The sequence below is a fragment of the Sphingobium chungbukense genome, assembly GCF_001005725.1.
GTDB classification, from domain to species: Bacteria; Pseudomonadota; Alphaproteobacteria; order Sphingomonadales; family Sphingomonadaceae; genus Sphingobium; species Sphingobium chungbukense.
This window is the reverse complement of record NZ_LBIC01000009.1, coordinates 1-55,147: the sequence shown is the minus strand read 5'-3', so window position 1 is coordinate 55,147 and position 55,147 is coordinate 1. Positions and strand designations below refer to the sequence as shown.

Sequence of the window (55,147 nt, the reverse complement as noted above, 5' to 3'; positions counted from 1 at the left end):
CGGGACCCCGGTCGATAAGATCCCCCAGCAAAATGAGGCGTATGACGTCGGCATCCGCGTCCCGACAGTCTTTTTCGAGTTGGCCGAGCATGTCTTCGAGCAGGTCGAACCGGCCGTGGACATCGCCGATGGCATAGATGCGCTCGCCCTGTGGAGCGAGGCTGTCCCATTGCTCCACCTTTCCTCGCCAGAACCATCGCCGAAATATCACGCCTTTCCTCCCGACCCGTCGGGCCGGCTGCATCCGGCGCATAGCGACTTTGCATGCCGGAGCAGTCGCGCTTGCAAGAGGCCATGCCCAGCTCGGGTGAACCGAAAGATGACGGCATGGTGAATGGGAAAGGGGGTGGGGAAGGGATCCATCGGATTATGGCTGTTTAATTTGACCAGGTGAAAGCGACGGCATTTGTGATGATCGGGATAATGGGCCTGTGGACATGCAGGCACGCGCAGAAGGCCGCAGGCACCTTTGTTGCCAGAAATCCGAGGAGGCATGGTCAGGGTCAACGATCCACCATGCCGCGCCAGATTCCAAGGATTTCGAGCCCCTCTTAGATTTGGATAGAGTACCAATGGGGTGACGCCAGTTCATGCTGGCCCTCCAATCATCCCGATGAGCTTCAATGATCCCGTGCCAATGCCCTGCGCGCCGCCATCCTTTGGCCAGAGACATGATGGGGCTCCTGTGAATTTATCGCGCCGCGGTACAACATCGGATGCCTGAGGCGCAACTCCCGCTTTTCGATGAAAGCAAGCTTTTACAGGAACGGGACGGTAATCAGCATCGTTTCGAGCGATCCCGGTTCATCCATTCCTTTTGAATGAAGCAGGAAAGATATAGCTATCCTTCATTCTGGAGGTTTTGAACATGCTGCCTGCAATCCGTGCGTTCATTCTTGGACTGGCAGTCACGCTGTCATGGCCAGCGCAGGCAGGTCTTCTCGAGACAATGCGCGACATGGATATGCGTCTTGCGTCCATCATGTTCCGTCTGACGACGGGGAATGTCTCGTCATGCCCTCACAGGATGCCTGCCACCGGCATGGTGGTTCACGCGCTCGAACAATATGCGCCTGACCTGCGCGAAGAAGCCCGCGCGACCTTTGGCTTCCCGGCAACCTTGTCGATCATGGCAGTCGTGCCTGGAAGTCCTGCCAGCAACGCTGGCCTTGCGCCGGGCGACGGCATAACAAGCATCAACGGTATCGCGGTTCGGGAAGCAGGCGGCAAGGATTCAGGCTCGAGCAGGCGCAGGGACGAAATCGAACGCTATATCGCCGCGCAGCCGCCTGCAGAAGCGATCCGCCTCTCGATCCGGCGAGGCGGCCAGGAATTTCCTGTTCAAGTCCGGCCTGTGCCAGCCTGCCGTACCCGCTTCGAGGTAAGTTCCGGTCTTGGCGAGTGGGCGATCTCCAACGGGGAAACGATCCAGCTCTCCGCGCGCTTTCTCGCCAGGTTCGGCGACACCGCTCTTGCCGTCGTAGCCGCCCATGAACTTGCCCATAATATCCTTGGCCATCGCGCAAGGCTTGAGGGCCAAAAGGTCAAGCGGGGCCTTGCCGGAGCGTTTGGCAGAAGCGCCCGTCTCGTGCGGGAGGCCGAAGACGAGGCGGACCGGCTCAGCGTTCATCTTCTCTCGGCCGCCGGCATCAATCCCATGACGGCAGTCGACTTCTGGCGTGGCGAAGGACGCGCGATCGGCGGCGGGCTGTTTCACGCCGCCACACACAGGGGAGCAAAAGCGCGAGCGGCGCTCATGGCCCTGGAACTCAAAAGGCTTGGTTCCGCTCCCTGATGACCTCAATCGGCAGGCCATATTGTGAGGGAGCGCCCGCCGGCGATTGCAGGCTTTGCGGCTTCGCATCTGGCGCGCGCATGCGGCAAGGCGCGCTCTGAGGGATCGCGGCGACGCGCAAGATCAGGGATCGGTCATGGACGGCATGGAGAAGAGCCTGACGGCATCACGCCCCCTATGCTTTTGGGCGCGTCCCTGGGAAAAGCGGATTCAGGGCGCCAGCGAGCGATACCTTCCGCGATAGAAGCGCCGCTTGATCAGGGTCAGGCGGGCGCACGATGTGTCCAGGGCCGGTGGCGAAGAACCGGCGCCATCCAGAATGAACTGGCAGGCTCTGTTCATGGCTTTGGGCATGCAAAAAAGGCAGAAGCGTTGCTGCGGATCGCAATGCACTGAGCCCACCGCCCTTCGGACGCCAGACCCCCGCGCGATGGTCGGCTCGCTCCGGAGTGGCTTCGTTTGCAGCCAGGGCAGCCAGGAGAGGGGGGAGGAAGCCGTCATTCCTTGGCGATTGCCTTATGGCAGATAAATACGAAGGAATGGATTATAATAGACATGCATTTATGTCTTTCCGAATCATGCGGATATTTGCTATACGACTCGAAAGCGCTAGTTCAGAAAAGATTTTAATCCGTTCAACGCATTCAGTCCTTCACGAACAGATTCAGCATTTGCAGATCAGCGCAGGCTCCCCGAGAGGAGTTTGGCTTTCCGCGCATGCGCAGGTCTCCCTCGGGTCGCACTAAGGGAGGAGCACGGTGTCTGCCAAGACAGGAGACACCGTGCTTCCTATTGGCTTTTTGGGGCAGCAGCGTCCGAGGGCGCTTTTGGGGCGGGCTGCATTGTCATCCATCGTCTGCTTTGTGAAATTCTACAGGAGATCTGCGGTTCCAGGACGCCCCTCGCGAGCGGTGACCTCTATTTCCGAAGGTGGGAGGCGGCGATGAAGGTCTGCCAGGTGCAGTCAAACAGGGAAGACGCGAATAATGATGAAGGCTGACTCTCAGGGTGAGAATTGGCAGGCTGAGGGGCCTCTCCACGCGGCCCGGCCACGCCCGCAGGAAACGGACAATGTCGTTTTCCTGCAAGATCCGGACTGGCCTCCCTTGACCTATGCCGATCTCCCCCGAATGAAGTACAGGTTCGACACGCTGGAACATATCATCCAGTCAGTTTCCAGCCTCGCCGGGCCCGTCCTTCTGGTTCTGACCTGCGCTGCGATTGGCTGGGCCCTGACGCGAAGCTGAACTTCGCCGAGGCGGCGCCAACCAAGATGCGTGATACAAGTCTGGAGCGCGTGCAGTCGGCCGCGCCAGACGCAGTTGACAGCACGGCGCCAGGACACGCAAGCGGCAAGACAAGGCCGTCGCGGCTTGCTATGGCGTCGGCATGCTTTCAATTGCATCATGGAAGCGGCCGGAAATCGCGATAGATTTCGGGTCCGCCAATCTGCGCATCGTCCGCCGCGACGCCGGCCTTATATTCAATGAACCGTCCTTGTGCTGCTTTGCGGATTTCAAAACGATGCCGCGCCTGGTCGCCGCGGGTACCGCGGCGCAAGCCATGGTTGATCGGACGCCTGGCAAGATGAGGGTCAGGCGCCCTTTGCGGCGCGGCGTGCTCCAGGATATTCACACCGCCAGCGAGCTTTTGCGCTATGCCGTTGGCGCTGCGCTTGGACGCAGGCTTTCGCGCAAGTCGCGCGCGCTTATCGGCGTGCCCGCCGACGCAACCCAGGCTGAATGCCGTGCGCTGCTGACCGCGGCGGACGATGCGGGGCTCCGCGCTGCCCAATTGGTGCCCGAACCCTTTGCCGCTGCCGTAGGCGCCGGGATTCGTGTTCATGAACCTCGCGGCGCGTTGATCGTCGAATGTGGTGCGGGCATTACCGAGGTGGCGGTGCTTTCGCTTGGGGGTATGTGCGTCACGCGCTCTGTGCGCGTCGGTGGCGCGGCGCTGGACCAAGCGATAACCGACTATCTGCATTTCGAGCACAAAATGCTGATCGGCCGCCAGACGGCCGAGCGGATAAAGAAGGGCTATACTGAACGGCGCTGCCGCCAAGAGGCGCTGGAAGTGAAGGGCCGAAGCCTCGTCTCGATGGGCCCCCACTCGCTGCGTATCGATGCTGCAGAACTGGATCATGTGATAGGGAAGCACGCGGCCAGGATCACCGAAACCATAGGAGAGGTGCTTAACGGAACGCCGCCCGAGCTCAGCCGCGACCTCCATATGGATGGCATTCTTCTGACCGGCGGCAGTGCCGCCACACCCCGTTTGCGCGAAATGATCGAGCAGGACACCGGATTGCCGGTAAAGATAGCGGACGATCCATCGCTTTGCGTCGCCCAGGGCTTGCATCGGCTTCTGCAAGACTGACGTCGCAAAGGTCGAGACGACCGGGCGATGCTCACCTCCCTGGAGTAAAGGAGTATCCGGGCGCGATTGCCGCAAGCGTTCTGCGGGATGAAGTCTGGCAAGTGACGAACAGGGTCGGTCACGATAAGCGCACTCGACGCATATCGGCGGAGCGTACCGTTCGAGAGCGCCGAGGGGAGTTGTCGCGGAAGCTTCGCCTATTTTCGGCGCCTCACGCGATTTGCAGCAAGCGCACTCCCGTGGCCGCTCCACGGGATATTCCAGGAGCGTTTTCTAAGCAGATGGAAACGCAAGTTCGGCGAAGCCAATTGTTGGCTGACTCAGAAAATCAAGATGAAACAAATATCTAGGGCGGTCGAGCCGATGCAATTGGATCGCAACTCTAGATCACGCCCATCGCCTGCATCGCCTCTGCAACCCGGATAAAGCCGGTGATATTGGCGCCCAGCACATAGTTGCCAGGCGCGCCATAAATGTCGGCCGTTTCCGCGCAACTGTCATGAATGCGGCGCATGATCGCGGCCAGGCGCGCTTCGGTCTCCTCGAATGTCCAACTGTCGCGCGATGCGTTTTGCTGCATTTCCAGCGCGGAGGTCGCAACGCCTCCGGCGTTGGCCGCCTTGGCAGGACCGAAAAGAATGCCCTCGCCCTGGAAAAGTCGCACAGCCTCGGGCGTGCAGGGCATGTTTGCCCCTTCACCCACGGCGATGACGCCGTTGCGGATCAGCGTTGAGGCATCGTTGCCGTTGAGTTCATTCTGGGTGGCCGCGGGCACCGCCACTTCGCACGGCGTTTCCCAGACGGAGCCCTGCTCGCGGAAATGGGCACCGGCGCCTTTGAGGCGCGCATAATCGGAAATCCGTTCGCGACGCACGAGCTTGATCTCTTTCAGCAGTTCAAGGTCGATCCCGCCCTCATCAACGATGAAGCCTGAAGAATCCGAGCAGGCGACCACCTTGCCGCCAAACGCATTGATCTTCTCGATCGCATAGATCGCGACATTGCCCGATCCTGACACAACGGCCCGCTTGCCTTCCAGGCTCTCGGCCCGGGTCTTGAGCATCTGCTCGAGGAAATAGACGGCGCCATATCCGGTTGCCTCGGTGCGGGCTCGCGATCCGCCGTAGATCAGGCCCTTGCCCGTCAGGACACCGGCTTCATAGCGATTGGTGAGACGCTTATACTGTCCGAACAAATATCCCACTTCCCGCGCGCCCACACCGATATCGCCGGCGGGAACGTCGGTATATTCGCCCAGATGCCGATAGAGTTCGGTCATGAAGGATTGGCAAAAGCGCATGACCTCACCATCAGATCGCCCACGCGGATTGAAGTCGGAGCCGCCCTTGCCGCCGCCGATAGGCATGCCGGTCAGGGCATTTTTGAAGGTCTGTTCAAACCCCAGGAACTTGATGATCCCGACATTGACGGAAGGATGGAAGCGCAACCCCCCCTTATACGGGCCAAGGGCTGAATTGAACTGGACTCGAAATCCCCGATTGATCTGGATCTGGCCGTTGTCATCAACCCAGGGAACACGGAAGATGATCTGCCGTTCCGGCTCGCAGATCCGTTCAATCAATGCGTTGTCCATATAGTCGGGATGCTTGGCGATGACGGCGCCAAGGCTTTCGAGCACCTCCTCGACCGCCTGGTGAAATTCTGTTTCTCCCGCATTTCTCCGCAGGACATCTTCATAAATGGGAAGAAGTTTTTCATCGATCCGGGGCAAGGGCGGGTTCCTTTCTTCTCGAAAATACAGGCGCGCGAGGCGCTCGCGCGAGCGTCTTGCGCCGAGTGCAGGGGCAGGGGCAGGGGCAGGGGCAGGGCCTAGATCCGCTCGGGCTGCGTAACCTTCAATATGGCAAGTGGCCGCTCGCGACCGTCGCGATCGGGCCAGTCGATCACATGGCCTTCACCCAATCCGATGAGGCCTGCGCCAACAGGCGTGAGGATCGAGATACGCCCCGCCGAAATGTCGGCGTCTCCCGGATAGACAAGCTGCACCGTGCGGCTGCTCCCGCTCGTGTCATCCTGGAATTCCACAATCGAGTTCATGGTGACGATGTCGGCTGAAAGACGGTCTGCCTTGACCGTTTCGGCCCGGGCTATTTCGTCAAGCAGCAATTTGCCCGCCTGCATCCCGCGCTCTGCTGCCGAGAGTGCAAGATTGGTCAGCTTATCGGCTTCGGAGTCGATGAGACGGACCGGAGGGCGCTTCAAATATATGCGGCTGGTCATGGCGCTGGCTTTCGAGAGTGAGGGGTCGCCGGCCTAATGGCGGCGAACATCATTTCATCGATCTGCCCCGAGCCCGGGGCATTTGCACCAGAACCCGGGGCTACGCGCCCGCGAGAAGCTGCCCTCCATTGTGGCGGAAATGCCAGAATTTGACCCAAATGCTCATGATCGCAATCCTGTCAGAGGGGCCTGCCTAAGTCAAATTCACGGCCGCCCCTGGAACGCCATCTCGTGCACCCCGCGTCACGCGGAGACCACCAGCTCCCGATTTGGCCCGAGCAAGGACGGCCGCTCTCCAGATGAGACCGTACCGTCAGGATGTCGCCGCGATAACCCGGGTAGAAGCGCAGGACAGGCTGTCGGCGACCGCGGCATGAACGGCCGCCGCCGCGGACAGGCCGCGCAGCGCTTCGTCCGATTCCAGGCGGCTGAGGACCAATTCCGCTGCGCCCTGATTGGTCATCTCCATGCGGCACAGGCCCTGGCGTCCATCTTCTCCGTCAGCGTAGAAAATACCGTCGATGACGCCGGCTACATACATCGAGCACTGACCATAATTGGGATGGGAGCAAATCTCGAACAGGCGTTCGCCCGAGAAAAAGGCGGGTATTTCCTTAAGCGGCGCGGTTGCCCGGGCCGGGGAGAGCGGCAACAGCAGGGCTGATAGCGTCATGACAAGAAACGTGCGGTTCATATCATCTCCTTGCGGGCCTTATGGCCCTTTCACTCCTCAATCGGCCGGATCGAGAGCCCGCGGCGGTAATTCAGCACTATGGGGATCTTCTTCACCTCCGTGCCAACACTGACCACGACTTTTGCAAAGGCAGGCTTGAGGTGGAACAGCGAGAGGGAAGGATTGCGCGAAAACCCGCCGCCATCGTTCCACCCCGATTTGCCGTTACCATCGACATCATGGCGAACAGCCACCGCGTAAGCGCCTGGCGCGGGGAGACTGACGCAAACCGGCATGAAAGGGACATTGCTTACGGGCAGGTCAATCCGCCGCAACCATTTCCCCTTGGCGAGAAACGACTGCGGATCGCTGCCATATATCTGGACCCTAAGATCGCCCGCGCTCTTCTTGAAGCCGCGAACCTGCACCAGGAAAGCGGGACCGGCGCCTTGTTCGCAAGCCTGTGCGTCGGGGCCCATGATGCCTCGCTGGGCGTGGGCCTGTACCGGCAGGCCACAGGCCAGAAAGATGAAAGCTGCCTGGAACAATCCCCAGCTCCTGCGGGCGCGATATCTTGTTTCAACGCGGAAATCGTGGATTATGCCGATTTTCAAATCTCCTGAATGCTGTGGAATGCATGATGAATTCAGATCGAAAGCTTTTCCTCCATCATCAACTGGCGTACCTCGCGGCGCAGGGAACGCTGCTTGTCGACCGCACTGCTGATCGCATTGAAGGTGGCGACATCGAGGCCGTGCCGGCTCAGCGCCTGCATCATTTCCGCCTTCGCACGCTCCTGGAGAAGGTCCGCCTTGTCCTGTGGGAGGCTGTCGATGCGAAACGAAACGGCCTGGCGGATTTTCTGGATTTCAAGCAGGGTCGATGCATAGGCATGGATCTGCCGGTTGGAAAAGGCTGTCCCAAGGGTCCCGTTCGTGTTGGGGACGGGCGCACCCGCGGCCGCGAGCGCAGAAGGGGCGGCAAGGAGCAGCAGCGCTGGAAAACAAGCTTTTCTGACCATGAATATCCTCAGACAAAGGTTGATCGGATTGGGGTCGGGCGGGAGAGGCAGTTTCTCTCCCCGCTACCCTCTGGCGAGGTTCGCATGTTGCCAGACCAGAGCGTTCACTGGGCCCAGTTATGAAGCTTTCTGCGCTGAACGCCCCTTTTATAGCGATGAACCGATCAATTGCGAAGGGCCGGTAGGCCCTGCCTCTCACAACGCGTTGCAAAGAAAAGGATTTCCCGTTGCCCAGATTTCCATCGAGCCGAATGGTCCTGAGTTCTGCATTGGGTCTCGCCTTCCTTGGAGGCTGCGTTCCGGCGGGCGAACGCGTGCAGGCGGCAAGGCCGGCACAGCCCACCAAAGTCGCCACCGTGCAGGCGCCACAGCCCTCACAGCCGGCGCGGCCGCAGCCTCCAGCCGACCTCCTCAATGCAGTTCAGGGGCTGGGGAGCGCGTATAAGGGAAAAGTGGGCATCTCCGTTCGCGACATCGACGAAGGATGGACGGTGTCGTTCAATGGGGACGCGTCGCTGCCGCAGCAGAGCGTCAGCAAATTATGGGTCGCGATCGCGGTCATGGATGCCGTGGATCGCGGCAAGCTCAAGCTGTCCGACCCGGTGACGGTACGGCGATCCGATCTGACCGTCTTTCACCAGCCGATCCGGCCATTGGTGACGAAATCGGGGTATCACACAACGATCGGAAAGCTGCTCGAGCTAGCCATGACGCGCAGCGCCAACAGTTGCAACGATGTGCTCTTGTGGAAAGTGGGCGGACCCAGCGCGATCCGCACCATGCTGGCGCGAAAGGGGGTTTCAGGGGTTGGCTTTGGTCCTGGTGAACGGTTGCTGCAGGCAAAGACCGCCGGTCTCACATGGCGCCCCGAATGGGCCGGAGGCTGGGGCTTCCTCAAGGCGCGGGCGGCCATGAGCTATGCAGCGCGGGACCGAGCCCTCAAGCGCTATCTCGCCGCGCCCTATGACGGCGCATCGCCCAATGGCATCACCCTTGGTCTTGCGATGCTCAAGCGCGGTGAATTGCTGACACCTGCCTCCACCCGGCATCTTCTTTCTCTGATGCGCGCGAGCAGGACGGGGCCATTGCGCCTGCGGTCAGGACTTCGCTCTGGATGGACGCTTGCCCACAAGACCGGCACGGGTCAGGATCTTGGCAATCTGTCGACCGGCTATAATGATGTGGGTATCCTGAACTCGCCTGACGGCCACCGCTATGCCGTCTCTGTCATGATCGCAAGCACGCGCCAGCCGATCCCCGTCCGCATGCGCCTGATGGGCGATGTCACCAGAGCCATCATCCGAACCGAGTAGAATTAGCCGTATGGGAGCGGAGAGGGCGCTCAGCCGGGATAGCGGATCGGTGCTGCGACCACGCCGCTGCCCCGGCGCGCGGCTTTTCAGCTATTCCCGCCGCCATCCACGCCGGAGCGGAAGGTCAGGAAGGATATGCGCCTGGCGGCCGATTTCGGTCTGTCGGCTTGCGCTGCGGACCTTGAGGAGGTCCTGGCGGGAGACGATGCCCAGGAGCCTGCGCGTTTCCCTCTCGATGATCGGGATGCGACCGATGCCGGAACTCACGATGAGATCCGCAACCGCGCCGCTTGGCGTTTCTGGATAGGCGACAGGTTGCGCAGCGTCCGACACGGCGTCAGCCAGCATAGTCTGGTCGCGCCGGCCCTCCAGCTGCCAGCGCAGGGCGTCGGAGCGCGAGACCAGTCCTAGCAGCCGCCCATGAGCATCAATCACAGGGTAGCTGCGGTGAACGGCATCGCGCTCGAAAAAGGCGATGGCGCTCTCGAGCGTCATCGTCCCGGGCAATGTGGCCGGGTCGGGGCTCATGATCTGGCCCGCCTGGAGCATATCGAGGGTATCGACCGTATATTCCTGCAGGATATGCCGTCCACGCCGCGCTATCTTCTCTGTCAGGATCGACCGTCGCATGAGCAGGACGCTGATCGCATAGGCGCTGCCGGCAGCCGCGACCGTGCAGGGAATAGCATGGAACTGGCCGGTAAGTTCGACGGCGAAGATCGCTCCGGTCATGGGCGCCCGCATCGCGCCGCTCATGATCCCGGCCATTCCGACCATCGCCCAGAAGCCCGGGTCGCCCGGAAGAAATTGTCCCATCAGGAAGCCTGCGGCGCCGCCCAGGATGAGGATGGGAGCCAGCACGCCGCCCGAGGTTCCTGAACCCAGCGCCACGAGCCAGACGATGGCCTTGACGAGGAGGAGCGCTGCGACGACCTTGAAGGGCAACGTAGCGTTGAGGAGGCCCTCGATATTGGCATAGCCGGCACCCAGGACGTGGGCATCTATCAGGCCGCCCAGGCCCACGACGACGGCGCCGATGGCGGGCCACCACATCCAGTGGACGGGCAGGCGATGGAACAGGTCCTCGATCCGGTAGAGCGATGTCGAAAGAAAGGTCGCCTGGAGTCCGACGACCACGCCCATGCCGGCGGAAGCGAGCAGATCCCAGCTTTCGCCGGGCAGGGCTGCTGTCATCGGGAACATGGGGCCCGACCCGAAGAGCAAGGGACGCCAGGCGTAGGCGATCAGGGCACCGGTCACGACCGGCACGAAGCTGCGCGGCTTCCATTCGAAGAGAAGGACCTCCACGGCGAGCAGGATGGCCGCGAGCGGCGTGCCGAAAATGGCCGTCATGCCGGCCGCCGCGCCGGCGACGAGCAATGTCTTGCGCTCCGCCGCGCTTAGATGAAAACATTGTGCGAAGAGGGAACCGATGGCCCCTCCGGTCATGATGATCGGCCCTTCAGCGCCGAACGGGCCGCCGCTGCCGATCGAGATCGCCGAGGACAGCGGCTTGAGCAACGCGACCTTGAGCGACAGGCGGCTTTCCCCGAAGAGGATGGTTTCAATCGCTTCAGGAATGCCATGTCCGCGGATCTTGTCCGAACCAAAACGTGCCATCAGCCCGACGATGAGGCTGCCGAGAACGGGAATGAACAGGATCATCCAGCCTGCAGAGGCATCGGCAATGCTGCTCTCGCCCGCCGACAGGCGGCCGTACCAGAAGAAATTGGTGGCAAGCGCGATCGCCTTTACAAGTATCCAGGCGCCCAGGGCTCCGCCCGAGCCGACGACAAGAGCCATGATTGCAAGCATGATCATGCGCCGGTCAACACTGTGATCGGCAAGTTTGGCGTCAGCGGCCCTTTGAAAGGTGGGATGCATGTTCTGGACTGATCCTGAAAGATTGATGCCGCCACCTATGTCGCAATACGATATAAATCAAGTATGAGACCGGAATGCAGAAGAACGAAACCCTTGCCGACGCCGATTATGCAGCGCTTGCATCCTTTCGACACGCCATCCGCAGATTTCAGGCCTTCAGCGAGGAGCAGGCGGCAGCTGTGGGCCTGACGCCGCAGCAGCATCAGGCCTTGCTGGCGATCAGGGGCTGCGACCCCGACAAGGCAACGGTGGGTCACGTCGCAGAGCGGCTGATCCTCAAGCCGCACAGCGCGACCGGCCTTGTCAACCGGCTCGAGGCGCTGGCTCTGATCAGGCGAGAGCAGGCCGCAGATGACAAGCGGCGGGCGCTTCTTCGCCTGACTCCTCGAGCCTATGCGCTTCTAGACGCCTTATCGGCCACCCATCGGGAGGAGATTCGTCGTATGGCGCCTATCCTCGCAGAAGTCTTTACGCAGCTTGGTTGATCCCAGAGCGGAGCCGCAGGCGTACTCCGGACCACCCGAAGCGCTGCCCGGGCGGGGCAGCGTCCTGTTCCTGTGCGCACTTCAGGGGCCGACAGGGCGCGCGAGACTGGAGAAACATGAGGCGCTTAGCCTGAAACTGTGCGAGTGAGCCAGGCGATGAACGTCCCGTTTGCCCAATTGCCGGCATCGACGAGAAAGTCCGCGGGCGGGGCGCTGTCGTCACCAGCCAAGCCGCCTGGATCGACGGCGATCATGAACTGTCGCTCTGCTTTACCGGGAACGCAAATCCTGATGTTGTACCGCGCAGCAGCTTCCGATTGAGGGAAGCGGGCGCGCTGAATCCAGCATTCAATGCCATGGGCATCGAGCGCAACCTGGAGATGTTCGAGTGCGCGCAGCACATCCCGGTCCAGCGGCGAGCGGACCGGCATGAAACGGCGGCCGTGATAAATGGGCAGCGCATGGCCGGCAATGGCTTGCACGCGGCCTACCGGATCTGCTTCGCAAGCGATCAAGGCTAAAAAGGGCCCTCCTGCGTCGCCTTGGAAGGATATCCGGGTACGAACGCGAACGGGCATCGCGTTCGGGCTGTAGAGCAATGGTGAGCAGATATCCGTGGCGTACAGGGCCAGGAAACCCTGGACCTGCCTCCCGCACCGCGCAGTGGCGCGAAGCCGGGCAGCAACCTCACCGCTCCGCAAGGCCGAGCCATGAGTCCAGAAGTGATCGGCGAGGCTGGCGCCGGCTGCTACCTCGAAAAAGGCGCTCGCCCGCCGCAGGGCCGCAAACGCCCTGGTCGCTGAGGGACCATCCGGTGCGAGGGCCGGTGGAGGGATGATGCTGCAATCCGCCGCCTCCAGGAGTTCCTCCAGCAGCAGCGCCAGAGGATCGCGGGGCGCGACCATAGCCATACCCGGCGCCGCAGGCAGCATGGCGTCAGCGGTGATGTGGAACAACGGGCGCGGCGATGCCCGCACGGCGCCAAGCTCCGCCGCGGATGTACGGTCGGGTTCGATGTCCGGCGCCGTTTCCCGATGCGCGTCAGCCGTTGATCTTGTCCTTTGTAGCTTTTGCCGGTGCGAAGACGAGCTTGCGTGACGCTGCGATCCTGATGGCTTCGCCCGTGGCCGGGTTGCGCCCATCGCGCGCGGCGACGTCTTTCACCTTGAATTTCCCAAATCCTGCGACGCTGACTTCCTCTCCCCTGGCGCAAGCGCTGCCAATCGCCTCGAAGACAAGATCGACCGCCTTGCGGGCGTCCGCCTTGGTGGAGCCGGTCTCATTGGCAAGATAGTCTGCAAGGTCGCTATTCGTCATCGAAGCTCATCCTTCCCGTCATGATGCTCGCTTGCATAGCCTGAAGCTGCGGGCAGCGCCACGCTTAGACCCATGAAACGGGTCAGGCACGACATCGCGGCCTTGCGGAACCCTGGCGCCCTCCAGATCTGAGCGGGAAGCTGGTTATGAATTTTCTATCGCAAGTTCACGAATGATCACGAACGGGCAAGAGCGTCCAGCCTGCCATCTGTGTCACTTTACCCCGCCATCCTGGTAAAGTGACACAGATGTCAAAACGACTTGTTTAACGACCGATCCGCATTTCGGGGATTCACAAGAATCGGGCTTTGTGCTTGATTCGTTCCATGCTGCAACAAAATCTCTTTCGCCGCCCTGTATCGGATCTCGTTCCAGAAGCGGGGCTGTCGGATGTCGTCCATGCCATCGCGAAACATTCAAGCAGGCCACGCTACACCTTCATGGTGCTGGATCTCATCGCCCGCGTCGCTCGATCAAACGGGCAGGCCGGCCCCCTCGTCCGGGACGGCGAGGCGCTTGTCCCCATCCGCGAATGGCTCGCGGCCACGATCGCCCCCAGCGCCGCCCGGCATCACCAGCGCCGCGCGACCATCGGCAAGCTGCGATCCGCGCTGGCGGCCAGCGGGGCCTTGCCCTTAGATCCCGCAGAGGCCGAAAGGTTCGTGGAAACGCAGGTCAGCGAACGGATCCGAGATAGCGGCATGACCGCCGTCAGCCGCGCGGTGTCCGAACTTGTGCGGGCCGGACTCATCAAACGCCATTATCAAGGCTATCGTGTTGACCACGAAAATCGTGGCGCAGGACGACATGCGGTTTATACCGTGCCTGAAACGGTGCGAAACGCGCTCCACCCAGGGGCCGCCGGTGGAAAACATCCCTTCGGCTCCGAATTAGCCGCGCAGTAGCGCATCTGCAGTGGGGGCCACGATCTCGATTGATCGGAAAAGTCCGCCCGCCATGCGGCGGACGGACAGTTGAAGGGTTCTTTTGGTTACTACCGCAGAGCCCTCGGGTCGCAGCGTCGATATAAATCGATCGAGAAAATGGGGATAGGAAATCCCGGACACAGGGGCCTCGCCGGCACGCCTCCACGCAGCGGGCAGGTCAGGCCAGTCTCTCGGTTCCGACCGGGTAAGCCGCTCGGCCGCAGGTCTCGAAACTGGACGCATTTTCGATGGTCACATCAGCGATGGCCTCGAGCGCTTCCTGCGTGAAGAAGCCTTGATGGCCGGTAATCAAGACATTGGGAAAGGTCAGCAACCGGGCAAAGACGTCGTCCTGCAGCATCTGGCCGGACAGATCCCTGAAGAACAGGTCGCCTTCTTCCTCGTAGACATCAAGGCCAAGCGATCCGATCTTCCCCGACTTGAGCCCCTCGATCACCGCTCGTGTATCGATCACCGCGCCTCTGCTTGTGTTGATGAGCATGACGCCGTTCCTGACGCGGCCAAGCGCCGCCTTATCGATCATATGATGGGTATCAGGTGTCAGCGGACAATGGAGGCTGATGATGTCGGCGGCGGCCAGAAGATCATCAAGCGGGAGATATTCCACCCCCATGTCAGCCAAGGAAGGACTGGGGACGGGGTCGTGGGCAACGACCCGGCAGCCGAACCCGGAAAGGATTTTCGAAAGTGCCGCGCCGATCTTGCCTGTCCCGACGATGCCGACCGTTCGCGCGCAGAGGTTGAAGCCCAGGAGCCCATCCAGCGCGAAGTTCCCTTCGCGCACCCTGACATAAGCGCGGTGGATTTTCCGGTTGAGGCACAAAATGAGCGCAAGCGTATGCTCGGCAATCGCCTCAGGGGAATAAGCGGGCACACGCGCGACGCGGATGCCCGCGCTTTCCGCCGCTTGAAGATCGACATGGTTGAAACCCGCGCTGCGCAAGGCGATGAGGCGCACACCCAGCCGGGAGAGCGCTTCGACGACTGGTCTGTCAAGGCTGTCGTTGACAAAGCAACAGATCGCATCGCTGCCTGCGGCGAGCGAAACCGTCTGCAAGGTGAGCGTCGCTTCGAGAAATTGCAGATGGTGCCGATTGCCGCCCTTGGCATTGGCTGCTTCAAGGAAGCTTCGATCATAGGACCGCGAACTGAAAACGGCGATCTCCATGCCCGTGTCCTCTGCCCATCCCTGCAAGGTGAAACTGGATAGCTCAAAGGGCCCCTTTCCTCCAGTCGGCGATTTTGAGGCGAGGCTGAACAATTGATCCCTCGGACAATCTGCCGCGTGGCTGCGCTCGTCCCTGTTTTCGCGCGCGGGCGGATATCGGCGCAAACCGACGCGCCGGCGGCGCTTGACGAAGGCACGGCATGTCGGTCAACTTGGCGCAAGATGAACAGACCACAGGAAGAGGAACGCCCATGTATGATCGGATTCTCATCTCGACGGACGGATCGGACCTCGCGAAAAAGGGCGTGGATCACGGCCTTGCCCTCGCCAAGGCGCTGGGCGTCGATGCCATCATCGTCACTGTGACCGAGCGCTTTCCGGTCTTCTCGAGCGGCGCTGGCTATGACCTTGCCTGGAGCGATGCGGCGCTGAGCGAATATGCCCAGGGCCAGAAACAGGCGGCCGACGGCATCCTTCTTGGCGCCAAGCAAGCCGCAGACGCGCTGGGAGTGACCGCCGCAACGCTTCATGTTCCTGACGCGGAGGTGGGCGAGGCGATCATCGCGGCCGCCAGGGAAGGCGGTTGCGGTCTCATTGTCATGGCTTCGCATGGGCGAAGGGGATTGGGCCGCCTGATGCTCGGCAGCAAGGCATCCGAGGTGCTCACCCACAGCGATATTCCGGTGCTTGTCGTGCGGTAAGCCTTGGGGCGAGCGGGCGGTTAGCCGACGATCCGCTGGGATCGGCCCCGCCGGCCGGCGGGACGAGCCTTCCCGCATGTCTCGGGGGGCGCGCCGCTTTTCTCTTTACCGACGGCACTGTGACTGTAGGAGAAGGGGACGATCGCCTGGAGGAGATAATCTCGATGGATCAAACAGCCCGTTTGCGCAGCGGGATAAAAGGCCTGGACCAGATTCTGGCGGGCGGGTTTCTCACCGGCGCATCCTATATCATCCAGGGACAGCCCGGGGCAGGGAAAACCATCCTCTCCAACCAGATCGCCTTTTCTCATGTCGCAGAGGGCGGCCGCGTCCTTTACGTCACGCTCCTCTCCGAAAGCCACGAGCGGCTGTTCCAGGCCCTTGAACCGCTGGCCTTCTTTGATCGCAGCAGGCTCGGCGCGCAAATCACCTATATCAGCGTCTTCCAGACGCTGCGGGATGAAGGGCTCGATGCCGTCGTCAAGCTGCTGCGCAGGGAGACCAAGCGCCAGGACGCCTCCCTGCTCATCTTCGATGGGCTGCTGAACGCCCGCGACCGGGCCGACACCGATTTCGACGTCAAGACATTCGTCGCCGAGGTGCAGGGCCAGGCCGCGTTCGTGGGCTGCACGGTGCTGTTCCTGACCAGTTCCAGCGTCACCGCGATCAGCCCGGAACATACCATGGTGGACGGCGTCCTCGAACTCACCGACACGCTCGCTGGGGTACGCACGGTCCGGCAGATCCAGGTGCGCAAGTCTCGGGGGAGCAAGGCTCTGGGCGGCCTGCACAAGTTCGAGATCGATGATGCCGGGGTGACAGTCTATCCGCGTATCGAGACGCTCTCTCCTCCGGCGAGCGCGGCAGCATCGAGGGTTGAAGTCAGGGTTCCGACGGGCGTCGCGGGTCTCGACAGGATGCTCGGCGGCGGACTTCCCAAAGGTTCAATCACTTTGCTTGCCGGCCCCACCGGGAGCGGGAAAACGACGCTAGGCCTTCACTTTCTGTCCCAGGCGAAGGAGGCTGAGCCAGGGCTTCATTTTGGATTTTTCGAAACGCCCGACAGGCTGCGCGCGAAGGCAGCAGCGCTTGGCATCCGCCTCGCTGCCCAGGACAGCGCAACGCTTGCGATCGACCGCATGCCGCTGGTCGACAATATCGTCGACAAGCTGGCGCATCAGCTGCTTGATCGGGTCTGCTCTCTCGGTGTCAAGAGGCTGTTCATCGACGGATTGGGCGGCTTCGAGCGAGCCTGCGTGCATCGGCCCCGGCTGGTGGAGTTTTTTGCCAATCTGATGGATCAGTTGAGGGGGAGCGGCGTTACCACGATGGCGACCTGGGAAATTCGCGAGATGGTCGGTTCCGACGTCTCAGCGCCTGCAAGGGAAATATCCGCCATTCTCGACAACATGATCCTCCTGCGGCTTTTCGAAGAGGATCACAGTCTCCTCAGGACCGTCTCGGTCCAGAAAATGCGCGACAGCCATTTCGATCCGGCAGTCCACGCAACCTACATCGCTGACAAGGGCCTCGTCATCGGTGAAGCGCTCGGCACCCGCCATGCTGCCCCTCATCCTCAACCCGGTGAAGGCTGACCGCCGCACGGGAGGAATCAGGGAAACTGAACATGGCGCATATCCTTGTAGTCGACGATGAATTCCTTCTCGCCATGATGCTCGCCGATATTCTTGAGGATGAAGGATATGAGGTGGAGACAGCCTCAAACGGACAGGCGGCGCTGGATTCTGTCCAGTCCAGGCGGCCGGGTCTTGTCATCACGGATTTCATGATGCCCGCCATGACCGGGCTGGAATTTGCCGAGGCTGTTCGCGCCGACGAAGCCCTGTGCGATTTGCCGATCGTCCTTGTAAGCGGCGCGCAGGGGTCGATTGCCCGCGAACGGCCTGAACTTTTCCAGGCGGTCTTCGACAAGCCCTATCGCAACCAGACGATACTCGACGAGGTAGCGAAATATCTCAGGCCGGAGCGCCCCTAATCTGCTATCACGGGTAGCAAGGATAGCCATCATGCCGTCGACCACAGACTGCCCGCATGCAGCCGATCCACTCATGGAACGGGATTTCTTCAAGCAAGCGATGGAGGCGTGCGGCGATGCAGTGCTGATCACGGCACCGGCACTAGATCCTCCGGGGCCCGTCATCCTCTTCGCCAATTCGGCCATGGCATCGCTCACGGGCTATAGCGTCAACGAACTTGTGGGCGCAACGCCGCGCCTGCTCCAGGGGCCAGCGACGGACCGGGCCATCCTCGAAGAGTTGAAGATCGCCCTGCGCGAGAAGGGAAGCTTTGCCGCCCAGACTGTCAATTACCGCAAGGATGGCAGCAGCTATATCGTCGAATGGGTTATAAATCCCCTGCTGGATGATGCGGAGACGGTAAAAGCTTGGGTTTCAGTTCAGCGTGATGTTACCATCCGCCTTGAAGAGCAGAAGGCGCGCGAGCAGGCTGAAGCGCGACTGGCGGCCATGTTCCGGGAGTCTCCCTTGGGTCTCGCGGAGGTCGATGGTCCAGGGCGCATCCTTCGCGTCAATCATGAATTTTGTCGGCTTCTCGGCCGCAGCAGCGCCCAATTGCTGACGCTTGAGCTACGGCAGATCGTCCATCCCGATGATCTCGCGCCTGCTCTTGCGGCGTTGGGAGAGGCAGGATCGGCCCAGGAAACCCGTCAGGTCGAGACGCGCTTTTTAAGGTCAGAGGACCGCCCAGTCTGGACGACCAGCAACGTGACGCCGTTAGGAGATGGGTCAGGCCACCTTCTGATCGTGATTGCCGATCTCACGGCGCGAAGGCAGGCGGAAAGGGCGCTGCATCACAGCGAGGAACGCTTCAGGCAATTTGGCGATGCCACTGGCGACGTGCTCTGGATCAGGGACGCTGCGACGCTCAGGCTGGAATATGCCAGTGCCGCCTTTGACCATGTCTATGATATGCCTGCCGCACATGCTTTGGGGCAATCCAATCTGAGGAAATGGGCAAGGATGGTCCTGCCCGAAGATCGTGGCGGCCTATTTGATGCGATCCGAAGCGCCTGCGGCGGCGCGAATGTGACCTGGGAATTCAGGATCAGGAGCGGGTCAGATGGGAGGACACGTTGGCTGCGCGACACAATTTTCCCCATGATCGATGACCGGGGACAGGTCGTCAGATTGGGCGGCATCAGCGAAAATATAACGGACGCGAAGGCAAGCGCCGAACGTCTGCGCATTCTCGTTGCTGAGCTCCAGCATCGGACGCGAAACCTGCTTGGTGTCGTGCGCTCCCTGTCGCAGCGCACCCTTCATGGCAGCAACAGCCTGGTTGAGTTTGGGCAGCGCTTTGATGACCGTCTTGGCGCCCTGGCTCGGGTCAACAGCCTCCTTTCACGCCTTGAAGATGGCGACCGGATCACCTTCGACGCTCTCGTCCAAGACGAAATCGACGCCCTTACTGTTCCCCGGGAATATGCGCAGGGCAGAATCGCACTCACAGGGCCTCGCAACATCAGATTGCGATCGGGAACGGTACAGACCTTCGCCCTCGCGTTACACGAACTATTCCATAATGCGGCCAAACATGGTGCGTTGTCCCAGGATAGCGGACGCCTCAAGATCTGTTGGCGCCTGGAGCCGGGCAGGGGATCAGTTTCCAGGCTCTATATCGATTGGCTTGAAAGCGGGGTGACAATGCCGCCTGCCGATGGGCTGCCACGCCGCAGTGGCTATGGACTGGAGCTCCTCGAGCACGCACTGCCCTATCAGTTGAGTGCGGAAACGAGTTTCGAGCTACTGCCCGACGGTGTCCGCAACATTATCGTGCTGCCCGTGTCCGCTTGATCGCCAGGGTAGACTTCGGCCTCGTCGAAATTCCTCGTTGAGGCGCGCTGAGCCGGCCAGCACAGCCGGCAGCTCATGTCCAAGGCGCGCCCGTCGATATCGTGACCCAGTTGCCTGTATGCCAAATTCAAAGAGTGAAGCTGATAAGCTGCCGTAAGCCAGACGGATGGCGCAAGCCATCGAGCACCCCCTTCTTTCTGCTCATCTCGCGTTCAGCTTGAACCGATAGACATGCACCTCCCCTTAATCAGATCGGAGGATGATTGATGCGCAAAGCGCTTCGTTCAGTCGCCCTGATGGGCGTTGCTGCATGTTTTGCCACTGGTGCGGCGATGGCAGCCTCAAATGACGGCCGGATGATGACCGTAGACCTTCCTGACGAACCTCTCATCCAGATCACCTATACCGGCGATATCGCTCAGGGCGCGCGCATTATACCAGACGCGCATCTCACGCCTGTCTGGCTGCATCCCTTCCATTCCGCGCCCTTCACGATGCTGGAACGCATGTCTCTTGAAATGGACCGGACCTTTGCTGCCATGATGCGGCAGGCTGAAACCATGAAGACGGTTGCGTTGGCACAATCTAATGGAATGACCTTCGCATCGCGGACCATGCCCTCTGGCACGGTGCGTTACAGCTATGTCATGACAGGCGAGGGCGGTAGCTATTGCAGCAAATCGGTACAGATCATGTCCAACGGATCCGGCGCGAAACCCAGCGTGGTGTCGCAGAGTTCGGGCGACTGCGGCGCCGGCTCTGCGCCAGCAGAGAATAGCCAGCGGTCAGATGCGAGAGGGCGGCTGCCTGCAAACATGATCTAAGCCGCCTGGCAAGACGCTTCATTTGGGGGAGGCAGTTCCGGCCTCCCCGTCTCACTGGAGGGGCTTCTTTGTCCCAACGCCCCGGCACGAGGGGCCGATAAGCGCGAGAGCACAGCGATTGTGACGCTAGCTTATGGTATCAGCGGCGCTGGTTCCCACCTGTCATCCGCGTCCAATCTTGCCCCAGCGCCAATGACATCGCCGGCCAAAGTTGGCGTGGCTATGCCGCGCGCCCTTGCATTTACTTCCAATTGGTTTAATTTTCCTGGTGTGCGGGCCGGGCCCCTCTGACGGTCGTTTACGGCGACTGTGATGTCGGACCGCATCGAGTGCGCTCGATGCCGGTCCATAAAAAAGTCCTTCAGGACAGATGGCGAGCCACTCGTTCGACAGAGTCAAACGAGGAATGCTGTGATGCCCGACCAGCCTGCTGAACATCCGCGCACCATGAGCGCACGTGTCAACCGGTTAGCCGCTCGATGACCTTGATGGAAGGTTTCGCGGCGCTCGCGACCGAGCCTGCCGCATGGGCCGCCCTCGCGACGCTTGTCGTGATGGAGGTCGTGCTGGGCATCGATAACCTCATCTTCATCTCGATCCTCAGCAACAAGCTGCCCGAAGAGCATCGCGCGCGGGCGCGCCGGATCGGCATAGGGCTGGCGCTGGGCTTGCGCCTGCTGCTGCTCGCATCCATTGCCTGGATCATCCAACTGACGCAGCCGGTGTTCGAGGCTTTTGGTCATGGTTTCTCATGGCGCGACATGATCCTGATCGCTGGCGGCCTTTTCCTGGTCTGGAAAGCGACCAAGGAAATTCATCACAATATCGATCCCGCGCCGAACGATGATCTCTTCGACACCAAGAGCGTCGGCATGGGCTTTGCCGCGGCAATCGGGCAGATCATATTGCTCGATCTTGTCTTTTCGATCGACAGTATCATCACGGCCGTAGGCATGACCGACAATATTGCGATCATGGTGGTGGCCGTTGTGACCGCGGTAAGCGTCATGCTGCTGGCCGCCACGCCCTTGTCGAACTTCATAGGCCAGAACCCGACCGTGGTCATGCTTGCGCTGGCATTCCTGATGCTGATCGGCACCACCCTTATCGCTGAAGGCTTTGGAGCCCATGTCCCGAAAGGATATATCTATGCGGCCATGGCTTTTTCCGCCGCTGTCGAAGCGCTGAACATCTTCGCCCGGCGCCGTCAGGCAAGCGGGTCAACCACACGGGAACCGGCCTAGACCACAGAGTCAAATCCAGCCGCTTGCGGTGCTTGGTCCTGTTCACAGAAGGCTGGGAGAACCTCAGCCAGTTTGTAATGCAGACGAGAGGAGAGAAGGGACGTGCGTGACATTCTGCTGCAGGCCAACAGCCATCCCGAACCGACGCCTGACTGGGCCCTCGACAGAATGGCGGAGCTTGCTGCGCGCCTCGAGGCCAAGATTGGGATCGGCGTCTGCAAGGTTCATATTTCTCCGCTTTCGAACTGGCTGGCAAACTCGCTTCTGGACGTCGATGGCATTATCGCAGGAGAAAACAGGAAGAGCGCTGACAACGCCGATGCGCTCGTCACCGCCTTTGCATCCCGGATGCCTGCGACACATCGGGGAGAGGCGTTCCTTATCAACTGCCCGGGCACGGTCACCCATTGGCAATTCGCGGTAAGGGCAAGAACCCACGATCTGTCGGTGGTCCCGGTTTACGGGCATCGCGGATCCGTCGCTGTCGCCGAGGGGCTGATCTTTGAGTCAGGCCGTCCTGTCCTGTTGTTGCCGCACGTTCAGGCACTCAATCCTGAGAGGATCGCGATCGCCTGGGATGGCAGCCGTGTCGCAGCAAGAGCCTTGGCCGATGCGCTGCCGCTGGTACGGCTCGCAAAAGCGGTTTCCATCGTGCAGATCACCGGCGAGAAGGATTTGACGCAAGCGGCAGCCGCTGAGGACGCCATTGTTCACCTGGAACATCATGGCATCAAAGCGCAGGCCATCGACGTCCCGCTCGAGGGGCAGGATGCGGCAGCCTCTCTTCAGGCCTATTGCGAACGGAACGGTTACGATTTGCTCGTCATGGGTGCGTTCGGACACTCACGCGTACGCGAATTTGTCCTGGGCGGGGTGACCCGTTCGATCCTGGACGGGCCGCGCTTGCCGGTGTTCATTTCGCATTGATAGTCTGCGCCGTCCAAGCAGAGCTGTGTCAAAAAGATGGCGGACCGCCAAAGCTCTCTTGCACCCATCGCACTCGAGGATATGTCCTTGCTTTCGGGCGATTGGACGCCTTCGGCACAAACACTGATCTAATGGCTGGGAAGACGGAAAGAGTGGCGGCCCAGATAGACAAGAAGCTATTTCGACAATCGGCATCTCCACATCGTGGAAGCCGGGCATGAACATGCTTTCCCGCCTCGATGTCTGGCTGGGAACGACATTGTTCCATCCGCCTATCATCCTCGTCTGCCAACTCACACGGCAGTCACAATATGCGCTATACCGCGCATTGTGGTTCTTTGCCGCCTGCCATGCGACCTATTATGGCCTGACGGCAGAGAAGGGCCTGGTTTTTTCCGTCTTCATGTGGGGATGGGTTGTCGCAACTCTGGTCAACGCCACGCTCTATCCTGACCGACCGGCCCGCTCATCGGGCTTTTTCCGCGGCATCTTCTGGATATTCTTCCTTTCCGGGGCTGCTTTCGTCCCGCTCACCGGCACGGTTACCGACGGAACCGTCAGAGCACTGATCGTCCTGTTTGCAGAATATGCGGCAACGATTAAAACCATTCCGCCGCGGCGAAAAACCCTCGGTTCTTTCTCGGGAAAGCGAAAAAGCAGCCCGTCCGTCCCGTAGGCTGGATCGGCAACGCTCGGTTCGTAAATGAGCAGCACGGCATTTTTTCAGAAATGTGGCTGTTCCTCTCAGAATATCGGAAACCTCTGGCCGGTCCGTCTCGCCAAAACGGCGATCTGCACCGAGCCATCAGACGATCCCCCGATCAGCGACAGACCGGACACTGATAGTAGAAACGCCACGCCATTATGTCCGATAAATGCGATTCTCGGACACATAACATGTCGCCAATAGACATGTATGGAAGCGCCTGTGGCGACACGTTATGCTGATGCCGAAAGATTAATCAGGGAGCCTGTCATGACTGCATATAGGGCCGCGTCGTGTCAGGCAGCAGGCTGCAAATTCCCGCCGATCCGCAAGGAACTTGGGCTCGCTGGTTCAACGGCATCAATCAGCGCTGTCCATTGGCGGAAATGGTCACCACGCTTCAGGAACGGTGGTCTGGTGATGCAGAAATCGACGACACGCTCCAGTTACTCGATCTCCCTTTTGGCGAATCAACGGCGATCGCGGCCGGCAAGTTGCGCAACGGCACACGTCATGCCAGATTGTCGCTGGGCGATCGTGCTTGCCTTGCCCTCGCAAGCGAACGAGACGCGACCGCGCTTACGAACGACCGGGCCTGGACGCCCTCGGCATTGCGATAGAAGTTGCGCGTTGAGCTAGCCGCCATGGAATGCTTCCGGATCGACGAGAGTGGCTATACCGGCTTTGACCTTCTGAACGCGGAACAGCGCTTCCAGGGCGCGACGGCGGTCGCGATTGATGACAACGATGCTGCGCGGCTCATCGCCGCGCATTTCCCCAAGCTCCAGGCGCCCGAGCTCAAATTTCGCGCCCTCTCCCGCCGCCCCGCCAATCATTCGCGCCTGATCGGTCTCATGCGCGATGTCCTCGCGTCATACAAATGCGCGACCTTCGTTTGCGACAAGCGCTTCCTACTCGCGCTGATGTTCGTCGATTATGCGGTGGAGCCCTTCTACCACGCCCAAGGCATCGACTTTTACGCCGATGGCCGCAATTACGCGCTCGCCTCGCTGCTCCATAGTACGGCGCCGACGCTGCTCGGCAAAGGCGCCTACCGGCGCATTCTCGCCGCTTTCCAGCAAGCCATGAAGGACAAGACGCCTGAGAGACTGGACGCGCTCATCAGAGCGGTGCACGCCTGCGATTGGGAGCAGTTCGACGAGGCGCTAGGACCGCTTGCGGTCGGGGCGCCGGAATGTCTGCAGGCGATCCTGACGCGCGGCGTCAGCACCGATATCGCCATGATAGTCCTGCAATCGCTGATCAGCCGCATGGAGGAGATGGCTGCCGGGCCCTACCGGGTCGAACACGACCAATCGAAGAACCTGGCGACCTATCATGACCTCATCCGGCGCCTGGCTGATCATAAGGAGGCGGCAGAGTTCCGAATGTCGGCGGCCGCGCGGGTTCGGTTTCCCTTGCAGCTCACGCAACTCATCCAGGTCGATTCCAGGACGAGCCCGGCGGTGCAGATCGCCGACATCTTGATCGGGGCGGTCATCGAGGCAGGAAATACCCTGGCGGGAGTTCGCTCCGCGGGCCTCGACCCGCGTGCCATATTGTCCCTCTACGCCGAAGACCAGCTCATTCATCTGCTGCCCTCCATCGACTTCGCCGAGCAGCGGGAGTTTCGTGCGGGCACGCAAGCCGCAGGCCTGATCAACTATTATTCGGCCAACTTCGCGTCGGAGTGAGAGGTCAACTTCGTGCGCATCAGCGTCGTGCACGCGCTTGAGGTCCTGAGCGTTCGCTCAGCTCGCTGACCAAGATGACACTTGGGCACATATTCTCCCGGCTCGTGCTCTGCAGCCAGATGCCAGAAGCCAGGCTGCTTTCCTGTTGGCAACATACCTCTCGAAGACATTCTTGTCGGAAATTTGATCAATCTGCCTTCCTCCGGGGTCGGCCATGATAGGCACGCGCACGATAAATCATCCGCCAAATGGGGAATAGCGGTGCCCTCCCCTCCCCGCATAAAATTCTTGAAACTTTCATTTTTTGGAAGTATCTAGAATTTTATGAGTGCCCTCGCCTCAGCCCTTTCTGCCGGCAAGCTTGTCGGCCGCGTCTTCGACGAGCAGCAGCTCGGCGAGGCGCTTGGCGGTAGCGAAGGACGCCGCTACGCGCTGGTCAACCGGGCGATCAAGGACGGCTCGCTCATTCGCCTGAAGCGCGGGAGCTATCTGCTCGGCCAGTCCTATCGCCCGGACCCGATCCATCCTTTTGCCATCGCGCAGGCGCTCCTGCCCGGAAGCTATGTCTCATTCGAGACCGCCCTCGCCCACCATGGCTGGATTCCCGAGGCGGTTCATGCAACCGCCAGTGTCACCCCTGCCCGCAAGTCACTGGCCTATGATACCCCGACCATGGGACGGTTCACCTTCCATCCGCTTGCCCTCCATGAGTATCAGTTCCTGGTGGGTGTCGAGCGGCACAAGCTGGGCGCCCTCACCGCTTTCGTCGCAAGCCCCCTTCGCGCTCTTCTCGACCTGGTCGCCTTGCGCAAACAGCAGTGGACCGATCTCGACTGGCTGACGGGCGGCCTGCGTATCGATGAGGACCATCTTCGCGTCCTTAAGCGCAAGGAGTTCGCGGTGCTCAAGGGCGTCTACAAGCACAAGGGTGTGAACGCATTTCTGCGATCGCTGGAAAATGAGGTCCGCCCCCGTCGCCTCACTGCGTCGGGAGGCTCGATTGATGATTGAGATGCTCCAGAAAAAGTTCCGCGACTACGGGGCGACCAACGCCGTCGAGGAAGAGAACGCGACCAAGGAGATCATCCAGGAGATCGCGCTTTACGCCTTGTGGCGCGCGGACTTCTTCGATGTCGCCTTGTTCCACGGCGGGACCAGCCTGCGCATCCTCCACGCCCTTCCCCGCTTCTCCGAGGATCTTGATTTCCTGCTGCGCGCGCCCGATCCCGATTTTCAATGGGCGCCCTATCTCGCCACGCTCGTTGAGGTCTTCGGCCAGTTCGGTTTGATTCTCGAAGCGCAGCCGAAAGACAAAATGGACAGGGTCATCCGTGAAGCGGTCCTCAAGAACAGCTCGATCGCGAGCCAGCTCAACCTCAGCTTCGCCGGCTCTGGCCCCTCCCGGACGCTCAGGATCAAGCTCGAGATCGATACCAATCCCCCCGCAGGTTCCGCCGAGGCATCGACATTTCTCGATTATCCGGCCGATTATGAGGTTCGCCACCAGGATCTCGGCTCCAACTTCGCGCTCAAGATCCACACCTTGCTCTGCCAGCCCTATCTGAAGGGGAGCGACTGGTTCGACTTCTCCTGGTATGTCGCAAACCGCGTCTATCCAAATCTGCCATTGCTCAGATCAGCGCTGCTGCAAGCCGGCCCATGGCTGGGCAAGGATGCGCTGGAAATCGACGGTGCGTGGCTCATCGACACGTTGAAATCAAAGGTCACGGCGATCGACTGGGCCGAGGCGGCGGCCGATGTCGAGCGGTTCCTGCGCCCGGCGGAGGCGAAGTCGCTTGGCCTGTGGAGCGAACGATTCTTCCATGCAAAGCTCGATCAGCTTGCGAAGGGAGCGCCAGCGTGATGTCGCGCGCGCTGCTCCCCCTCTCCCCCAATTTGCCGGCCGACCTCCTTGCTGAAATCGAGGGCGCGCAGGAGACGCTTGCAGCTGCCAAGGCAAGTTCCACCCAAAAGGCCTATGCGTCGGACTGGGATCGCTTCTGCACTTTTTGCGAAGCGCGCAATGTCGAGGCATTGCCGGCTCATCCCGATGTCGTCGCGCTGTTCGCGCATGTCGAAGCCGAAGCAGGCATAGCGCCGGTCACAATCGGCCGCAGGATCGCGGCAATCAACCATCACCACAAGGAGTCCGGCTTTGCCTCGCCCATCGCGCGCGACGGTGCCGGCGTCATCGCGCAAATGATGGCCGGCGTCCGCCGGAAATATGCGCGAAAGAAGAAGCAGAAGGCGCCTGCGGAGGCTGATGTCTTGAAGGCCATGCTCGCGACTATTGAGGGCGAGGGCCTGCGAGCTTTAAGGGATCGGGCGATCCTGGCTGTGGGGATGGCGGGTGCCCTGCGACGCTCCGAGCTCGCTGCCATGCAGCTCTCCGATCTCCAGTTCGTCGAAGCGGGGCTGCGCATTACAATTCCCAAGTCCAAGCGCGATCAGGAGGGCCATGGCCAAGTCATTGCCATTCCGGATGGTCGGTTCATTCGCCCCGTTGCGCTGCTCAGAGACTGGCTCACGGCAGCGGAACTCGATCGGGCTGATCCCATCAGCGGGAAGCCCCCGATCGGTCCGGTGTTCCGAAGGCTGACGCGGTCCGACGCTTTGACCATCAGTGCGATCACCGACAAAACGGTGGCCCGCCTGGTCAAGGCGACCGCCGCTGCCGCGGGCTTGGACGAGGCTATCTATTCGGCGCACTCCCTGCGCGCAGGCTTCCTCACCCAAGCCGCAGCGGATCGCGCAAATTTGTTCAAGATGAAGGATCACTCAAGACACAAGTCACTCGAAACGGTGGCGGAATATGTCCGCGACGCAGCGATGTTCGATGACCACGCTGGACAAGATTTCTTGTAGGCGCCCCGGCTCGCACTAGATGATCAAGCAATAGGGTGGGTGCGCCTGTTTACCCTGACGATCAATCCTTGGCGGGAGCGGGCCTCAGCCGTTGCCGTGCGTAGACCGCCAATGTGGTCCGGCAGTGCGCGACGGCGGAAGCGCCCCGATCCGAAAACGCAGAACAGTAGCAAAGCTGTGCTGGGCGCGGCGAAATGCTGCTATTCGGTCGTTCTGCCGTCAAAATGCTCGTGGTCAGCTTCGGCATCGCCCTTGGTGCCATGAACGACGCCGTCCCTGTGCTCAGGCGGCGCATAGATAGTGTAGAGCTGGAGCAGACTTTCGCCTGTGTTGATGATGTTATGACGGGCCCCAGCAGGCACGATGATACCGTCGTCGCCACTGATCGGCGTTGTGACGCCATCGATGAAGACTTCTCCCTTGCCCTGTTCGACGCGGAAGAATTGATCACGGTCTTCGTGGACCTCGAGGCCGATCTCTTCCCCGGGTCGCAACGCCATCAACACAAGCTGCAGATTCTGGCCTGTGTAAAGCACACGACGGAAATCTTCGTTTTCCTCGGTGAGCTTCTCGATGTTTTTGACAAATCCTTTCATGCCGATCCGGTTATCCTTAGAATGCCGCGCTGGCCGCACATGCTAGAGCGGACGACGCCAGACTTGATCAATGGCAGCTTGAGATACCGCGATCACGAACATGCCCGCCATCCGGTATGATACTTAGCATTCAAGAGCGCAAGACCGATGCCAGACTGGCTTGCTCGGCGACCATCCGCGATAAGAGCCCCTCCAGGCGCCAATTTTTATGAGCGCTCAGCAAGAACCAGGCCAGGCCTGAATTGCGTCCTCGGACGCAACTGAACGCTCCCTGCAGCGGGGCGTGCGAAGCACTTTCATCCAAGCTTCTCCTTGCTCGAGGCAAGACAGAGCGATCGCGTTCGATGAAGACCCAAGGCCACCATCACAGATCGAGACCAAGGCTGCGTTCGGGGAGGGACAGCGGGCGAGCGACCTCCTCTGCCTTGAGGCCTGCTTCATCCCGGCCGCTCGTCGGCACTGTGGCGCTTCCGGGAAGCGGGGGCAGGTTGCCGGGCAAGGGAGGGAGATCAGGCAACTGTCCGCGGGAACCGGGATCGAACTTCCCGCGGGGATCTTGCCGGCTTGTCCCGTCGATACTCAATCTCCCGAGCGTTTCGAGGGCCGAGGTCTTGTTCCCAGCGTTCATGTCGAGCTGCCGAGCGAGCTTCTCTCTGTCGTCTACAACCATGGTGATAACGTCGCGCACACGGGTGACACCGACGTTGAACAGCCGCTGGTTCGAGAGATTGCGCTCCTGTGCCGACATGACGATGATCGCCTTATCGGTGGTCACTCCCTGTGCCATATGCATGTTCAGCGCATAGGCGAGGTCCAGCCGTGAGAGCATCGGATCGTCAGCCCCCAAAGTCAGGCAGCCACGATCTGCGGTTTCAACCGTTATCCCGCCCGCCTCCACGCCAACCACTCGTGCGATCGCCGCATTGTGAAGACCGCGATCCTTGTCATTGGCAGTCCAGCGGATGCGGTCTCCCTCACGAAGCTGGAGGGTCTTTTTCTCGTGCAGCTGAAGCCGGTCGCGCTTTTCGGTCGGTGATAACCGCTGAGGATCGATCCGAATTTTCCTTTTACCATCAGAAAGATCGACCTTGCCGTTACGATGAACCTTCAACACATTGTAGCGGCCTTCGCCGATCCCGATGTCCCGCGCTCCGCCCCGCGCCACCTCAAGCGTCTGTCCGGGTCGGTAGGTCGAGGCGAAGCGCAATTCCTCGCGCGTCATATTGACCCGTTCGGTGACGGTAAGTTGAATAGCGGCACCTTTGACCGAACCCTCCGCAACAAGGCCGTCCTGGATCGCGGCGTTGATGATCGCGCGCGCTTCGCGTCCAGACGCGAACACCGCCGTGACATCTCGATCGGAGGCTGGCAAAGCCATCCACAGATCGGCTGCGGCAGCGGCTGGTTGCGCATGCTCGATGACGCGTTCACCCAGCACTTTCATGGCCGTGCGCGCATGACCGTCATTTGCGAGCGCGGCAACAGTGCGGAGCTGATCGGTGCGCTGGCGAATGTTCTCGTCCATACGCGCCACTGTGCTGCCACCTGCCTGGACCATCGCGAAGGACTTGCCCGCATCGATCGATGAGAGCTGCTGCCGGTCGCCCACCAGGACGAGCTTGTTCACTCCCAACGCATCGCTGATTTGATGCAGCTTGAGCATATCCCTGCTCGAAACCATCGAGCTTTCGTCCACGACCAGCATGACGCCGCTCAAGGCTGCGCGCGCAGCCTCGTAACCGACTGTATCGCGCTCCGTTATATATCGCTCGTTCGCCCAGACAAACGAGGCGATCGTTCGCGCCGCGATGCCCGCACCTTCGGCAAGATCCGCCACCATCTTGTTCTGGAACGCCAGGCCGGTGATCGAACGCCCCTCAGCCTTGGCAACCTGCGCCACTGCCTGGAGCATCGTCGACTTTCCGGCGCCCGCTACCCCTTGAACGGAAACGGTACGATCCGCTGATGAGAGGATCATCGTCGCAGCGCCGAGTTGCCCTGAATTGAGCGGGCGATGCGCGACGTTCTGCAGCCTGGACGGCGCATCTGGGGCACCAAGTATCGGCTGCGCCATGTCCTTCCCCTCGTCCACGAGGCGAAGGATCGCCTCTTCCGTGCGAAGGGCCTCCGGGGTCGTCACCATTGGTCCGTTCTTGTCGGCCGCTCGCGCGACGCCCGGAATGAGCTGGCGGTTCTGCACGAGCTGCCCAATGCGTCCTTCAACCCCCTCTATGGTTACGTCCTTCATGCCAAGGTCGAGCGCGGTCTTGGCAAGCTTGTGAAGCGGCCAGGCTGCCTCTCGTTCCGACAGGATGCGAACCGCCGAGGCGACAGCAAATTGGGCGCGGGCTTGCGCGGGGGATTTGACGGCCCGGGCCAGAGCATTGTCGACGAGCGGGTCATGGGGACCAAGCAGCCCGCCCACCAGTGTGCGCGCGGCGTCAATCGCATCGACTATGGACCGATAGCCGCGTTCCAGACTGCTGTCGGGAGATGAAAGGCCAGCACGACCTTGTGCGGCGAGGGCAAGTCCCTTCCCGTCGAACCCAAGCGCCGCCGCGCGATCGATCCAATCCTGCTGCAAGGCCGCCCGATCCTCGATGCCAAGCTTGGGATCGCGTGAGCGCATCGTAATCTCGCGCAACCCTTCTGGCGAGCTGATCCCGAGCTTGGTGGCGCGCTCAAGTATCTCCACACGGCGCTGGCTGAATTCTGCCACGGCCGCCTTGGACACGCCTGCGATCTCGAAGGTCCCATGCCTGCCCTTGAGCTCAATCTGATATCCTCGTCTTTCTAGCTCGCTACGCAGATGGGCATGGTAGATTGAGCCGATGACGCTGTTGTGGGCCCAGATTTTGTCAGCGTGGAGCGCCTGCCATCTGCCATCTGGCATTTGCGTGAGATTGGCGATGACGGCGTGGATGTGCCCCTGCGGATCGAGAGCGCGGCTCGTATCGTGCTGGAAGAGGGCATAGACAAGGTTACCTGACTGGACCGGAACCTTTCGTCCCTCCACATCGCGACGCCCTTGCGCGAGGTTCTGCTCGACCCAGGCCATGGTCTTTCGGACCGCAGTCATGTTGGCTTCGAGAATCCGCTTGTCGCCAGCCACATAGGCCTGGATCGAAGCCGATTTGGGCATGGAGAAGGTCAGGTCAACACCGGCCCGTCGATTTTCCACCTGAGCAATGGCTTCGCCGCCGGGCAGGATACCGTTAAGCGCTGCTTCAAAGGCATCCTTGGTGACCTCCCCCGAAAGGCCGAGCGTCTTCGCCCCCTCTCCGGCCCAGCTCGTCATCTCGGAGGACCCCTCGACGGTATAGTAGTCATCCTTCGCGAAATAATTCGCGGCACCCGAAGCAGAGCGGACAGGGGCGACCGAGAGCATCTTTTCAGATCCCCATGTCCGCGCCATCCTGATCGCGGCCGGAATGGAACGCCTGCCGCAATTCTACCAGCGTCAGGTCTTCTGCGCGGGGAGGATGGGCGCTCTCACCCTCCCGCGCTCGGGACAGGGTTTGTCGCTCAGCCTGGGCCTCCGAAGCCGGACGCGAGGTACGGTCCTTCTCCACCGAATGGCGCGAGGAAGCCGGCTGGCGGGGATCAGCGCTGAGGGCACCCGCGCGTCCTGCTCCACGATGCTCCTCCCAGGCCTCAGCGGAGCGGACATCGGCGGCCGCGTGCCCGGAGAGGCAGCCGGGTTCCACGACCTGTTGCACGACCTGGCCTGCACCATCGCGGCCACCACCCTCCCCTCCCTCTTCCTCGAAGACTTTTTCGCCGCGTCTTGACCTTACAGGCTGGATATCCGGCCGAGGGATGAAGCCCTGCGCGACGCTCGGATAGTCCTTCCATGCAAGGCGAATTCTCGCGGCAGGAAAACCGTCGGGAAATTTCACAAAACCGTGCATCGATGGCAGGTTCGTGATGTCGTCGGCTATGACAAGAGGTTCCACCTGCTTTCGCGGAGTCAAGGTCGAGGCATCGCGCGTATTGTTATAGCCATAGCTATAGGCTTCATCCATCTGGCGTACCTCGCGGTTGCCGATATAGCGCGCGCACTGCTCCGCAGTATCGAGATCCGCGGTCGCGAGGATGAGTTTGGAGCGCGCCAGCGATGCAAGATTGCGGGCACCCTGCTCACCATAGACCTCAACCAGTTTCTCGAAGCTGTGCAGCCCCAGGACCATGGCGCCGCCAAAAGCGCGCGCGGTCTGCAGACCATTCTCGATCGCGGGCAATCTGTGCAGTGCTCCGAGTTCGTCAAACAGGAACCAAGTCCGCAATGACCATGTTCGAGGAAGGGTCATGAGACGATTGATGGCAAGGTCCATCCAGAGCGTCAGCAGCGGCCGGTTCATCGGCAGGTCGATATAATTTGACGTCACGAACAGAATCGAACCTGGCTTCTTGTCGCGCGTGATCCAGTCACGGATCGAGAAGGCCTCACCCTCGTCCGGCAGGAAACGCAGGACCTGTGCATTGGTGTTGAATACGGCGCGGATTGATTCCGCCATGCGGGCCGCTTCCGGAGCAGTCAGCGGATCGGCAATGGTGTTCGCAAGAACATGGTGAACACGTTTGAGGTCCGCGGTCATTAGATTCTCGGAGAGCGCAAGATTACTGGTCAGGCCGCGTTCCTGGAGGCGCACGCACATCTCGATGAACAAAGTGCGCGCAGCGAGCGCCCAGAAGGGTTCCGACGCCCCCCCGTCCGAGGGAATAAGCGCGGCCGCCGCCGCGGTGAATTCGCTATGGCTGCGGCAGTCATTGAAGATCGACCAGGCCGGACAACGCGCATCCATCGGATTGAGGATCGTATCGCGCTCGGGATCGTAGAATGCCTCCACATAGGCGCCGGTCAAATCGAAAATGACTGCTGTATCCTGGCGCTCGCGCATCTGTGCCACCAGGCTCCTGATTTCGGTGGTCTTGCCCGATCCGGTCGTACCAATCACCATCGTGTGGGATTGCTCGGTCCGATGCGGATAGGGGATACCGGCCAGCATGTAGGGGTGATGGATACCGCTGTCCTTGCGGACCCTGAACGGAAGCGCCAATATCTGTCGTGCCGGCACCCCAGGCAGCAGGCTGCGTGCCTCCTCCTCGAACTTTATGCGATTATGTTCACCGATCTCCGACTGGAGGATAGAACGCTCCACAAGCATGGCGCCTCGCTCATGCCGTTCCTGAAGGATCGACCGCCCCCGACGGCGGGAGAGATCGACGAACCAGATCGCCAGCGGAATGGTGACGAACACCGAGACCAGGAAGGCGCCGAGCAGCCCGCGAACCGCAATAGCCCAAGCCTTGATGACGTCGGGGATACAGGGGACGGACTGCATGACCGTTCGCACGATCTCGCCATCTGGAAGCGTGACGTTCACCCGCTTGTTCGGATCCAGGCCGATCCAGTTCCACAGTCCTGAGTAGGTTTTCATGCAGATGAGCTGGAAGCCATGCTCATCGAGCTTGATTGACACAATGATAGACCAAGCGGTGGCGAAAGCGAATAACCACAGGATAAACGGTAGCTTGGCGCCCGAAAACCACATCATCATCTCGTGGGTGATGAGCTGACTACCACGCGTGAAATTACCAGCGTTGCGCTGGACTTCACCCCGGGCGCTATGATGGACGAGAGGGATCGACCGACCATTGGAGCGGATGTCATCCTTAGGCGCCATGATATAGCTCCAGTCGCTTGTCGGTTTCCGCGATGATGCGGTCGCGATATTCAGGAAATCGCTCGCGAATGATGATGTCGATCGCAAGTTGCTGGAACTCGCTGATCCTGGCGATCCGCCGTTGGCTCGCGGTCAGCAATTGACCTGATGCGAGGAAATTATCGACAGCTGCGCGCAGGAGATCTGACGCCGAGCAGCCACGCTCTTGGGCGAGCGCAACAAGTCGGTCGTATTTGGTCCGATCGATCCGGACCGTGCAATGTTTGTTGGGAGTTGTCACACCAAGCCTCCTAGCAGGGAGGCCGGCAGGGTCTGGGAAAGCGCTTCCTTCTATATCTCACCGAGATTGGGGAGGCAAGAATATCCCGTCAGGCGGCGCGGGCGTGGTCTCGTGTAACACGCTGATATCAAGGATTTAAGGGAGATTTCGACCCTCGGGCAGGATGCCCCACAGCGGCCCACGGTAGCAAAACTGTGCAAGCCTTGGAATTTCCTTGGAAAAGCCATGCACCTTGGTGCGTTCGGTGTGCATCTCTGCGCCAGGATTGATCCGTATCCCAGGGCTGTCGCGGGTTCGCAGGTTTCATGGGTGAGTTATTGCCTCCGGCGGGGCGTCGGGCCGTCCGGCGGACGGAAAGACATGCGCTGTTTCGGGCCGGGAACCGTGCATCCAGACTTTCCCGGCGGCCATCGGGGCCGATCGTTGGCGATGACTATCAGGTCCAGGGAGCGGCAGGGTTCGTGACCCGAATGGGGGGAGACAAGGCATCGCCCTCGCTCCGTGAGCCTGGCCGGGAACCGCTTCTTCCGGCGGGCGGCGGCCTGGCGAATAGAGCCCGGACGGGGGATCCTTTTTGTCCCGCCGCGCCGCCACCGCAACTTTCCCTTCCAGCAACCCATCGCCCTCGGTAGAATGCCCGTCGTTCATAGCCCGATCAGCGTGAACCAAGAGGCCCTTATGGCACGCACATTGGAACAGGAGCGCGCTGCGCTCGCAGAGGACGAACGCAAGCTGGAAGAGCGCCGGCAACGGCTTGTTGAGAAAGAGCGGGAGGCGGCAATCCAGGCCGTCGACAGGGCCGGTCTCCTGAAACTTGAAGGCAAACGCCTGGCAGGTCTGATGACCTGCATCCGGTCCCTCGGAATCGACGAGGTCGAGAAGCGGCTTACCGCGTAAGCGTCCCGCCGCGACACAAGTCGCGGCTCGGACATGGGGGGTTCGATGCCCCCCATGTCCGACCCATCCTCACACAAAAAAGGGGGAGAGAGGCGACGCGCGCCCCTCCCGGTTCCGGTCTCAATATTCATCGAGCAGCCCGCCCGGTGCGGTGTAGACGATACGGTCAATCATCGCCTGGCTCAGCACCCCATAGTCGCCCTCATCGACGGCGAGGTAGCCAAGGTCTGCGTCCTCGATGACATGCTGGTCGAAGTAGCTGCGGTGCGCCCGGCTTGTGGCGTTGGCGACGGCGGCGAAGTAGGCGGCGTTGTGCGCGGCGGCGGCTGTGATCATCTGCATCGTGAAGCTCCTCATCTGTCTTGAATGACAGGGGCAGTCGCGTCGGGTGGGCGGAGCCGGGTCAGGGACCCGCAGAGCGGGCCGCGAAGCGGCGGTGGGGGTCACGATTTTCTTCGGCGGCCACCGCCGCTTGAGGAGAGATGCCACGCCTGACCCGCCGAAGAAAATGGTGGGGCCCCGCCGTCCTTGAGGCGGCTTCGATCGCCCGACATCATGGGAAGACTGTGAGAGATTTTCCCTCTCGTGGAGTCCGGCAAGGCGTAGCGGCGAGCGGCCTGCTCAGGGCCGCGCGGCACGCGAGCGAGCCGGGACAGAACAGCGCGTTCCATGTACGCCCTCTTCCTCCTTCGGACAGGTGGAGATCGCCTGTGTCGCGCACCGGGACGCCGGGTTGATCGCTTGCGCATCAAACGAAGGGCCGCGACCGCCGCTTGGTGCCGTTTTCAGTCTGTGTTAGGGGCAGGGCGCGCTGCGAAGCTGCGGCGCCGGGACTGGTAATCCCGTCGAGAATGGCAACTCGGTGTGACTTCACGCCGGGGTGCCTGCGCATATGTCCAGGTGCCTCGGCACTAAAAGCGTAGGCGCATGTCTCGACGTGTTACCAGCCCCGGCTCCCGCGCCTTGTTGCGCGGGAGTTGTTCCGGGGCGTTTTGTCCTACCGGTCTTGGCACTCGCCTTGCTGTGGGAGGTTCTGCCGGAGCTGTCGTCACCGCTCTTTTAGAGGCCGCGGCCCACGCCATGCTGAGAGGCGCCAAGTCCGTCGCTACGCACAGCTGAAGCACGCGACGGCAAGGTCTCTGGCCATCGACAACAGAGTTTCCAGACGCGGGAAATAATGATCGATGCGGGCGGCTCCCATGGCAATGTCGCCGGTGCTGTCTGCTTCGATATCCAGGGCTTCCTAGAAGCGCTTAGGCGTTCCCACAGGCGAGATGGAGTCGAGGCTGCGGTCTGACGTCAGTGCCACCCGTATGCGGATTTCGGCGGCCGCTCGGTCACGATGGATCGACACCCGCCGCGCTCGGAACTGGGCCTCCTCCACGACAGCGATGACGGCAGGGTCATGGTCGAAACGGGCAGTGATCGATGCAAGCGCAATTGGGCAGACGCGCGCCTCGAAGCTTTCGCCGGGATATTCGTCGGGCTCGAGGAGCTGCAATCCTAGCCGATCGCCTTCCGCGCGCAGGAGGCCCCGGAAGGCTGCAAGCTGACGAGCGGTGACGACGGCCACCGGGTCGGTAAGTTCGTCGGCGGGAACGGCGATGCGAAACTGGGTGGACATGATCTTTGCCTCCTAGGGTCAGGACTCATAGCCAGAACAGGACCGTGGCAGCGAGAGCGACGGTGGAGAGGAAGACATTGGGGCACCTGTCGTAGCGGGTTGCAACACGCCTCCAGTCTTTGAGGCGGCCGAACATGATCTCGATCCGGTTGCGGCTTTTATAGCGGCGCTTGTCGTATTTGACGGTCTTGTTGCGGGATTTTCTGCCCGGGATGCAGGGGGTAATACCTTTTTCCTGCAACGCATGGCGGAACCAGTCGGCGTCATAGCCCCGATCGCCCAGCAGCCACTGTGCTTTGGGCAGAGCGTCCAGCAAAGCCGCCGCTCCTGTGTAATCGCTGACTTGCCCCGCCGTCATGAAGAAGCTGATCGGACGGCCCCTGGCATCCGTCACAGCGTGTAACTTGGTATTCATGCCGCCTTTCGTGCGACCGATCAGTCGTCCAGGATCCCCTTTTTTAACCGCAGGCTCGATGCCGTGCGGTGCGCTTTGAGATAGGTCGCATCGATCATGATTGTCTTGCGCTCGGCACCTCTGGCAGACAGACCATCCATCATCGCGATGAAGACACCCTTTTCACCCCAGCGTTTCCAGCGGTTGTAAAGCGTCTTGGCCGGGCCATACTCCCTGGGCGCATCCCGCCACCTCAACCCATTGCGATTGACGAAGATGATGCCGCTGAGCACGCGACGATCATCAACCCTAGGCCGACCATGACTCTTGGGGAAAAAGGGCTCAAGCCGAGCCATCTGCTCATCCGTCAGCCAATACAGGTCGCTCATAATCAGTCTCCTTACGGAGCCTGAATCAGATCATGCCTCTCAGATCAATGGGTCCTGACCCTAGGCTGTTGGGCTTGCCCCTGCCCTCCTTTCCTCCGTGCTCCGCCCCGCGCTGGTAGCTTCGGGCTGTCCCGGACGCGCCGCGCCGGGTTCGATGCCCGGCGCGGCGCGAGCCAAGCGGAAAAGTGCGAAAGAGAGGCCCCGACGGATGCCGGAGCCTCTCGGTGCGCGGGCGGTTAGGCCCGGCGCACGGACCGTTCGGCGGGACGCTGCTGGGTGAGCTTGACGATGTGGAGGGGGACGCCGGCCTGGCGGAGTTTCTGAGCGAGGTTCATCTGGATGCCGGAACCTTCGCAAACCACGGCTTCGACCGGCTTCAGGGCGAGCAGACGATCGTTGCGCACGAAGGCTGCCTTCGCGCCGAGACGGCGATCCAGGCGGAACAGGATGACCTTTACGCCGCGCGCTGCTGCCCAGGCCTGGGCGATGGCGTCGCAGCCTTTGGTCTGCGCCGTGGTCGCGAGGACCATCTCCGGAACGCGAGCTTTGATCGAGTCCAGACCCTTCCAGAGCATGTCATGATCTTCCCACTGCTGGCCGCCCGAAAAGGCGACGACGGGGCCTTCGGGATTGAACTGCTCACGACGTTCCCGGCCCCGGGCGGCAAGGAAATCGCGGGCGTCGATCATCGAGGCGGTGACACCGTGCGAAACGCGGCTGCCGCGGGTCGGCGCATAGGGACGTCCGGCCTCGATCCGGTAGACTTCGGCGGCATGGTCGCGCATGCATTCCATGGCGTCGCGGCATCCTTGCAGCGTCTGGCAGAGGAGCTGGGCTTCCTCGATCTGCGTGGCGTAGATTTCACTTGGATCGAAGCTGCGTGCGAGATCGCCGAGTTCCTTGGCGGCATCGTCCTCGCGGTCGCTGATACGCTTCGCCACGACGTGGAAGCTGTTGACGAAGCCCCAGGCGAGGTCGCCCGCAAAGGGCTCCAGGCGGGTGTCTCGGAACACGTCGAACAAGGTCGCCATCACCATCTCGACCGCGGCGCGAGCCTGGTCGGGATCAGGCATGTCGAGCTGCTCGGCCTGGTCGACCGGCGAGAGTTTGGCGCGTTCGTCATGTTCGAGAAATGCGCCCGAATAGAGGGAACTGCGCTCATCGGCTCGGGTCTCGGTCGCGATGAAGCTGGCGAGATCGGCGAAGTTCGGGAAAGTGTTGGTCATTTGAGCCTCCAAGGTTTGGATGTCTCATCGTCACGATGAGGCTTGCCTCAGGGCATGCGGTGGTCAGGGAGGTCAGGCACGGCGACCGGCTTGCCGTCGCCGCCGCCACGCGGGGAGCGGGGGAGCCGATTTTCTGAGCGGGTCCGCGCAGCGGTCGCGGGCTGAAAATTGGGGGGACCGCTCATGCTTGACGGACCGCCAACCCCGCATGCCACACTAGGCAGACACAAGAGAGGAATAGGGGTGTAAAACCTCACCGGAGGTCACCGTCACGCAAGGGATCGTGACCCGGACGGGCGGAGACGCGTGCGCGGCTCCGTGGGGTTAGCCGGGGTCGGCCGCAGGCCGGCGGCCGCTTAGCGAATAGAGCCCCGGTCCCGTCGGGCGCGCAGCACGGGGCGGATGCGCCGATCGCTGCGGCTTTCTATTTTTCGCATTGGAACATTGTTGGAACTTTGCATCATCAACCATAAAGTGGGGTGATGCAGGGGGAACCAAAAGCCTATCCAGGCGAGGTCGCGACATCGGACGACATAAGACAGCTCGCCGAGGAATATCGCGGCGCGGCCCATGATCTGATGGGCCGCGGCAAGCGGGGCAAACCCTCCAGCTGGGCGCCCGCGCGGATGACAGCGATCCAGGCCATCGAACTTTACCTGAACGCACTGCTTCTCGCGCGCGGCGTGAAGCCGGCTGAAATCCGAGGTTACCAACACGACCTGCGCAAGCGCACCGCGAATCCTGCTGTCGCCGCCTTGCGCCTCCGGCAGCGCACGCTCGAGCATCTCGGTAAACTCAGCGAAGGCCGGGAATATCTCTCGATCCGTTATGGCCCTGAGCTGAGCGGCAATTTGTCTCAGCTCAATCGCCTGATAGCGACGCTCGACGAGGTCGCGACCAAGGTCTGCGGTGCGCTCGAGAAGGTAAATTCAACACCGGCAAGCAAAGCGGCAACGGCAAGGCCGGCTCCCTCAACGGCCCCGGCTCGCGCGGCGGCGGCTGTCGCCGCATTGGCTTGATCCAGTCGGTCGCATTGCGCCACCGATGATGTCGCTGCCCCTGTCGCCGATCGCACCGCCCGGTATATCGCGCGACGGCGAGTCCAGAGGTGGACTCGCCGGGTATGTGTGACGGGTCAGTGGACCAACCCGTCGAGGCCGAAGAGGAGATCGGGGCTGACGAGCTGATGCTCGGCGGCTACCAGCGACCAGGCGGCGGCGAGCTCGTCATGATATTCGCAATCGACGACCGCATCGGCGCTGGCTTCGCCGAACTGGGCTTCCTCGAACGACCGGATGTGAGCGGCGTCCGCAGCCTCGAGAATCGCGTCAGCGAGATGCGCGGCGATTTCGTGGCGGTTGAGCTGGTCGGCGGCCCGGCGGATCCGAGCGACGAGGCTGGGGTTGAGGACTTCGATGCCATGGGTGACCCCGGCGATCTCTTCGAAGCTGGTGAGCTGGAACATACATCGTCTCCGTGAAGATGAGGGGGCGGCCCGAAGGCCGCCGGTCCGGGGTTCAGAGGAATTCGATTTCCTCAGCGACGATGTCGGTGTTGTAGAAGGTGCGGCCGTCCCGCTCGTTACGGCTGTAGCGGATCTCGCCGATGACCATGAGCTTGTCGCCCTTCTTCTTGTGGTTGGCGACCGACTTGCCGAGCCCGTTGAACGCCTTGATCGTGTGGAACTCGTCGTAGGTCTCGGTATAGCCATTGCCGTCCTTCTGGACCTGGCCGTCCTTGATGACGGGCTTGGAGGTGACGAGGGAGAAGCTGACGCCGCCCTTGCTGTCGGTGCCGAAGCGGGTGATCTCCGAGGTGATCCGACCCGAGAGAAAAACCTTGTTCATGATGCTTTGCCTTTGCGATGCGCCAGCGGGCCGATCCCGCTGGGATGGACAATCGCGAAGGCCCGGGGCCGAGGGGGCGGCGCACCGAAGCGAAGCGGAGGGGAACCCACGAATTGACGGGTGGTGCGGACAGAGGCCGTCAGGCCTCAACACGGCCGGAAAATCGGGGGTTGCGACGGACCCGCCCGGGCGTAGCGTTCATCCCCTCAAGCGGGAGGCGCGACCGGCGCCCACCGAAAGGCCTTGCTGTCAGAAATGACAAGGGTTGGGGTCGAGATCACCCCACAGATAAGGCCGATCGGCGCGAAGCTGCGGCGCAACGGGTCTGCTCACCGCTCCGGCTTCGGCGCGGGTCGGGGGGATTTTTGGTGGCGAGAACATGGGTCAGTTGACTGGCGGACACAGGCGCGCGATCGGTTCGGCCGCCGGCTGACGACAGGAGGCCGACAGGGACAAGCGTGGCGCGCATGACCAGAACTGCCCGCGGTGCTGCCGGGCCAGGCGCAGCGCCCCACCCGGCGCTGTCAATTCATTCTTCGGCTAATCACGGGCGCCGCGCCGCTAGTCGCGATTGATGGATGCGGCGTTGGCAAGCAGCGCGGACAGGATGGAATTGGTGAAACCGGGGGGCATTCGTCCAGCGACAAAGGAGGGTTCACTGGTGACCGGCCGTATATCGTAGCCGAGCCATGTGAAGTGATTGTACTGATCGATGACGACGGCTGTCCCGCGAACGAGGCCCGCCGCGTCGGCGACGGCATCGGGTATGGGGAGCGTTGAGACAGACGCCTCTCCTTTGGTCGTGATCGCTACAGTGAATACGCGCTGATCCTTGACAGCGGCCACCATCACGGGACGCGTTTTTATTCCTTCGTCGCGGCCCGCGGCTTTGTCATGGGTGAAGAGGAAGACGTAATGGAGGATGTCGCCGACCTTAGGCAGCGGCGTCATCGTTCCACCGATCCGAGGCAAGTTCCTGGGCGGTCGGGCGAGCCGCCTCGAAGAGTGCGGCATGTTCCGCCGTCATTTCAGCAGTCGGGACGGCCTGCAGATCCAGAACCGCCAGGATCTGCCCGGCCGCGATGCGCTCGATGCGCTCGAAATAAGCCGCATCAGCGATCGTAAGATCGGGACGGCCATGCTTGGTAATCGTTACAGGCGACCGCCGCCCACGATCGAGATATTGTCCGGTGTGGTTGTGGAAATCGGTCAGCGGGACATTCTCTTTCCGTGTCGGAACGAGCGTGGCATCGGCAGCCATTGCGGAACTCCTCATTAATATTGCCAATATAGCAAAAATGGCAAGTTTTGCAAGTTTGCTCCAACGCGCATGCGGACCCGGGACGAGCCGAACGGGGCAAGCCGATGCGCTCCCCTTTCCCACGAGAAGCAAAAGCGGCCAGCATCTAAACGAAGACAGGGCCCGCTTCGCCAGGGGTGCGAAGCGAGCCCTGTCACCCCGCGCCGGGGGCTCGGGACGCGGGGTCAGGCGATAGCGTCAGTCTTGTTCGACGGGTTCAGGGGCGCGCTGGCGGCAGTCGCGACGCGCTGGCTCCTCGGAATCTTCGCCGAAGCCATGCTCGCTCGAGGACTGGCCGAGGCCAGCCTCGGCACCCTCCCCGCTAATGTCGGCACCGGCACTCCCGGTGTGGTCTGCACCAGGTACGCGCTGGAGCCAGTCAAAAGGGCACTGATGCAGCGCATCGCGATCCTGCTCAGGACAAAGGGGCCGGTAAGGCGAGCCATTCCGGCTGATCGTCCGTGATCGGGACGTCATGGTGCGCGGCCTCGGCGTCGGAAAAGACCGTCGCGGCAGCGAGCGCGCCGAAGCCGGCTTCGCTGTTCCAGAACGTCAGCCCATCCTCGGGATCACGGGTTGCGAGCACAAAGCCATCGACGCCCGCGTGATGATGGCGAGCAATCGCGCGATCGAGTAGTCGCGCGGACCCGCCGAATTCTATGTCGTTCGCACTGATGACGACATAGCCGCCTCCGAATTCGCCTGGGCGCAGGCGATCGCAGTCGAGGCAATATTCGAAACCGATCGGCAGGGCGCTCCTGGCGACCGACTGGAGAAGCAGCGCTGCGGTCTCGATGTCGACCTGGTCGCCCGACAGCCAGACCTGGCGTGTTCCCGTCCCCTCCGGCGGGTCGATCTGCAGCGTGAAACCGAGACGTGGATAGTCGGGATCGCTGAAGATAGAACGGAAGCTCTCGAACAGCCCGGCCTTTGTGGGCGGGAAGATCCGGGCGAAATCGTCGCCCAGGGCCTGGTAGTGCTCTGCCAGCACGGCGCCCTCGAGATCACCGTTGGCAAGGATAGCGACGGCGTCGTCGATACGGCCGAGCACCTGGGCCTCGGCATCTGTGACGCGCAAGAGGAAGCTCGCTTTGATAAAATTGTTGGCCATGGGTGTTACTCCTTGGGACGGCGCCAATCCCGGCGCGGGGGCGGCCTCGGGAAAAAGCCCGGACCATTTGCCCACGCCCCCTTCCCTCTTCCCACAAGGCGCGGCTGCGGAGTCAGCGTGTCGCTATTCGAAAAAGGAATGAACCGGCGTTCCGGTCGGGCTGTCAGGCTTTGCGGCCGCGACGCTGCGGCCCGACATGGTCGGCGGAGACTTCAAGGTCGATGGCCAGCTGGGTCAGCGTGCGGTGCGCGCCGAGCCGCTGCAACCCGTCCATTCGGGGATCGAGCTTCAACGTGGCGATACGACCCCGCACCAGCGAGGCGGCGACGCGCAGCGTATGGGGGTCGAGATCCGCCATGGCTCCGACGATAGCGCAAATCGCGCGAACGCGCGAGCGGTGGCAGGTCTAGTCGGTTTCGAAATCCCGCCAGCGGTTGAGCAGTTCGATCATCTCGGTCTTGAACCCGAACGCAACGGGACAGACCGCGCCTTCATGCTGGCCCGGAAAACCGATGATCATGGTATGGACAGGCGCATTGCGTGTCCCTCACACCCAAATTGGCATAGCTGCTGATATCCGTAATCTCCTTGCCATCCGGGAAATCGAGCGTTCTGCGTATAATGTCACTCCATTGACCCGAGCTTGGGATCCAGTCCTGGCGATCCCGCCGGATTGCCCCGCAGAACCCACGGCATGGGCTGGATGAGCCGTGCCCAATCGGCAAATGAGGGAATCCGGCCGAGATCTTCTGTGACATGCATCTCGCCGATGAGGCGCACCGGCACCGCGCGGCCGTCGCTATTCCGGATGATGACGCCAAACACCGTCTCAGCCAGGAAGATACCTTCGGCGTGGTGGCGCAGCGCGCGGTGACGCGGGTCGGCGATGATCTTCTTGGATTCGTCGAACCACTGATGAAGCGCGATATAATCGTCCGGCTTGCCGCCCCAGCGGCGCATCGAGCTCAGCGCATGATAATGGCAGTGCGACACGGTCAGAGTTCCGTCTCAGTCGTGTCATAGTCGACGAAGCGGCTGTTATGCGTAAGTGTAACCGCGCCACTCGCCACGTCGATCGCGATGGTGCCCCAGGCCCCTTCGCCATTCTCCCAGCCCCTGTGATGGTCGCTCGCGGCGTTTTCCGCAAAGGCGCTCAACGCATCCTCCAGCTGGATGGCGCGGATCATCATGTCGCCGCTCCATTCCACGGCGAAATGATCGCACAGAACGGACGGCAAGTCCCTCGTTTCGTTGCCGGCATAGGCGGTGACATCGCCGACGGAGCCTTCGTCGCCGCCGCCATCATAGCCGATCTCGACGCGGGTGATGCCGTGTTCGGCCAGGATCGGCAGAAAGCTCGCCTTGCAGCGGCTCTCGGCCTCACGGACACGGCCGAGCTGTTCATCGATCTCGGCGACGATGCGCGCCGCGGTGGCAGCCTGTTCGGTGGTGAGCTTGAAGTCAGTCATGCGCTGATCTCCTGCAGAATGGCGCGGCGCTGCCCGGATAGGCAGCGACAAGATTTTGGTGGAGGCGTTCGAAGTCGTGGACGGGATAGCGGCCCGTCGCATTCGGGCGGGTCGCGAGAATCGCCCCCATGACGATATCGGCGATACTGTCGCGCTCGAGGGTCGGGACGCCATCATCGTCATAACGTACCGGCGGCGCGAAGCCCGCCTCGACCCAGCTTGAAAGTCCGTCCTGGACGGCCTGTGAATAGGCTAGGACGGCGGCGTCGCTGTGGGCGGAACCGGCGTCGATCGTGAGCCCGAGCGTACGATAAATACCGAAGTCGTGCCGGTTGGCGAGAGTGACGAAGGCACAGCCTTCAGGCGGCTGACCGAAGCGGGCGATCATCGCCGCGCGGTAGGTTGCGACCTCGAGGCGGTTGAGCCGCGCAAAATCTTCCGTCTGGCCAAGCTGTGCGCAGTCTTCATCTGCAGGCGCACCGCCGAGATCGATGGCGTCGGGCATGGTCTTCTCCTTCCTTGTGAGCACTGACCCGGTGCCCCCCGTCTTTTCGGCCGCGCGGCCGGAGGACGAGAAATCGGGCCCCGCTCCGGGATGGGGAGCGAGGCCCTTGGGCGCGATGCGGCAATCAGCCGGCGAAGGCGTGTTCGCTCGAGGATTGGCCGAGGCCAGCCTCGGGGCCCTCGCCGCTCATGGCCGCGCCGGCACCGGCGGTCTCGTCGGCACCGGGCAGTGGCGGCAGGCCGTCATCGGCCTTGGGCGTCATCTCGGAGGCGAGATCGCGGCGACGCGTCGGGCGCGACCAGACGACATTGTAGCTGCCGTCGTCCTGGCGGAACGCGGAGATGTAGAGCGGCGCTGCCAGGCTCGGATCCTCGATCTTGCCATTGAGGAAGGCCTCGCCGGTGCCATTCGAGAACAGCTCGAAAAGCGCACCGACGTGAACCCAGGCCCGCGAGGCCGACAGTGCCAGCACCTCATATTTGGGCGCCTTGGGATTGGCCGAGTGTACCTCGCGCAGCGCAATCGTTATCGCGATGGTGAGCGTCGCGATCTTGCCGACATGGATGCCGGCGTCATTCTGCCTGATCGTACCGATGTTCATGGGACTTCTCCTGGAGGATGGCCTCGAACACCTTGTCCGGACCACCTTCCTCAGGCCCCCTCCCCTCCTCGGCCGTTCGGCCGAGCCGGCGCGCAAGCGCCCCTGTCCGAGGTCCGCACTTCGCGGCCTCGAGGGCGAGTCTTCCGGTCAGTGGAATGAGCCGAACAGACCGCGCTTGGCCTCGGCCTGGTGCGTTCCGTCCTTCACGCCGATGGTCGCGCGCATGTCAGCCTCAAGGTCGGATGCGAGCGTCGCAGGGATTTCGGCATAACGCACGACAACGGCGATCGCGGCCTCCGGTGTCGGCAGTTCTCCCGGCTCCGTCCCGAGCCAGGTCATCGCCTCGCCTTCCTCCGGCTCGTCTTGGGTCGGGGTGAAGACCTGGGCGAAGTAGGTCTGCAAGGGTCGATCCCAACCGACGACCACGGCAATAGCGCCGCTGTGGGCCTTGGGTTTGAGATCATAGCGGCTCATGACGGGCTCCTGCGTAAAGGGTAGTCGATGTGGGGCGCTGCTCCTCCGGCGCTCCGCAAGGCTTCGTGCGCGGCGCTTGCCGCGCGCGGGGCCGCAGCGCCGGCGAGCAGGTCGCCCGCAAGCCGCGGATGCACAACAGCGGCAAGAATGGCTTCGCGATCGGCGGCGACTTGCGGGCTTGATATCAGGCATCGTCCTGCGCCACACCCGGTGAGATACCCGGAGCCGGGCTCGAGCCCGACCTCTATCGCGTTTCGTCCCAGGGCCACCGTCAATCGACGGCTTTCGGGTGCGAACCATTGCGCACCGCTGGCGATTGCCGCCGAGCGATTAACGCAAATGTCGTCACCTCAACCATTGCCGGCGCCGGAAGCCCACGGCATGGTCGGATTCATGCTCGACCCTTTCGACCCCGACTGCTTCATCGTCTCTGCCAACGTCCACATCATCGGCATCGAACCGAGGATCAGCCGCGTCCTCGAACTGCCGGTCAAGCTCAACTTCGCCCAACTGCACGAAGTTCTGCAGGTTGCCTTTGGATGGACAGACAGCCACCTTCACCAGTTCCACGTCGGAGGTCTTACCGTCGGCGCACCGGAGTTCAACGAAGATGACCTCTACGGGCCTCGCACATTCGAGGCAACCGGGGTCCGCCTCCAGGACCTGGCCTTTCCCTACGAAGCGGACCCGACGCTCACGATCATCTATGAGTATGATTTCGGGGATTGCTGGCGTCACCAGATCTGTCTGCGCCGCCAGCCACGCGAGAATGGCACCGCCTACCCGCGCTGCGTGGCGGGCAGGCGCTCAGGTCCGCCGGAAGACGTGGGTGGCTATTCCGGCTATGCCGATTTTCTTGAAGCGTGGCTCGACCCGGCCCACGAGGAGCACAAGGCCATGCGCCGATGGGCTGGCCGGAAATTCGATCCCGAGCGTTTCGATCTCGACGCCACGAACAAGGCCATCGCGCGCGCCCTGAGGGCATCGAAGGGTGATTACAGGTTCAGACGCGTTCCCCGATCATAGTCGGCGACGTCACCGCAGTCAGTCTGACTGACGTATCTGACGCATGGATTCCACTGCAGCCGCGGTTTCAGTTTATTTTTGCGCCACCTTGTAGACGGCGTTACGGTCGCGTCTACCCACAGCGACAACGATAACAATCACCTCAGCATCGTGCACTTCGTAGACGAGACGATAACCGACACCGCGCAGCTTGATTTTATAGCGATCCTTGCCCGCGGACAGGCGGGCCGAAGGGACATGTGGCGTCTCAAGGCGTTCTATCAGCTTCTTCTTGAACTGTTCCCGAACTTGCGAATCGAGTTTGCGCCATTCCTTTAAAAGCCGACTCTAGAAAGCCCAGCTCATAGGTCATTGAGCGCAATCTTGATGACGGGCTCGCCCGCGTGCGCATCCGCGATAGCGTTTAGTTCGAGATCTTCGAGGCGGTCCATAAGCGCCTCGAAAGCCTTGGCCGGCACACAGTAGAATGCCGATACCGGCACGGGTGCTCGCAAGGAGCATAGACATGGCCCTTTCTTCTCAAGCGACCAGGCGGGGCTGGGCGGGTGTCGGCAAAGGGAGCCGCAAGTCCCGGCGGATGCGCGCCGCGAAGCGATCGGGTTCAAGAAGCTCGCGAACCGCAGCCCAATGGTTGCGCTCACCGATATGGTCCTGGCGGCCCTGAACCTTGCGGAAGCATATCGCGCGGTCGGATCCGAATGGCCCGAGCGACATCTGGACCCAGATGGTCTCACCATGGAGCGTTACCTCCCCCGAGACGGCGGGGCCGGCCTTGTTGGAACGAACGTCAAAGCTTCCGTCGTTAAGGCCGAGGGCCTCGGCCAGGCGGCGCATCGCGCTGCGACCCTCTGAATGGAACAACCGCTTGGCGGGCTCGTCATAGGCCACCCCGCGCAGCGCCAGCGTCTTGAGCATCGGGCGGCTGCGAAGCTCCGCTATTTGCGCTGCGCAAGCGTGGCGAAGTTCGGCGTCATCGGCCCGGTCTGCGCACAGGGTCGAGAGGTGGCGCGCGAGCAGGATGACCGCGGGATCACTCTCGATTATAAGCCCCGCATTGCGGCAATCAGCGATGGCCGCCTGAAGGGCGTGGAGCGTGGCGCCGATCGTGGTCAAGGCGCCCGGCTCGAGCGCCAGTTGGTAGCGGAATGCGACATCGTAGCTCATGGGATCCTCCGGGGTTCTCGGGCGGCCCATCCGCCCGCGTCCCCGGTTCCCCCTCCCCTTTCTGCGGCGCCTGCGCGGAGGAGCGGCACCCGGATAAGGCGGGTTCGCCCGGCCGGGAGGCTGGGCCCATTCAATCCTGGTAGAGGTCCGCAGCCCACTGCTCGATCCAGCCGATAGTCGTCTCGTCATGGTCGAGATCGCCGGATTCGATCAGCTCGCGCATTTGCCGCCGGGCCTCGGCCATGGCGCAGGCCCAGGGATCGCGCGGCCCGCTTGGTTCGACAGCGGGTGATGGCTGGGTCAGCCGACGCGGTCGTTGTCGCAGCCGATCACGCTGGACGCGCACCCAGTGCTCCATGCAGTCTGCGACCATCAGGTCGCTCTTCGATCGCCCCTGACGGCGCGCGGTTGCCCGTGCTGCAACGCCATAGGCCTGGCTGTCGATCGACGCGACGCGGTGGCTGAAGGGTATGAGATAGGGCAAAGCCTGCCCCTTCACGCCGAAGAGATGAAGGCGCACACGGTGCGGGAGGACCCGGTCGAGATGGTCGACGACCGCGATCATCCCCTCGGGCCCATGAATGGCGCGCCGGCACATCGAGCCGACCCCAATGAGTCCAGCCCTTTCGATTATGGCAGGCATAGCATCCGCACAGCGTTCATAATCAGACGGCAAGCGGCCCTGGATCACCGGCATGAAAGTCGCGGCAATCCCCCGATCTTCAGCGCGCTGACGGCAGTCGATATTGGCGCGGATAGTCCGCGAGATGCGATCGACTACCTCGTCTCGGTCGCCCGCGATCTCCTGTTCGACGCAATAGTCCAGGCTGGCCCACCAGCGGAACGGATGACATGCAGCCAGGCTGACATAATTGTCGATGGTCCAGGGATAGCCGCCAAGGCATGTCATCGCACTGAAGCCGGCGCTGTCGAGACAGAGGCTATGCAGACCGGTGGCATTGCCGAGCACCCTTGTCGACCAGCCGGACCAGTCGCGCCAGCCCTGCCGCAATGACCAGCGGGAAACCGCGTTTGCCGAAACCAGAACGGGCTGCTGAAGCGCTCGCGCGCGCTCGAGCAGCTTGCCGGCCGACAGATGCGGGAGCCCGACCATGATCTCGATCGACCTTTGCTTGACCTCCGAATTGTTCATGATATGTTCTTTCAATGGAGATATTTGGTGTTTGATTCCGCTTCACTTTTTCTCGCTCCGTTCGATCTCGATGTGACATTGCGGGATGCAGCACTCGACGGACGGAACGCCCCGACGCGCCGTATGATCGCGAACGCCGCGATCGGCATGCATGTAGAGGATGCTTATCATTGCGTCCTCGAGCTGCGTAAAGCGGTAAGCTGGGTTCATGAAGGCGAGCGCGGCGGAAAGCGCAAGCTGGCGTCCATCCTCAGCAATCCGGCGGGCGACGATTTCCAGCGCTGCATCTATTTCTGTCTCGCAGGCCGCGGCATCGTCAATATGATGGACGACCTGATGTGGCTGGAAATCATCCTCGAAGCTCGCGGGCGAGTGGCAGGTGAAATGCATCGCCGAAAGGTTCATACGCAGCCCCTGCCCTCCCCCTATATTGCGGACGAGCCGGACGGTCCCATTGTCTCTGAGAGCGAGGATTTCGAGCAGGGGCGATCCTGGTGGGGGTGATCCGGCACTCTGATCGAACTTCTGGCCGCGAGTGAGGCCCCGATTTGTCGTTACCAAACGGCCCGTCGCATCAATTAGCGGTCACGCCAGCGGAATCTTGAAACAGCTATGTCCCAGTCGCGCTGGGCGACGAACGCGCTGCCGCTTGGTGCCATTCCACAGCTGTGCTAGGAGTCTGGTGCGCCTCGATTGCGGCGGTGCCGGGACTGGTAATCCCGTCGAGAACGGCAACTCGGTGTGACCTCACGCCGAAATGTCTGCATATGCGTCCGGGAGCCCAGCGGTCGGTCCGGTTCTAAAAGCGCAGGCGCATGTCTCGACATGGTATCAGCCCGACTCACGCGCGGGGCCGTGGGCTTGAACCGCCTGCATCATGAACGGGTCGGCAACAAGGGTCGGGAGAAATGGACGTGGAAGAGCCCAATGATCGCGAGCAGCAGGACCGCATGTTCCTGGAACAGATGCTGATCTCGGTTCGCGGATTGCGCGGACGGATAGGCCTTGGCCAGGGGAGCGAGCCGATCATCCAGCGGGCCTTCGCGCTCGTCCTGATGCGCGAAGCGCTTGCCGCACTTGATGCGGTGGGCGACACCGACGTGGCCCCCAACTGCAGTTGGCGATCGATCGCTTGCTGGAGCCGCGCGGCGTTGCGGTATCGTCTGAATTTCACTGAGTTTGAAATCATCGTCAATTCAGTGCATTAATCACCGGATTTCCATTCATTCCTGAAGTGAATCAGGCGCGAACATGATGCCGATGGTCCGCGATCAGGCCCGCAGGCCCTGTCATTCCCGGCTTCCGCCCGGCGGTGGCAGCGGCGGGAGCGCGATCGCAATCTCGATGGCATGGCGTCCAATCATGGCGGCAAATTACCGGCCCTCGGGGACGACACTAGACCTGATCGGCCAGAATGACGCGCAGCCGCCCCATAAGAGCAGCGTCATCACCCAGCAGCAGCCGTGTAGCCATTGTCCGGGCGTCGAGTAAGAACCGCTCATGCTGACTTTCCCAGCTATCGGCGTCGCGGTCGCCGCTGGAGAAAAAACAGGCGCCTTCAAGCAAGTCAACGAGCTGCGCCGGCGTCACGGGATCGCCCGAGGCCAGCAGAATCCTGGCGTCGTCGAGCGAGCAGCATTGGACATCATCATAGTCGATAACGACCGGGGCCGGCAGCGTGACTTTTTCCTCAACAACGCCCAAAATCGTGAGCACGAGGGAAAGCCGGCCGACCGGCCCGCTGTCGAGCTCGGAGGATTGCGACCCGTCGATCCGGAATGCCTCGCCCTTCCTCTCGATCGTGAAGTGCAGCGACGAGATGCAGCGCAGGCCGTCGTACCAGGAATAGCCCTCCATATCCTTGTCGGGGCAGGCGAGGCGCCCCTGGAAGGCGCCGACCTTCTCCATGGCGAGCGCAGCACATTGCTCAAGGGCGGGGCCGAAACTGCCGAGGAGGAGATGGTCAGCGACCCGCACCGGGCTGCGGGCTGACGAGAGGGAGTTCCAGTCTGCCCTCTGCGGGGTCCATGACATGAGGACGCGATCAGCTTCGGGAAGGGGGATGCCCAGATCCCTGGCCTCACTCCAGCGCTCGAACGGGAGGCGATGGCAACCCAGCGTGCGGATATGGCGGTATATCGCGCGACGAACGGCAGCACGAAGCGCCTCGAGCGCGGCATTTTCAACCATCTCCTTTCGGGCCGGCAGCACGAGATGTAGCTTTGGAGCGTTGATTATATCAATCCGGGCCCACCAGCTGCGGTCCTTTTCAGCGACTACAGGCATTGAACTGGTGACGATGACACCATGAAAATTTATGCATGGGCTCATGTGCGTCGCGCGGTAATCCTTGAAGAGGCCGATCCGGACACCATCCTCCTCGAATATGGCCTCGGCTCCTTCCAGCCAGTCGCGCCGGGGCAACGGCGCTCCGTTGAGCCGAACCGACAAGGGGCTGTAAAGAGCCGCATAGTGCGCCGCCTGGTCGATGTCGTCGCGCCACCGCTCGTCAAGCCGGAAGCGAAGCTGGGTTCCACAAGCGAGGGGCGCTGCCGTAACCGTTGCCGACGTGCCTGCTTCCCAGGCCTGCGAAGTAATGTCCACCTCCCATGCCTCTCCCGTTTCACGGCAGCTCGAGCGAGTTGCGACATCGCGGCCGGCAAGGCTGAAGAGGCCCATGCCGGCTGGATCCTCGCCCCGCGCAACGCTGTCGCCCCACCCTGAACGCCCCAGGGCAAGAAGGACGGAAGGATCGGCTATGCCTGCGCCATCGTCCGTCACCGACAACCACATATCCGCGCCATCGACCTGGAGCTCCAGGTCGACAATCTTTGCGCCTGCACGACGGGCGTTCTGCAAAAGCGCGCTCAGCACATCACCGAGGCTATTGTTGAAGAGCCTACAGGTTGACAATGAAGTGTCCTGATAAGGTGGCATGATCGGGATTCCGGTATGATCAGGGGGAGCGCGCAAACAGGCCGTCCTGATAGGTTGGCGTGCAGATGAGCGGCATCGGCGCATCAGCACCGTTCGCTCGCTGCATTCACCCTCCCGCTCCCCTCCAAGCGCCGTCACCGGATCGCGGACCCGGACGGGGCGATCATGTTGCCGGCTCGGAAGCGGTAGATCGGGGGCTATTTCATCGACGCGGGCGGACGAAATTTGCGCAATTGCCGAACCAGCTGGGCATTTCGGCTTTCAAGCTGACCGGCGCTCTCGTCTGCCGCCAGCGCACATTGCAGAAGGCCTGCATTTTGCCTCGCCATTGCAGAGCGGACTTGCTCTCCCCAGCAGCCCCCTCTCCCCTTCATCCCGCGCGGACGCGGCGGGACGGCAGGGAACGGCCGCGACCGCCAAACACGATCATGCGCAAGGCGCACGGCAAGAGGCCGATGATCGTGCGGCAGCGCCGGTTTGGGACGCTACCGCGCATCATGAAAGGCAGGCCCGCTCCCCATTTGGAGCAGGGGTCCAGCGTCCCACGGGCCTGCCGTGCGTGACCCGTCTTGCCCAGCAGTGACAGAGGCCAGGCGTCGCTCGGTCCCTGACTAGTCTATCGCGCTGAAGATCTTCGCCGCTTCGCCGTGGCGGCCGGCATGGTCGCGCAGGCGATGGAAGCTCCCGGAGAGCTGATCATCACCTATCTCGAAGGCGAGATGCGAAAAGGCGAACAAGGTAGCGACGATCCCTGCCGCGTCCGCAGTGAGTTCGCCTTCATAGCCGTTGGTCCGGCAGCAAATCCGGAAATTGGAAGGCGCTGCGGGCGCAAGATAGAGCGGCAAGCCGTTTTGCTCGAGGAAATGCCAATAGCCACCGGCATAGTCAGCAGGCGACAGCCATTGCATGAAGCTGTAGACGCAGGCCTCCGCGACGAGGAGATGGCGGCCAAAGAGGTTCGGCAGAAATCGGCTACGCCGGGCATCAGGCACGCGCGTTGCAAGAGCATGAAAGCCGGTGTCGTGGGTGGCGAATGCATTGGACAAAGCGAACCTCCAGATATGAGTGCAGTCCCGGAACCTTTTCAGGTCCTTCCGGGCTCACGCCCGCATCCCGCCTCTTCTTGGCCTTATGGCCACGTCGCCCCACCCTGCTGCGCCCGCCTCGTTGATCGTTGCGGCGCAAGACGTTTGCAAAAGCCAAATTTCCCGGTCGGGCCATTCTCCCCTCTTGTTGATGTAGCAGGCGTCGGCCGGAGAAGCGACGAGCTGAGCCCCTGGTCACGAGACGAGCGCAAGCTCGACATGATCGTCAGGCAACGGAGCCATCGAAATGCGGTAGGGCTGGAGAGGATTGCCCGTCCGAATGATGCTGACGGGCTGCATCTCATGGTCAAAGAGACGAGTGGCGACACGCAGGGCATTGTCCCTGCTGCAGAGCAGGGCCCGCTTGGGCGAGATCGCATGGGAGGGGCGCTGGCCGAGCATGGCTACCCCCTTCTCATGGGCCGGGACAACCCGCCAGGGTCAGGAGAAAAGCGTCGCATGAACTCTGGTCTTCGGTACGATGGACCAGTCGCGCTCCATGAACCGGCTGACCCGGTAAAGGCCTCCCGTCTCAGGGGCTCGCAGGATGATCCGGCGGCCATCCCTGATGACCTGGAATTCCCGGGCGACATGGCCGTCGCTAAAGGTCATCGGCTCGGGAAAGCGGACAAGATCGCCGTCAGCAAGCCTGCGGGAACGCAGGGCGAGGTTGGCGCGGCAACGCGCACGCCAATCGTTGGCATATTCCCTGTCGGTGGGCGTGAGCAGATCGAGAATGCGGGCCGGGCATTGCGCCTCGCAAGGACCGGCGGATTCGTCCATGCTCTTGTAACCGAACTGGTGACCGTCGGCTGATCGCGGGTTCCATCGAACGAGACAGATGATCGCGAACACATCGCCCGGAACCCCGTTGGTCGTCAGCTGGGCGGCGGCGTAATAGACGCGGTTTCCCGGGCAGGATGAGGCGAGGATCTCAAGACCCTGACGGGTCCCGTCCTCATGGGCCTGGTCATAGGTGAACTGGGCATCGAGATAGGATTTGGCCGAGGCATGCCCGGCCATCGCTGTGAAGGGCATGAACAGCCAGCCCATGGCAAGTCTCCTGTCGGTAGAATGAGAGGGAACCGGGGATCCGCCCACGCATGTCGTCGAGCTCCCGGTCGGCGTTCAGGCTGCTATCGGCATCGCGCTTTGGACCGACCTATGCTCAACAGCCGCCGCAGGGGCGCTGAAGGACCTCAGATAGGCGAAGGCCTGCTCCGCCTTCGCGGCGGCGTGGATGATGGCGCTCTTGTCACCGCGCAGGATATTGAGCCAATGCCCGACATAACTTGCATGACCTTCATGAAGGACGTTGGGCAGGCCGAGATCCGCGCAACAGAGCCCGGCGCCGATCTCGGCCAC

General features: G+C 61.8%; 62 protein-coding genes (1 of these 62 cut by a window edge). 25 read left to right on the top strand and 37 right to left on the bottom strand.

The window, feature by feature from the left end:
• A protein-coding gene (locus YP76_RS18255) for a metallophosphoesterase (protein ID WP_046765041.1) crosses the window boundary here: on the bottom strand, positions 1-211 show its start. Its footprint begins 554 nt before the window's first position; 211 of the gene's 765 nt are visible here — the first part of the coding sequence; the start codon lies at positions 209-211; its stop codon lies off the left edge, out of view.
• An 816-nt stretch (positions 212-1,027) separates the two neighbouring features.
• Between YP76_RS18255 and YP76_RS18250 the strand changes: the two genes are divergently transcribed.
• From YP76_RS18250 to mreB, 3 genes are all read left to right on the top strand, one after another.
• Positions 1,028-1,795, top strand: a complete 768-nt coding sequence (locus YP76_RS18250) for a M48 family metallopeptidase (protein WP_198147528.1) — start codon at positions 1,028-1,030, stop codon at positions 1,793-1,795.
• 986 nt (positions 1,796-2,781) lie between these two features.
• The gene (locus tag YP76_RS18245; protein ID WP_046765040.1) at positions 2,782-3,042 is read left to right on the top strand and encodes a hypothetical protein; all 261 of its coding nucleotides are present in this window, start codon (positions 2,782-2,784) and stop codon (positions 3,040-3,042) included.
• Between the two features lie 142 nt (positions 3,043-3,184).
• Positions 3,185-4,174, top strand: a complete 990-nt coding sequence (gene mreB / locus YP76_RS18240) for a rod shape-determining protein (RefSeq protein ID WP_046765039.1) — start codon at positions 3,185-3,187, stop codon at positions 4,172-4,174.
• A 382-nt stretch (positions 4,175-4,556) separates the two neighbouring features.
• Here mreB and gdhA read toward each other — a convergent pair whose 3' ends face one another.
• From gdhA to YP76_RS18215, 5 genes are all read right to left on the bottom strand, one after another.
• Complete coding sequence (gene gdhA, locus YP76_RS18235; protein ID WP_046765038.1) at positions 4,557-5,906, bottom strand: NADP-specific glutamate dehydrogenase; 1,350 nt, start codon at positions 5,904-5,906, stop codon at positions 4,557-4,559.
• A gap of 98 nt (positions 5,907-6,004) precedes the next feature.
• Positions 6,005-6,415 (bottom strand): nucleoside diphosphate kinase regulator, encoded by a 411-nt coding sequence (gene rnk, locus YP76_RS18230; protein ID WP_046765037.1) that lies wholly within the window; start codon positions 6,413-6,415, stop codon positions 6,005-6,007.
• Positions 6,416-6,728: 313 nt separating this feature from the next.
• Complete coding sequence (locus YP76_RS18225; RefSeq protein WP_046765036.1) at positions 6,729-7,109, bottom strand: Rap1a/Tai family immunity protein; 381 nt, start codon at positions 7,107-7,109, stop codon at positions 6,729-6,731.
• Between the two features lie 29 nt (positions 7,110-7,138).
• On the bottom strand, positions 7,139-7,636 hold the full coding sequence (locus YP76_RS18220) for a DUF2141 domain-containing protein (protein ID WP_021243696.1): 498 nt from the start codon (positions 7,634-7,636) through the stop codon (positions 7,139-7,141).
• A gap of 98 nt (positions 7,637-7,734) precedes the next feature.
• On the bottom strand, positions 7,735-8,109 hold the full coding sequence (locus tag YP76_RS18215; protein ID WP_046765035.1) for a DUF4168 domain-containing protein: 375 nt from the start codon (positions 8,107-8,109) through the stop codon (positions 7,735-7,737).
• Positions 8,110-8,360: 251 nt separating this feature from the next.
• Between YP76_RS18215 and YP76_RS18210 the strand changes: the two genes are divergently transcribed.
• The gene (locus YP76_RS18210) at positions 8,361-9,422 is read left to right on the top strand and encodes a serine hydrolase (RefSeq protein WP_046765034.1); all 1,062 of its coding nucleotides are present in this window, start codon (positions 8,361-8,363) and stop codon (positions 9,420-9,422) included.
• Between the two features lie 90 nt (positions 9,423-9,512).
• On the opposite strand, the gene YP76_RS18205 is transcribed toward YP76_RS18210, so the two are convergent.
• Positions 9,513-11,306 (bottom strand): chloride channel protein, encoded by a 1,794-nt coding sequence (locus YP76_RS18205; protein ID WP_046765033.1) that lies wholly within the window; start codon positions 11,304-11,306, stop codon positions 9,513-9,515.
• A gap of 74 nt (positions 11,307-11,380) precedes the next feature.
• Between YP76_RS18205 and YP76_RS18200 the strand changes: the two genes are divergently transcribed.
• Entirely contained in the window at positions 11,381-11,791 is a 411-nt protein-coding gene (locus YP76_RS18200; RefSeq protein WP_046765032.1) for a MarR family winged helix-turn-helix transcriptional regulator, read from the top strand.
• A gap of 125 nt (positions 11,792-11,916) precedes the next feature.
• Here YP76_RS18200 and YP76_RS18195 read toward each other — a convergent pair whose 3' ends face one another.
• Positions 11,917-12,768: a hypothetical protein gene (locus YP76_RS18195; RefSeq protein WP_232307617.1), complete on the bottom strand. Its 852-nt coding sequence runs from the start codon at positions 12,766-12,768 to the stop codon at positions 11,917-11,919.
• A 64-nt stretch (positions 12,769-12,832) separates the two neighbouring features.
• Entirely contained in the window at positions 12,833-13,108 is a 276-nt protein-coding gene (locus YP76_RS18190) for an HU family DNA-binding protein (RefSeq protein WP_021243689.1), read from the bottom strand.
• A 326-nt stretch (positions 13,109-13,434) separates the two neighbouring features.
• Between YP76_RS18190 and YP76_RS18185 the strand changes: the two genes are divergently transcribed.
• A complete protein-coding gene (locus tag YP76_RS18185; protein ID WP_046765030.1) occupies positions 13,435-14,013 on the top strand; it encodes a hypothetical protein in 579 nt (192 codons plus the stop codon).
• 199 nt (positions 14,014-14,212) lie between these two features.
• Here YP76_RS18185 and YP76_RS18180 read toward each other — a convergent pair whose 3' ends face one another.
• Positions 14,213-15,223 carry a 2-hydroxyacid dehydrogenase gene (locus YP76_RS18180; RefSeq protein ID WP_046765285.1) on the bottom strand — a complete coding sequence of 337 codons (1,011 nt, stop codon included), beginning with the start codon at positions 15,221-15,223 and terminating at the stop codon, positions 14,213-14,215.
• A gap of 251 nt (positions 15,224-15,474) precedes the next feature.
• Here YP76_RS18180 and YP76_RS18175 point away from each other — a divergent pair, with 251 nt between their 5' ends.
• The 13 genes from YP76_RS18175 to YP76_RS18115 all read left to right on the top strand — a co-directional run bounded on the left by YP76_RS18175 (position 15,475) and on the right by YP76_RS18115 (position 28,017).
• Positions 15,475-15,924, top strand: a complete 450-nt coding sequence (locus YP76_RS18175) for a universal stress protein (RefSeq protein WP_046765029.1) — start codon at positions 15,475-15,477, stop codon at positions 15,922-15,924.
• Positions 15,925-16,088: 164 nt separating this feature from the next.
• A complete protein-coding gene (locus tag YP76_RS18170) occupies positions 16,089-17,519 on the top strand; it encodes an ATPase domain-containing protein (RefSeq protein WP_046765028.1) in 1,431 nt (476 codons plus the stop codon).
• Positions 17,520-17,551: 32 nt separating this feature from the next.
• Positions 17,552-17,920, top strand: coding sequence for a response regulator (locus YP76_RS18165; RefSeq protein WP_046765027.1), 369 nt, complete (start codon positions 17,552-17,554; stop codon positions 17,918-17,920).
• A gap of 31 nt (positions 17,921-17,951) precedes the next feature.
• Positions 17,952-19,757 (top strand): PAS domain-containing sensor histidine kinase, encoded by a 1,806-nt coding sequence (locus YP76_RS18160; RefSeq protein ID WP_052757477.1) that lies wholly within the window; start codon positions 17,952-17,954, stop codon positions 19,755-19,757.
• 266 nt (positions 19,758-20,023) lie between these two features.
• Complete coding sequence (locus tag YP76_RS18155) at positions 20,024-20,581, top strand: hypothetical protein (RefSeq protein WP_046765026.1); 558 nt, start codon at positions 20,024-20,026, stop codon at positions 20,579-20,581.
• 488 nt (positions 20,582-21,069) lie between these two features.
• A complete protein-coding gene (locus YP76_RS18150) occupies positions 21,070-21,825 on the top strand; it encodes a TerC family protein (protein ID WP_046765283.1) in 756 nt (251 codons plus the stop codon).
• Positions 21,826-21,927: 102 nt separating this feature from the next.
• Positions 21,928-22,752, top strand: coding sequence for a universal stress protein (locus YP76_RS18145; protein ID WP_046765025.1), 825 nt, complete (start codon positions 21,928-21,930; stop codon positions 22,750-22,752).
• A gap of 217 nt (positions 22,753-22,969) precedes the next feature.
• Positions 22,970-23,428, top strand: a complete 459-nt coding sequence (locus YP76_RS18140; protein ID WP_046765024.1) for a hypothetical protein — start codon at positions 22,970-22,972, stop codon at positions 23,426-23,428.
• A gap of 416 nt (positions 23,429-23,844) precedes the next feature.
• Positions 23,845-24,078, top strand: coding sequence for a PIN domain-containing protein (locus tag YP76_RS28335; protein WP_059140390.1), 234 nt, complete (start codon positions 23,845-23,847; stop codon positions 24,076-24,078).
• Between the two features lie 3 nt (positions 24,079-24,081).
• Positions 24,082-25,152: a DUF3800 domain-containing protein gene (locus YP76_RS18130; RefSeq protein WP_232307615.1), complete on the top strand. Its 1,071-nt coding sequence runs from the start codon at positions 24,082-24,084 to the stop codon at positions 25,150-25,152.
• Positions 25,153-25,476: 324 nt separating this feature from the next.
• Complete coding sequence (locus YP76_RS18125; protein ID WP_021243675.1) at positions 25,477-26,163, top strand: type IV toxin-antitoxin system AbiEi family antitoxin domain-containing protein; 687 nt, start codon at positions 25,477-25,479, stop codon at positions 26,161-26,163.
• Positions 26,156-27,016, top strand: coding sequence for a nucleotidyl transferase AbiEii/AbiGii toxin family protein (locus tag YP76_RS18120; RefSeq protein WP_021243674.1), 861 nt, complete (start codon positions 26,156-26,158; stop codon positions 27,014-27,016). The genes YP76_RS18125 and YP76_RS18120 overlap by 8 nt, the downstream gene beginning before the upstream one ends.
• On the top strand, positions 27,016-28,017 hold the full coding sequence (locus YP76_RS18115; protein WP_021243673.1) for a site-specific integrase: 1,002 nt from the start codon (positions 27,016-27,018) through the stop codon (positions 28,015-28,017). The genes YP76_RS18120 and YP76_RS18115 overlap by 1 nt, the downstream gene beginning before the upstream one ends.
• A 200-nt stretch (positions 28,018-28,217) precedes the next feature.
• Here YP76_RS18115 and YP76_RS18110 read toward each other — a convergent pair whose 3' ends face one another.
• From YP76_RS18110 to YP76_RS18095, 4 genes are all read right to left on the bottom strand, one after another.
• Positions 28,218-28,613 (bottom strand): cupin domain-containing protein, encoded by a 396-nt coding sequence (locus YP76_RS18110; RefSeq protein ID WP_021243672.1) that lies wholly within the window; start codon positions 28,611-28,613, stop codon positions 28,218-28,220.
• A 364-nt stretch (positions 28,614-28,977) separates the two neighbouring features.
• Complete coding sequence (mobF, locus tag YP76_RS18105) at positions 28,978-32,001, bottom strand: MobF family relaxase (RefSeq protein ID WP_031290551.1); 3,024 nt, start codon at positions 31,999-32,001, stop codon at positions 28,978-28,980.
• Between the two features lie 4 nt (positions 32,002-32,005).
• Positions 32,006-34,300: a type IV secretion system DNA-binding domain-containing protein gene (locus YP76_RS18100; protein WP_021243670.1), complete on the bottom strand. Its 2,295-nt coding sequence runs from the start codon at positions 34,298-34,300 to the stop codon at positions 32,006-32,008.
• Positions 34,290-34,580 (bottom strand): hypothetical protein, encoded by a 291-nt coding sequence (locus YP76_RS18095; RefSeq protein ID WP_021243669.1) that lies wholly within the window; start codon positions 34,578-34,580, stop codon positions 34,290-34,292. Before YP76_RS18095 ends, YP76_RS18100 begins: the two co-directional genes overlap by 11 nt.
• A gap of 678 nt (positions 34,581-35,258) precedes the next feature.
• Between YP76_RS18095 and YP76_RS18090 the strand changes: the two genes are divergently transcribed.
• Complete coding sequence (locus YP76_RS18090) at positions 35,259-35,477, top strand: hypothetical protein (RefSeq protein ID WP_021243667.1); 219 nt, start codon at positions 35,259-35,261, stop codon at positions 35,475-35,477.
• Between the two features lie 120 nt (positions 35,478-35,597).
• Here the strand turns inward: YP76_RS18090 and YP76_RS18085 are convergent, their stop codons facing one another.
• From YP76_RS18085 to YP76_RS18065, 4 genes are all read right to left on the bottom strand, one after another.
• Positions 35,598-35,819, bottom strand: coding sequence for a hypothetical protein (locus tag YP76_RS18085; RefSeq protein WP_021243666.1), 222 nt, complete (start codon positions 35,817-35,819; stop codon positions 35,598-35,600).
• 901 nt (positions 35,820-36,720) lie between these two features.
• Positions 36,721-37,101, bottom strand: a complete 381-nt coding sequence (locus YP76_RS18080; RefSeq protein WP_021243665.1) for a hypothetical protein — start codon at positions 37,099-37,101, stop codon at positions 36,721-36,723.
• Between the two features lie 25 nt (positions 37,102-37,126).
• A protein-coding gene (locus YP76_RS27110; RefSeq protein ID WP_157035820.1) for an IS5 family transposase occupies positions 37,127-37,884 on the bottom strand; the annotation gives its coding sequence in 2 pieces (ribosomal slippage) (positions 37,127-37,551 and positions 37,551-37,884; 759 coding nt in all).
• Positions 37,885-38,120: 236 nt separating this feature from the next.
• Positions 38,121-39,110: a DUF2493 domain-containing protein gene (locus tag YP76_RS18065; RefSeq protein ID WP_021243664.1), complete on the bottom strand. Its 990-nt coding sequence runs from the start codon at positions 39,108-39,110 to the stop codon at positions 38,121-38,123.
• A gap of 482 nt (positions 39,111-39,592) precedes the next feature.
• Between YP76_RS18065 and YP76_RS18060 the strand changes: the two genes are divergently transcribed.
• Positions 39,593-40,129, top strand: a complete 537-nt coding sequence (locus tag YP76_RS18060) for a hypothetical protein (protein ID WP_021243543.1) — start codon at positions 39,593-39,595, stop codon at positions 40,127-40,129.
• 116 nt (positions 40,130-40,245) lie between these two features.
• Here the strand turns inward: YP76_RS18060 and YP76_RS18055 are convergent, their stop codons facing one another.
• The 11 genes from YP76_RS18055 to YP76_RS18005 form a co-directional block, all read right to left on the bottom strand.
• A complete protein-coding gene (locus tag YP76_RS18055; RefSeq protein WP_046765021.1) occupies positions 40,246-40,575 on the bottom strand; it encodes a hypothetical protein in 330 nt (109 codons plus the stop codon).
• A gap of 52 nt (positions 40,576-40,627) precedes the next feature.
• Entirely contained in the window at positions 40,628-40,957 is a 330-nt protein-coding gene (locus YP76_RS18050) for a single-stranded DNA-binding protein (protein WP_021243545.1), read from the bottom strand.
• 561 nt (positions 40,958-41,518) lie between these two features.
• On the bottom strand, positions 41,519-41,908 hold the full coding sequence (locus tag YP76_RS28330) for a hypothetical protein (protein ID WP_046765020.1): 390 nt from the start codon (positions 41,906-41,908) through the stop codon (positions 41,519-41,521).
• Positions 41,892-42,218 (bottom strand): type II toxin-antitoxin system prevent-host-death family antitoxin, encoded by a 327-nt coding sequence (locus YP76_RS18040; RefSeq protein WP_021243547.1) that lies wholly within the window; start codon positions 42,216-42,218, stop codon positions 41,892-41,894. Before YP76_RS18040 ends, YP76_RS28330 begins: the two co-directional genes overlap by 17 nt.
• 454 nt (positions 42,219-42,672) lie before the next feature.
• On the bottom strand, positions 42,673-43,443 hold the full coding sequence (locus YP76_RS18035; protein WP_332307423.1) for a hypothetical protein: 771 nt from the start codon (positions 43,441-43,443) through the stop codon (positions 42,673-42,675).
• Between the two features lie 88 nt (positions 43,444-43,531).
• Positions 43,532-43,726: a hypothetical protein gene (locus tag YP76_RS18030; RefSeq protein ID WP_046765018.1), complete on the bottom strand. Its 195-nt coding sequence runs from the start codon at positions 43,724-43,726 to the stop codon at positions 43,532-43,534.
• A 266-nt stretch (positions 43,727-43,992) separates the two neighbouring features.
• Positions 43,993-44,361, bottom strand: coding sequence for a DUF6915 family protein (locus YP76_RS18025; RefSeq protein ID WP_046765017.1), 369 nt, complete (start codon positions 44,359-44,361; stop codon positions 43,993-43,995).
• A gap of 2 nt (positions 44,362-44,363) precedes the next feature.
• Positions 44,364-44,837, bottom strand: a complete 474-nt coding sequence (locus YP76_RS18020) for a DUF6878 family protein (protein ID WP_046765016.1) — start codon at positions 44,835-44,837, stop codon at positions 44,364-44,366.
• Positions 44,830-45,342: a hypothetical protein gene (locus tag YP76_RS18015; protein WP_046765015.1), complete on the bottom strand. Its 513-nt coding sequence runs from the start codon at positions 45,340-45,342 to the stop codon at positions 44,830-44,832. The genes YP76_RS18020 and YP76_RS18015 overlap by 8 nt, the downstream gene beginning before the upstream one ends.
• 124 nt (positions 45,343-45,466) lie before the next feature.
• Entirely contained in the window at positions 45,467-45,943 is a 477-nt protein-coding gene (locus tag YP76_RS18010; RefSeq protein ID WP_046765014.1) for a DUF736 domain-containing protein, read from the bottom strand.
• Between the two features lie 147 nt (positions 45,944-46,090).
• Positions 46,091-46,417 (bottom strand): hypothetical protein, encoded by a 327-nt coding sequence (locus YP76_RS18005; protein WP_046765013.1) that lies wholly within the window; start codon positions 46,415-46,417, stop codon positions 46,091-46,093.
• 29 nt (positions 46,418-46,446) lie between these two features.
• Here YP76_RS18005 and YP76_RS27875 point away from each other — a divergent pair, with 29 nt between their 5' ends.
• Positions 46,447-46,599 (top strand): hypothetical protein, encoded by a 153-nt coding sequence (locus tag YP76_RS27875; RefSeq protein ID WP_157035819.1) that lies wholly within the window; start codon positions 46,447-46,449, stop codon positions 46,597-46,599.
• A gap of 199 nt (positions 46,600-46,798) precedes the next feature.
• Positions 46,799-47,443, top strand: a complete 645-nt coding sequence (locus YP76_RS18000) for a plasmid pRiA4b ORF-3 family protein (protein ID WP_145907784.1) — start codon at positions 46,799-46,801, stop codon at positions 47,441-47,443.
• Positions 47,444-47,515: 72 nt separating this feature from the next.
• Here YP76_RS18000 and YP76_RS27095 read toward each other — a convergent pair whose 3' ends face one another.
• From YP76_RS27095 to YP76_RS17980, 3 genes are all read right to left on the bottom strand, one after another.
• Positions 47,516-47,704: a type II toxin-antitoxin system RelE/ParE family toxin gene (locus YP76_RS27095; protein WP_232307650.1), complete on the bottom strand. Its 189-nt coding sequence runs from the start codon at positions 47,702-47,704 to the stop codon at positions 47,516-47,518.
• Between the two features lie 258 nt (positions 47,705-47,962).
• Positions 47,963-48,607 (bottom strand): hypothetical protein, encoded by a 645-nt coding sequence (locus tag YP76_RS17985; RefSeq protein WP_046765011.1) that lies wholly within the window; start codon positions 48,605-48,607, stop codon positions 47,963-47,965.
• Positions 48,608-48,737: 130 nt separating this feature from the next.
• A complete protein-coding gene (locus YP76_RS17980) occupies positions 48,738-49,760 on the bottom strand; it encodes a deazapurine DNA modification protein DpdA family protein (RefSeq protein ID WP_046765010.1) in 1,023 nt (340 codons plus the stop codon).
• A gap of 3 nt (positions 49,761-49,763) precedes the next feature.
• Between YP76_RS17980 and YP76_RS17975 the strand changes: the two genes are divergently transcribed.
• Positions 49,764-50,264, top strand: coding sequence for a hypothetical protein (locus YP76_RS17975; RefSeq protein WP_046765009.1), 501 nt, complete (start codon positions 49,764-49,766; stop codon positions 50,262-50,264).
• A 410-nt stretch (positions 50,265-50,674) separates the two neighbouring features.
• Positions 50,675-50,968, top strand: a complete 294-nt coding sequence (locus YP76_RS17970; RefSeq protein ID WP_232307614.1) for a hypothetical protein — start codon at positions 50,675-50,677, stop codon at positions 50,966-50,968.
• Positions 50,969-51,155: 187 nt separating this feature from the next.
• Here YP76_RS17970 and YP76_RS17965 read toward each other — a convergent pair whose 3' ends face one another.
• From YP76_RS17965 to YP76_RS28325, 5 genes are all read right to left on the bottom strand, one after another.
• A complete protein-coding gene (locus YP76_RS17965; protein ID WP_145907789.1) occupies positions 51,156-52,439 on the bottom strand; it encodes an ATP-binding protein in 1,284 nt (427 codons plus the stop codon).
• Positions 52,440-53,308: 869 nt separating this feature from the next.
• On the bottom strand, positions 53,309-53,743 hold the full coding sequence (locus tag YP76_RS17960) for an antirestriction protein (protein ID WP_021243568.1): 435 nt from the start codon (positions 53,741-53,743) through the stop codon (positions 53,309-53,311).
• Positions 53,744-53,977: 234 nt separating this feature from the next.
• The gene (locus tag YP76_RS17955) at positions 53,978-54,184 is read right to left on the bottom strand and encodes a hypothetical protein (protein ID WP_021243569.1); all 207 of its coding nucleotides are present in this window, start codon (positions 54,182-54,184) and stop codon (positions 53,978-53,980) included.
• A 39-nt stretch (positions 54,185-54,223) separates the two neighbouring features.
• Positions 54,224-54,835 (bottom strand): DUF6927 domain-containing protein, encoded by a 612-nt coding sequence (locus YP76_RS17950; protein WP_021243570.1) that lies wholly within the window; start codon positions 54,833-54,835, stop codon positions 54,224-54,226.
• 75 nt (positions 54,836-54,910) lie between these two features.
• On the bottom strand, positions 54,911-55,147 hold a 237-nt coding region (locus tag YP76_RS28325), incomplete at its 5' end, for a zincin-like metallopeptidase domain-containing protein (RefSeq protein ID WP_269748648.1).

Excerpts from the sequence above, each read along its gene's own strand:
- YP76_RS18250 (WP_198147528.1), top strand. The coding sequence starts at position 1,028 with ATGCCTGCCACCGGCATGGTGGTTCACGCGCTCGAACAATATGCGCCT.
- YP76_RS18245 (WP_046765040.1), top strand. The coding sequence starts at position 2,782 with ATGATGAAGGCTGACTCTCAGGGTGAGAATTGGCAGGCTGAGGGGCCT.
- mreB (WP_046765039.1), top strand. The coding sequence starts at position 3,185 with ATGCTTTCAATTGCATCATGGAAGCGGCCGGAAATCGCGATAGATTTC.
- rnk (WP_046765037.1), bottom strand. The coding sequence starts at position 6,415 with ATGACCAGCCGCATATATTTGAAGCGCCCTCCGGTCCGTCTCATCGAC.
- YP76_RS18225 (WP_046765036.1), bottom strand. The coding sequence starts at position 7,109 with ATGAACCGCACGTTTCTTGTCATGACGCTATCAGCCCTGCTGTTGCCG.
- YP76_RS18215 (WP_046765035.1), bottom strand. The coding sequence starts at position 8,109 with ATGGTCAGAAAAGCTTGTTTTCCAGCGCTGCTGCTCCTTGCCGCCCCT.
- YP76_RS18210 (WP_046765034.1), top strand. The coding sequence starts at position 8,361 with ATGGTCCTGAGTTCTGCATTGGGTCTCGCCTTCCTTGGAGGCTGCGTT.
- YP76_RS18205 (WP_046765033.1), bottom strand. The coding sequence starts at position 11,306 with ATGCATCCCACCTTTCAAAGGGCCGCTGACGCCAAACTTGCCGATCAC.
- YP76_RS18200 (WP_046765032.1), top strand. The coding sequence starts at position 11,381 with ATGCAGAAGAACGAAACCCTTGCCGACGCCGATTATGCAGCGCTTGCA.
- YP76_RS18190 (WP_021243689.1), bottom strand. The coding sequence starts at position 13,108 with ATGACGAATAGCGACCTTGCAGACTATCTTGCCAATGAGACCGGCTCC.
- YP76_RS18185 (WP_046765030.1), top strand. The coding sequence starts at position 13,435 with ATGCTGCAACAAAATCTCTTTCGCCGCCCTGTATCGGATCTCGTTCCA.
- YP76_RS18180 (WP_046765285.1), bottom strand. The coding sequence starts at position 15,223 with ATGGAGATCGCCGTTTTCAGTTCGCGGTCCTATGATCGAAGCTTCCTT.
- YP76_RS18175 (WP_046765029.1), top strand. The coding sequence starts at position 15,475 with ATGTATGATCGGATTCTCATCTCGACGGACGGATCGGACCTCGCGAAA.
- YP76_RS18170 (WP_046765028.1), top strand. The coding sequence starts at position 16,089 with ATGGATCAAACAGCCCGTTTGCGCAGCGGGATAAAAGGCCTGGACCAG.
- YP76_RS18165 (WP_046765027.1), top strand. The coding sequence starts at position 17,552 with ATGGCGCATATCCTTGTAGTCGACGATGAATTCCTTCTCGCCATGATG.
- YP76_RS18160 (WP_052757477.1), top strand. The coding sequence starts at position 17,952 with ATGCCGTCGACCACAGACTGCCCGCATGCAGCCGATCCACTCATGGAA.
- YP76_RS18155 (WP_046765026.1), top strand. The coding sequence starts at position 20,024 with ATGCGCAAAGCGCTTCGTTCAGTCGCCCTGATGGGCGTTGCTGCATGT.
- YP76_RS18150 (WP_046765283.1), top strand. The coding sequence starts at position 21,070 with ATGGAAGGTTTCGCGGCGCTCGCGACCGAGCCTGCCGCATGGGCCGCC.
- YP76_RS18140 (WP_046765024.1), top strand. The coding sequence starts at position 22,970 with ATGAACATGCTTTCCCGCCTCGATGTCTGGCTGGGAACGACATTGTTC.
- YP76_RS28335 (WP_059140390.1), top strand. The coding sequence starts at position 23,845 with ATGGTCACCACGCTTCAGGAACGGTGGTCTGGTGATGCAGAAATCGAC.
- YP76_RS18125 (WP_021243675.1), top strand. The coding sequence starts at position 25,477 with ATGAGTGCCCTCGCCTCAGCCCTTTCTGCCGGCAAGCTTGTCGGCCGC.
- YP76_RS18120 (WP_021243674.1), top strand. The coding sequence starts at position 26,156 with ATGATTGAGATGCTCCAGAAAAAGTTCCGCGACTACGGGGCGACCAAC.
- YP76_RS18115 (WP_021243673.1), top strand. The coding sequence starts at position 27,016 with ATGTCGCGCGCGCTGCTCCCCCTCTCCCCCAATTTGCCGGCCGACCTC.
- YP76_RS18110 (WP_021243672.1), bottom strand. The coding sequence starts at position 28,613 with ATGAAAGGATTTGTCAAAAACATCGAGAAGCTCACCGAGGAAAACGAA.
- mobF (WP_031290551.1), bottom strand. The coding sequence starts at position 32,001 with ATGCTCTCGGTCGCCCCTGTCCGCTCTGCTTCGGGTGCCGCGAATTAT.
- YP76_RS18100 (WP_021243670.1), bottom strand. The coding sequence starts at position 34,300 with ATGGCGCCTAAGGATGACATCCGCTCCAATGGTCGGTCGATCCCTCTC.
- YP76_RS18090 (WP_021243667.1), top strand. The coding sequence starts at position 35,259 with ATGGCACGCACATTGGAACAGGAGCGCGCTGCGCTCGCAGAGGACGAA.
- YP76_RS18085 (WP_021243666.1), bottom strand. The coding sequence starts at position 35,819 with ATGCAGATGATCACAGCCGCCGCCGCGCACAACGCCGCCTACTTCGCC.
- YP76_RS18080 (WP_021243665.1), bottom strand. The coding sequence starts at position 37,101 with ATGTCCACCCAGTTTCGCATCGCCGTTCCCGCCGACGAACTTACCGAC.
- YP76_RS18065 (WP_021243664.1), bottom strand. The coding sequence starts at position 39,110 with ATGACCAACACTTTCCCGAACTTCGCCGATCTCGCCAGCTTCATCGCG.
- YP76_RS18060 (WP_021243543.1), top strand. The coding sequence starts at position 39,593 with ATGCAGGGGGAACCAAAAGCCTATCCAGGCGAGGTCGCGACATCGGAC.
- YP76_RS18055 (WP_046765021.1), bottom strand. The coding sequence starts at position 40,575 with ATGTTCCAGCTCACCAGCTTCGAAGAGATCGCCGGGGTCACCCATGGC.
- YP76_RS18050 (WP_021243545.1), bottom strand. The coding sequence starts at position 40,957 with ATGAACAAGGTTTTTCTCTCGGGTCGGATCACCTCGGAGATCACCCGC.
- YP76_RS28330 (WP_046765020.1), bottom strand. The coding sequence starts at position 41,908 with ATGACGCCGCTGCCTAAGGTCGGCGACATCCTCCATTACGTCTTCCTC.
- YP76_RS18040 (WP_021243547.1), bottom strand. The coding sequence starts at position 42,218 with ATGGCTGCCGATGCCACGCTCGTTCCGACACGGAAAGAGAATGTCCCG.
- YP76_RS18030 (WP_046765018.1), bottom strand. The coding sequence starts at position 43,726 with ATGGCGGATCTCGACCCCCATACGCTGCGCGTCGCCGCCTCGCTGGTG.
- YP76_RS18020 (WP_046765016.1), bottom strand. The coding sequence starts at position 44,837 with ATGACTGACTTCAAGCTCACCACCGAACAGGCTGCCACCGCGGCGCGC.
- YP76_RS18015 (WP_046765015.1), bottom strand. The coding sequence starts at position 45,342 with ATGCCCGACGCCATCGATCTCGGCGGTGCGCCTGCAGATGAAGACTGC.
- YP76_RS18010 (WP_046765014.1), bottom strand. The coding sequence starts at position 45,943 with ATGAACATCGGTACGATCAGGCAGAATGACGCCGGCATCCATGTCGGC.
- YP76_RS18005 (WP_046765013.1), bottom strand. The coding sequence starts at position 46,417 with ATGAGCCGCTATGATCTCAAACCCAAGGCCCACAGCGGCGCTATTGCC.
- YP76_RS18000 (WP_145907784.1), top strand. The coding sequence starts at position 46,799 with ATGGTCGGATTCATGCTCGACCCTTTCGACCCCGACTGCTTCATCGTC.
- YP76_RS17985 (WP_046765011.1), bottom strand. The coding sequence starts at position 48,607 with ATGAGCTACGATGTCGCATTCCGCTACCAACTGGCGCTCGAGCCGGGC.
- YP76_RS17980 (WP_046765010.1), bottom strand. The coding sequence starts at position 49,760 with ATGAACAATTCGGAGGTCAAGCAAAGGTCGATCGAGATCATGGTCGGG.
- YP76_RS17975 (WP_046765009.1), top strand. The coding sequence starts at position 49,764 with ATGTTCTTTCAATGGAGATATTTGGTGTTTGATTCCGCTTCACTTTTT.
- YP76_RS17965 (WP_145907789.1), bottom strand. The coding sequence starts at position 52,439 with ATGGGCCTCTTCAGCCTTGCCGGCCGCGATGTCGCAACTCGCTCGAGC.
- YP76_RS17955 (WP_021243569.1), bottom strand. The coding sequence starts at position 54,184 with ATGCTCGGCCAGCGCCCCTCCCATGCGATCTCGCCCAAGCGGGCCCTG.
- YP76_RS17950 (WP_021243570.1), bottom strand. The coding sequence starts at position 54,835 with ATGGGCTGGCTGTTCATGCCCTTCACAGCGATGGCCGGGCATGCCTCG.